The organism is Rhodococcus sp. FH8 (assembly GCF_019266085.1).
GTDB classification, from domain to species: Bacteria; Actinomycetota; Actinomycetes; order Mycobacteriales; family Mycobacteriaceae; genus Rhodococcus_F; species Rhodococcus_F qingshengii.
Genome location: NZ_LPNQ01000080.1, coordinates 633,642 through 688,706 on the forward strand (window position 1 = coordinate 633,642; position 55,065 = coordinate 688,706).

Below are 55,065 nucleotides of genomic sequence, written 5' to 3' on the forward strand. Positions count from 1 at the left end.
GCGCGGTGAGAAGATCGGCGAGTCTGCGTTCAAAGGCGGCACCTACCGCCTCGGGCACATGGCCGCCGTGCTCGGATACGCCTATCACCGCGGCCCGTGGTGGGAGCTGAACGTCTGGAACCCCAGCCTCGACCCGAGGGTGCCCCAACGCGACCACGAACCGCAAGGTCGCACGACCATGCACTTCACCAACCTGACCAGCATGTGGTTGCGCGAGGGAGCGAAGTACTGGCTCTCGGCGGGCCTGACCACGGAAAGGTACTCGTGGAGCACGATCAAATCGCGCCTGGACGCTCTGAAATGGCTGCAACGCTACATCGACACCACCGCCGATCAGGGCCCGTGCCTGACAACCGATCCACACCGCCTGCGGGGCTTCATCCGCGGCTTCTGCGACCTGCTCCTCGCACACCGCATCGAGTCCGGGGCGCGCGCGGGCAAGCCGCTGGCGACGAACCCACGCCGCCAGATCATGACCGCGATCGAACAGTTCTACCAGTTCATGTATGACCACCGGGACGAAGCCGCCACCGAACTCGGCATCAGCGCCTGGGCCACTCTGCGACCCGAGCACTGCGTGCTCTTCCGCCCCGAGGACAAGCCCCGCCTGGCCAACGTCAAGGCAGACGGCATGGTCCTCGAAGACGATGTCATGGCGCAGATCGCCGAAGGCAGCGGCCTGCTCGCACAGCCCGTGAACGAGGGCGGACTCGGCGACCTGCAAGCCTTCCACATCATGATGCTTCTGCTGCGCACCGGACGTCGCGCCAACGAGGTGCTGATGATGGACTTCGACCCACTCGAACCGATCCTGCGCACGCGCACAGACAGTGATCCTGACAGCGCGGGATTCGTCGCCCGGATGCGGTATCAACAGACCAAGATCGAATCGAACCTCGCACCCACGATCCCCGTGGACGAGGAGATCGTCACGATCATCCGAGCCCAACAAAAGCACGCCCGAGAAATGATGGCACACTTCGGAAACCCTGACGTCACGCCAAAATACCTGTTCCTTCGCACGACCCGAAACCGACTGGGCGACAAGCCTTACCCGCTTCCGACAATGCATCTGCGGTTCAGCAGACTCACCAGCCTGCTCAACATCAGAGACTCCGTCGGACGTCAGGTCGCGGTCTCCAAGACACACCGCTTCCGGCACACCGCCGCGACCAACCTCATCAACGCCGGAGTGCCGCTGCACGTCGTGATGCGCTACTTCGGACACATCTCTCCGGACATGACCTTGCACTACGCCGTGACCTCCGCTCAGACCATGGAGGAGGAATTCCTCCGATACAAGAAAGTCACCCGCGACGGCCGCACCGCCTCGATCGACAGCTCCGACCTCTACGACCTGATCCAGCTCGACAAGCGAGCCGACCGCATCCTCCCCAACGGCTGGTGCACGCTCCCACCGAAACAATTGTGCGATAAGGGAAACGCCTGCCTGTCCTGCTCGAAATTCGTCACCGACTCCACTCACGCCCCGCAGTTGCGGACCCAACTCACCGACACGGAAACCCTGATCGAACACCGGCAAGCAGTGTTCACCGCGAAGTACGGCGCCCCGATGGACGAGACGAACATCTGGCTGCACGGCCGCCAAATCGAGGTCGACTCGCTCAACCGGATCCTGCTCTCGATCAACGACGTCTCCGCCACCGACAAGGCCGTTCGCGGCCCCGGAACCACCATCTAGAGCAAGGAGAACCAGCCCGTGCCCGAACACCTCACCGCCGCAGCGCGAGCGCGCCACACCGAGACCAGAGCGCGCGCGGAAGCGGCGCTGCTGGAACTCAGCAATGCAGGCGAGCCGGTCACCTTCGCGGCCGTCGCTCGCCGCGCCACGGTCTCCACCGACTTCCTCTACAACCAGCCCGACCTGCGCACAAAGATCAACGACCTCCGCACCAGGCGCCCGCACCACCGAACAACTCCGGAACAGATGACCGAACCCGAACGGCAGTCCGCATCGTCCGCGGTCAGAGCACTGTCCTCGCAGCTCAAGGAACTCAAACGCCGGCACGCCGAAGAGCTCGGCGAGCTGCGCAAGGCGCTCACGGTCGCCCACGGCGAGAACCTCGCACTGCGGCGACGACTCGCCGACTCCCGCTAGCGCCCTGAGGGTAAGCGATTTCGCTGCTCGTTCACGAAACACGACCCGCCGCCTCGGCATTGGAGGGAAGCGCCTGGCCGGGACACGTCGACAGGACGGCGGCGATCGTGTCTTTCTCCGCCTTGGTCACCCACAACCGATACCGGAGTTTGACCGCGACCTGACGGGCCACATAAGCACAACGGAACGCCTTGTTCGGCGGCAGCCACGTAGCAGCATCGGAGTCACTCTTCGCCGAGTTCGGGGCCTGCGTGGTAGCGATGAGATTCAGCGGATCATTCGCCAGATCAATCCGCTCGGCGGCAGACAACTGCTGCGCGCCCTTCTGCCACGAATCACCAAGAGCGACTACATGCTCGATCGGGACAAGTGGCGAAGTCGTCTCCCCGCGAACGAAATCCACCGTGGTCCCGGTATACGGATCGTGAAGGACTCCCGACTGCACCACGCACGGCGGCGCGGCCACACCCGAGCGGCCCTTGCACATGACGTCCACGAGGTCACGGGAGAGTATGTCCTCACGAGTGCTCAGCGAGTTCCCGCCCCACATAACGGTGTTCGTATCAGTCCACGCGACCCCGAACTCGCTGCGCGCATACCCCGTCTTCGGCGCACGACCCTTCACCGCAAGCTGCTCCAACGCGGACAGTGCCTCATCGACCTGCGCACCAGGCGCAGAAGTTCCCGACACCGGAGCGGCGAATACCAACCCACCATCAGCAGGAAGGACCGAGCAACCAGACACAGCGACAACGAACGCCGCAGCCACCCCCGCGACCCCGCTCACGCTCTGGCACATCACAAGGCCACCACAGCACTCAACGGCATGTCATCGACACAGTGACCAGCAGAAAGAGGAAGACTCCTTGACAAAGCTGCTGATAAGACATGATCGATCTGGACTGCAGAAGACGTGTCCTGGCCGCGGGTGAACGCGATGGTCTTGTTCGTGTACGGGTCACGGAGCGTACCGGTTTGGACCGAGCAGCTTTTGGAGCCGTCCTTGAATGTCAGGTCGGTGAGGTCACGCCGCAGGATGTCGTTGCGAGTTATCTCTAGCGCCGCATCAGGATGAAGGCACGGTAGGCACGGCGTGTCGGTCGCCCTGTCCCTCATGGTTATCTAATAGCGTCTATATCACAGGTGGGACAGCCATAGGAGTGGCGATGTCGTGTGCTGTAGAGAAGGTCATTTCACCGACGACGGGGCAGTCGGGTTGGGTGATCGTGGACGAAGAATCCATGCGCCCGGTCGCGGAGGCTTCCGAGTGGGTGCTGTTCATGCAAGGCGCCGGAAGGTCACCTCAAACAATCCGCGCATACGTTCCTCGGGTCTGTTGGTTCTTGAACTGGACTGCCGGTCGCGGACTGGATTGGCACGAGATTCGTGTAGGTGAACTCACTCGTTTCAAATTCGCCGTCGAACACACCCCAACCGTCCACTACCGGCTGCGCTCCGGCAGATCGGTCAACGCAGTGATGACCGCTGTCGTCGAATTCCTCAGGTTCTGCGGAATGCGTGGATTGGTCTCCGCAGATGTTGTTTCTGGGCTGTCCCAGCCCAAGTACCTGGCCTACGCACCCCGCGATTTCCACGAAGGTGAATCCGGTCAGCATCGGCTGATTCGTGCCAGAACCCTCAAAGCGCCGGAAGTCGTAAAGCCTCCGGAAATTATTACTGAAGAACAGTTTTCGCATGCTCTGAACTCCGCGAACACCGAACGAGACCGTTTTCTGGTGCTGTTGCTGGTTCGTTCCGGACTCCGAATCGGAGAGGCATTGGGTTCGCGCCGTAGCGACCTGCATTTCCTTCCGACCTCGGTTCATCTGGGATGCCAGGAACGTGGACCTCATGTTCATGTTGTTCGGCGTGAAGGCAATTCGAACGGTGCCCGCGCTAAAGGACAATCCCGAGTCGTACCGGTCAGCGACGAGGTGGTCACTCAGTATCGCGAGTACCTTCTCGAACGAGACAGCGTGCCCACCGCAATGACCTCGGACTTCGTGTTCGTCAACCTTCTCGGGCATCACGCCGGTTCGCCGATGTCGTATTCGAACGCAAAACAGATTGTGGAAAGGATCGGCAACCGTGCCGGTTTCCGATTGCGGCCCCATATGTTCCGGCATACGGCAGCCACAATCTGGACGCGCAACGGCACCGGTATCGACGTGGTTCAGTCGTTGCTCGGTCATGTGAGCCGAGCATCGACCGCGATCTATCAACACCCCGACGCGGAGGACCTGAGGGCGGCAGTGGAAAGAGTGGGCATATGAGCATCACCGCTCTACCCGTCGAGTCAAGAGCCCTCTCGACTGGAAACGAACAGACCTGGAAAGCGTGGTTGATCGAACGAATCGACCCGCAATGGCGAGTCGCGGAATGGGATTCACGCCGACAGGTATTCACCGGAGACGTCGACAACGAAATGACAGCGGTCTATCTGTGCCGAGTCGACCGATGCATGACGGTCGTGGAAATCTTCGACCGCCGTTGCAGGCGGTGCGAACGCCACCGCAAGCTCAACGGGACCTCACCTTCATTCTTCGACCGGACATTCGACCCCGATTCGGTTCCACGAAGAGACGAAAAAGCCTTTTCGAAAGTCGATTTCGAACTCAGTGAGGTGAACGGCACTGTTGCGGCGGAGATTATTTACGGAGTGCAGCAGCGTGACCGTGATCAGATCATCTTGGTTCCGATGCGGATCCGCAGCATAGTTTCCCACCTCCCACCGGATTGTCGCTCACTGCTCGATGTCGCCGGAAATCGCCAGTTCGAGAAGGCACTCGGAGCTGCAGCCGGTGGTGTGTTCCGGTCGTTGGTCACACATCTGCAGCGGGCGCACGTCGTGTACTCCGGTACTGATCCCACCATGGCCGACGTGTGGAAACCTGCCGTCGTGGGCCTGCAAGCTGCTCCGGACCGGCGATACAGTGCGGCCGGTGGCGTTGTGGACTTCCGAGAGATCAGACAGCGATGGCTTCGAGAGATCACCAAACAATTCGGCCGCGAGGTACGCCCACCCGTGACGACACTGCGGCACACCGTTCATGCCGCCGAAATCGCTTCACGGCAACTCTCGCTGCGCACGAACGGCGATCACCCCGAACTACTCGACCACGGTGACATGAGCGCTGTCGTCGAGGGTTTCCGCACCAGCGCCGATCGAGAGGGCAAGCCCCATTCCTTCACCCATCGACGATCATTGCTCGGGTGGTGGCGCCGACTTCTCGAGTTCTCACGCCGCACGGGCGCAATGGATGACATCCCCGGCTCCTTCGCACTCGATCTGCGTTCGCACACAATTGCCCAGGTCGAGACCAGCGAGGACGACTTCGGACGCACGATCCCCGAACATGTCATCGCACAACTCGATCAACACCTCGAGCTGCTGGGTAGGCACTCCACGTACTCCGCGCCGGGCTGGAACCCTGACGACTACGCCATGATGTATCAGACGGTCTACCAGATCATCCGGGACACCGGTCGACGCCCGAGTGAGATCGTCGGGCTCAAACGCTCATGCCTGGACTGGGTCGACGGCAAGCCCACACTCGTCTACGACAACCGTAAACGTCGCAGAATGGGGCGTAGATTGCCGATCAGCACTGCAACGGCAACCGTGATCGACCAATGGCTCGACCACCTTCAATCGCTGTCTGTTCCGGACACACTGTGCGACTGGCTCTTTCCCACGCCGGGAACCCGCAACAACATTCGCCGCGGGCACTTGAGCGGTGCGCAGTTCGGGTCCCGGGCCTTCGCCATCTGGATCGATGCAATCCCGGAACTTGTCGACGAAAGACTCGACGATGACGGAAACCCAGCTCTCTACGACAGATCAATGATCACTCCTTACGGATTGCGGCACTCCTACGCTCAGCGGCACGCTGACAACGGCACACCGGTGGACGTCCTACGCGAATTGATGGATCACCGCAGCGTCGACACGACCATGGGATACTTCTCCGTCACACTCAAACGTAAACGCCAAGCCACCGAGGAGATTTCGAAGTTCGCGATCGACAGGCACGGACGACCGGCGGGATTCACGTCGGTAACGGAGTACGAGCGACAGTCGGTGGCCGTGCCCTTCGGAAACTGCACCGAACCCTCGAACATCAAAGCCGGCGGCCAACACTGCCCGATCCGATTCCAGTGCGCAGGATGCTCCTTCTACCGACCGGACCCGTCCTACCGGCCCGCAATCGAGCAGCATCTCGCAGAGCTGCGCACAGACAAAGAAACTGCAATCGCCACCGACTCCGCGTCGTGGGTGATCACCAACTTCGACGCCCAAATTCACGCGTTCACGGACGTCATCTCGTCGATGGACGCAATGCTTGCCGACCTGCCCGCAGACCAACGCGCGGTCATCGACAACGCCTCCCGCGAACTGAGGAAAGCGAGGACCGCAGCTGCCTTCATACCGCTCGAGTCCGTAACCACCCACACGAACGAGGACGAACAACGATGACTGCCGATGACCGTGACATACGAACCCAACGGCTCATCGCCTCCCGTCGACGTGACAGCGCTGACAAACAACGCAGAACGCTGACAGTCATCGCCGACCTCTCATCCGCTGGCGAACGCATCAACATCAGCGAAATAGCGCGTCGCGCAGGCGTTTCTCCATGGTTCATCTACAACACCGCAGCAATTCGAACCGCCGTCGAACGCGCCACAGAAGAGCACTCCCACACCGCCACCAGAAGCAGCGCCGGACGCACGTCCGCTACGGCGGACAGTCTTCACGCCGAACTGTTGATGGCGCGTGAGGAAGTTCGGGCGCTACGAACGGACCGAACCAAGCTCGAGACCAAAGTGCAACTACTACTCGGCAACCAACTCGAACACCTGCCGCACGACACACTGCTCGCCCGTATCCACGAGCTCGAACAGATAGCAGCCGAGCTGCGCTCGGACCTCGACTCCGAACGCAGACGCGCCGACACCATGACAACACGAACCGAAGAACTCCAGGACGAGCTCACCGCCGCCCGCGCCTCACTCAAAAGGATGGTTCAAAGCGTTTCTCCAGCACGACGAATCGAAGCAATCGGCACATAAGAACACACCCCAGCAAGCATCGGAATCTACGCGGAACTGTGAATCAACACGCGGACAATACGGCAGACATCGCATCCTTCTCTGCTTGAGTCACCCACAGGCGGTAGACCGACTTCACCGTGATCTGCTTCGAGACGTAGGTGCATCGGTACGCCTTGTTCGGGGGAAGCCAGGATGCGGCATCGGAATCAGACTTCTTCGCGTTCGTCGGTCCATCCACCGGGATCAGATTTCGGGGATCGTTCGCCAGATTCGTGCGCTCCTGAAGACTCAATTGTTGCGCACCCTTCTGCCACGAATCGCTCAACGCGACCACATGGTCAATCTGAACTGCAGTCGAAGTATCCTGTCCCCGAACAAAATTGATCGTCTTTCCAGTGTAAGGATCAGCCAACGTGCCAGAGAGAACAACACATTGCTTCTTTCCTTCTTTGAAGACCACGTCAGTCAGCCGCGAAGCCAACAGATTATTGCGCGTATCGCACCCGTCATGCCCGAACTCCACATCGACATCATCAGACCATGCCTGACCGAACTGATCTCTGCTGTAACCAGTTTTCGGAGCACGCCCCTTCACCGGAAGCGTCTCCAACAGCGCAACGGAAGAAGCCACATCAACATCGTGCTGACCAGGGCTATCCACAGACAACGATCCTGCTGGGATCACATCCGCCAACGTCGTACTGCAACCGGAAATCGACAACCCGACCAAGGCAGTGACGGCAACCAGGAGGGAACGGGAACGCACCAAGCGACTATGCAACGTGAAACTCCTAAATCATATGCAGTGCAGAGGATCTGCACTCTTATCAACAAAACTCATGAGGATGATTGTCGGGAAATCCCGACATCAGACCAGGTGTGCTACACATCCACCGAACCCAATCAACCGGCCACGTGCGTGATTGAACATGCCATCGTCCCTATCCGTGCGGTCGAACCGGTCGACCGTCACACGAACTGACCATCGTCACTCACATAACTCACACCGTCGACATCGAACAATGGGGGCCTACCAGCAAGGTTTTGAGATATGTCAAAACTGCGTGCAGATAATGCGTGTATCGCAGCCGTTGTGGCCGAATTCGACGGTGACGTCGTCGGTCCAGGCGGTACCGAACAGCGCGCGGTCGTATCCGGTCTTGGGTGCGCGTCCCTTGACGGGGATCTGTGCCAGCAGTTCAATTGCGGCGGACGAAGGAGCCGAGGCTTCGGTCACGACCGTCGTGGTGACACCGGATCCGATTCCCGAACCGAGAGAAGATGTTTCGGGCGCGTCGGCGTTGGAATTGGCGCAACCTCCCAGCACGATCACGGCAGCAATGCCGATGGTGACGCCGGTGATGCCGCGCCTGTGATGTGCCGTGCGTGCCATGTGTGAGAGTCCATTTCTGCGAGAGATGAACTACAAGTATGTCATTCACGACAATTCGGGCCTAACCGGCACTGTCTGTCAGTCCGGTCGAAGGAACCATCGAGTCACCGGGACCGAGACGAGGACCCGCGGACCTTCACGAGTTTCGTCTGCGGCATCCCAGCCGTCGTACTTCTCGCCGAAAAGTCTCAGGAGGTCGACGAATTCGCCGACATCGTGATGAATTGTCGCGAGGCCCTGTGCGACCCACGGGTCGCCAGCGGATCCGTCGACTGCCAACGAGACCCGAGGATCGTCCAGCAGGTTCCGAACCTTACGATTCTGCTCAGCGCTCGGTATCCAGAATGTGTTCTGATGCAGTAAGAACCAGACCGGAGTCGTGTGCGGCGAGCCGTCGCTTCGGAGGGTGGTCAACCACACGCAAGGAGCATCCGCGATAGTCACGGTCCCAGTATCGGCGCCGGCGCGAGGTTCACCAATCGAGTGTTCGGAACGAACAATGCCCGGCCCTCGCCGTTGGCGAGGACCGGGCATTGTCGGGAAGGGAGTGGAAGCGTCAGATCTCGATCTTGGGGGTCTGTTCGCCCAGCTTGTGGCGGGCCAGCGCCAGGTTCGCACGCGCACGGTCCAAAACGAGGTACACGAACAGCGTCGACAGTCCGGGCGTCTCGAGGACGCGAATGAGGTGGTACTGGTTGCTCAGGGTGATCAGGATGTCTTCCAGGGTGTCGGTAATCCCCAAGTTACTCATCGTGCGGAGCTTTGCTCGCACAACCTCGGAGTTGCCGGCGCCGGCGTACTCGAGGCTGAATGACGGGTTGCCGCTCATGCCGAGAACCATTCCGCTGTCGGCGTCGACGACGGCTGCACCGCTGGCACCGTCGATGCGCATCAATTCGCCGAGGATCTTGTCGATGTTGCTCATTGCTTCTCCTTGGTAGGGCCGAGTCGCGCGGGGCGACTCCAGGTGATGCTTCGGTGGTGAAGTCATCGGTACATTTCGAGGTGGAATCGTTGGTTGCGGCGTCGGGAGTGGGTCGGGCGGCAACTTTTCAGTTTGTGAGATTTGTGGGCTCGTTCCGTTCGGTGCAGATGGGCGGCCATTCGACGACTCGAATTCGTCGATGCGGTCTGCGGGTAGCCAGCCGTCTCCGGCGGGTGCGTTGAGTGGCCGTCTCGTATCCGTCTCGTAGTCCGGGGCCGGCGGCTGGAGTTGCGGATACACCGGTGCGGTCAGCGGTCGCTTGTACGGAATCGGCTGACCACCCGCGTCGGCGACGTTCGCGAACCAGGCGGCGTACCCGGGGTCGCTGCGATCGAGGTTTTGCCCGCGATCGTCGTCTTCCTCGCGGGAACCTCGTCGACGAAAAAGTCCCACTCGTTCCAGCCCCTTATAGACGAACTATTTCCGATCGGAGCGTTCCGGATGAACGCGGCAGACCGGACAATCCCACCCGTAGTTATTTTGCAGTTAAGTCACCGTAGCATGGGTTCGCGAACGGGGCATACAGTCCAATCCCGCAGTCGGGAGGGCGAGGCGCTCGGATTCGGCAGGATGCTCGGGCAATTGGCGCTGACGGGCGACGCCGGTCCGTTCGAGCGCCAGTGGCCCTCTGGCATCCTTGAGGGATGAAGAAAACGATCACCGGGTTCATCGGTGCCTGCTCGCTGGTGGCGCTGGTTGCCTGCGGTTCTGACGGAGACAAGCCGACCGAGGTCGGAACACTAACTTCCTCTGCTTCGGCGACCACCACGGCGACGTCGACGACGTCATCCGAGGCTCCGGCGACGTCGTCGGAAATACCTACCGAGACCCCTTCGGTCGACTCGAGTGCTCCGGCTGAGGTCCCGTCCGACCCGAATGTGAGTTCGGCGCTGCCACGGACCTACGCGCAGGCGTGCTCCGACGTTCTCCGGTACCTCGACGCATACCAGCCGGCCATCGACGAGTCCGGAGAGGAAATGGGCATGACGCGTGAATCATTGGCAAACGACATGCTGACCTCCATCCAGGCTTATCCCGAATGGTCGAGCCTGTCTGCCGACGAGCAGGCCGAGGTCACTCGCGGATTCGCCGCAGCGACCGCGGGAAGTTGCTGACCTACTTTCAGAACAACGATTCCTGAATCGCCACGCCAGGGGACTCGAACTCGCCGACGGTGATGGTTCGACCGACCAGTCCGGACACATCCGCGACGAAGCGTGGCGATTCAGGATCGGGGTCGATCCGCAGCGAGGCGATCGAACCGGCAAGGCCCTCCAGATACAAGGAATGTTCCCCGGACTCGAAAGTGTGCGGATACGCGATCAACGGTGCCGCATCGAAGACCGCGTCAGCGCACGCCGGCGCCGTCCATTCTTCGGGAGCCTCCAGGATCTCGATTCCGTCGATGTCCGATCCGATGTCATTCAGCTCGTCTTTGATCGACGATACGAAGTGGTGCAACGACTTTCGTAGTTTCTCTCGATCCAAGGGCCCTGTCAACGCTTCGATCTTCCGAGACGTACGTATTGCCTGGCTCAAGTGGAAGTGCTCCGAAACTCGGGCTTCGAGGGCGCGAATGCTGTAACCGTCCGTCGACCGCGCTACGAACAATGCGCAGACTGCCCCTTGTTCGGCGACTCGCGGATGCTTGCGGAACTCGGACGCCGTCCCCACCTTCATCTGGCCGCCGGCGAATACGTCGACGTAGAGCCATTGTGGTTGTGCGAGGTAGGTACGCACATTCGGATGAATGTGCGCGCCGCTGACGTGTGCCTGATGAACCGTGGTGAACCCCTCACGATTTCGGCATCGGTCGCACTGGCGTCCTGCGGTGACCGTCGCCCCGCGGTCGCACGGCGAGTGTCCTGGACCTTCGGCGGTGAGATCTCGCCAGCCGAGGCAGCGGCGGCCCTTCGTCTCGTCGACGGAGAATCGCAGCACCGAGTCGTGAGTGAAGAAGGTCGTAGCGGAAGTGGTGTCGTCGACGCATCGGATCCGCGGTGCTGTCGGGTTCGACCAATCGATTCCGCGAACAAGCAGGGTCATGATGAAGTGTCGATTCCTTCTGTAGTTCGCAGGTCGACACCTATGGTAGTCACTGCACATGCGGGTCAGTGCAGTGGTTGTGCCCCAAGTTGTTCGAGCATCAGCGTCATCAGCCCGGATTCCTGACTCTGGGTGTTGATCATGTCGCGGGCGGACTGTTTCACCGGCCCGCTCTCGAGCAGGGCGTCGGCGGCCTGCGCCATGGCGATCCCGCCACGGTGGTGGCGTTCCATCAGTTGAAGGAAAAGGACCTCGGCGTCGAGCCCGCGAGCGCTGCTCAGTTTCTCGAGTTCTTCGGTCGTAGCCATACCAGGCATGGAGTCGGTCTCGGTGTCCAGCGTTGCCGGGTGATGACGAGAGTCACCCGCGCCGCTCGGCGACGCCTCCATCCACGCCATCGGCGTTCTACTGTTCGGCGGGACACCGGCCAACCTCAGCCAACCGAGCATGACACCGATTTCCGTTCGTTGAACATCGTCGATCTGTTGGGCCAGTCTCGTCACCGCCGGGTCCACATCGGGACTCAGACGCGCGAGAATGAAGAGGGCCTGTTGATGGTGGGCCGCCATGTCGTGCACGAATCCGATTTCGGTTTCGCTCAGAACAGCTCTCTGCGTGTGGTTCTCGGGTGCGAACAGCGGACGTAGTGCTGCGCCGAGTACGAGCAGCATCAGTGCTGCAGCCACGAGTGCGACGGCTTTGACCGCTCGCGGTGCCGTCATGATCCCACGGTCGTCTTCTGGTCAGCCGGTGGTGTGTAGACACCGTTTTCGAGTTGCATGGCAACAAAGCCGTTGTCGGCGCACGTCGCCCACAACGTGGTCCCTCGCCATTCGGGCGGGGAGAAGCACCAATCGGTCGAGATGTCGCCGAGAGCGACCATGCCCGACCGCGAACTCAGTGCTTGGCCGGGGTCGAACTGGCCCTGCGCGATCGACTGCGCGATTGCCGGGGTGCTGAGAACGGGTACCCCGATGAGCGACGCGAGAGCGTGTGGCGAGTTGGCGAGTTCGAGATTGCCGCCGGTCCGAGCAGGTGGGTTGAAGTACGCAATTTCGTGGACGTCGAAGGGATCTCGAACATCGAAGACCCGAATCCCGCTCGAGATCCATCCACATGCCAGCGCCGTCGGGTCGACCGGGCGATCTGCCGAACAGTAGTGAGATTCGTACGCGAACAGCGATCCGCCGGCAGCAGACGCCAGCGCAGCGTCTTGATTCTCCGGCAGATTGATTTCGAGCTTCACCGAATTGACGACCGACGGTTCGTCGTCATCGGAGACGTCGATCAATTTGACTCCGCCGGAACCACCTTCGTCGACGGTGAACAGGTACGGCGAACCGTCGTAGGTGACCGGAATGCTGTGTTGGGTGGCCCAACCGTCGGTCCACGAGAGCTGGGACAGTTGGCGCACCCGAGGATTCGGGACCCGGCGCTGAACCTCACTGATGTCGAGGACATGTATTCCGCCGAGATTGTTCGACAAGTACATGCGATTTCCGTCGGGACTGATTCCGAAGCCGTGCGTCGACAACCCGATGAGGTCCTGCCAGACGACGCGCGGGTCGGCGGGATCGGTGAGATCGACGGCGCTCACCACGCCGGGAGCGGTGCCGGAAGACCAGTAGGTGTTCCCGTCCGGTGAAAATCCTCCCTCGTGATTGGTGATGGGCAGCAGCATCCCCAGATCGGTTCCTGGTCCGGGGTTGAGCAGTTTCGGGTGCGCGCAATCGGAGATGTCGTAGACCGACATCAGGCCGACGCCGGTCAAGAGCGGAACGCCCGTGCCCACCAGCAGCTTTCGCGCGGTGTTGACCTTGAGGCTCTCCCACGTTCCGGCCAGCATCGCGGGTTCGGTCAGCGTGGCGGTGAGAGCGGGATTGGCAGGATCCGACACGTCGAGAACTTGGACGCCCTGGGCGGGGCCCAGGAGGTTCCCGGGGAAGAAACTGCCGACGTACGAGCAGTGTTCGAAGTTGGTGGACGTGATCCCGCCGCCGCGACCCGAGTAGCCGCCGATCTGAGACATGTTGCAGCTGTAGCCGTCTCGGCTGCGTCCGCTGTTTCGGTCCTCGGCCGGAACATCACCCTGCAACCCGGTCTCGGGCATCGATCCCGGGCCGCATTCGGCGCGGCTTGCGGCGGTGGAAGCGACACCCGGGTTCTCGTGGATCGAGCCCGGGGCAGTGGCGGGCTCAGCCGACGCGACGCACACGGGAAGGACGGTGATCAAGGCGACGAGTGCGATGGCAGATCTGGTTCTGATGGTCGTGAACGATTTCATCGAGTCCAACTCCCGGTGCGGGATTGCCTTTCGTATCTCACGGGCAGACGTATCTCACGGACAGGCAGCACGGAGGGCAGGCGCGTGTTCGAGCGCTCACGACGATCGGGTCGGGGTGTGAACCGGTGTCGGGCCGCAACCAACCGGACAATGCTGTCCGGTTGGTATCGTAGTGTGCGTGACATCGTCTGGCCGCGTCAATAGCGGATCTCTCAACAGAGGGCCGAGAGATGCGGCGCGCAATCGTGCGGCACTCGTCTCAGCAGCTCGTGAGGTGTTCGCCACTCAGGGTTTTGCTGCTCCGCTCAGCCTGATCGCCCGCACGGCCGGCGTCGGTCAGGGCAGCCTCTACCGGCACTTTCCCACTCGCGAAAGCCTCGCACTCGCGGTGTTCGACGAGAACATCGTCGAGCTGCAAGATATGGCTGCCGATCCGGATTCGACTCTCGACGATCTTTTTCGATTGTTGGTAGACCAGATCACCACCTCCATCGTGTTCGTGGAGGTCATCAAGCCCGTCTCCTTCGGCGACTCACGACTGAATTCGGCAGGCACCCGTCTGACCGATCTCCTCGAAGGACGGCTCGAGGAGGCGCGTCGAGCTGGGAAGATACGCGAGTCCGTGACTGCTGAGGACGTGATCCTGGCGATCGCCATGTTCGCCGCGATCATGGAACGGACTGCCGAGAGCTCGCGAAAAGAAGTCGCGCAGTCGGCCTGGAACCTACTTGTGCAGGGACTGGCCGGGCCGGCAGCGGCGGGCTGAGTCGCGTTCGCCTCGCGTCTCGAGGTGATCGCCTAGGCTCGTGGCATGGCTATTGTCTGGACAGTTCCTCGCGCTATCGGCTCCACCTTGCTCGTTGCTCCGTTGATCAAGGAGTTCCTTGTCGAGGGTGACGGCACCCTCGATGCAAAACTGACTGCGGTCGGTACGGTCTCTGCATCTCTCGAGAAGCAAGTCGGCCGCACGTTCACCTCGATCAGCGCTGCTTCGGCGGCAATCTTTTCCGGTGCTGCCGGTTCCACCAGCGTGCCAGACGCACTACGTCTGGCCGTGATGCGCACTCTGTCCACCGAGGTCGTCGTCAGGAAGCCGGCTCCGCAGCCGTTCTCCGAGAAGGTCGGTAAGAGACTGGGGCAGTACGTCTTTGCTTTGCGTGACCCGCGTAACGACCAGGTGTTCCATGTCGGGCACGGCACGGGAAATCAAGTATTCGCGCCGGTATTCGAAGCGCTCGGTGAACTCGCGAACCTCGAAGGAGCGGACGCTCCGGTCGAGTCGAATGCCGCTGTGACGGCAGCCAAGATCGCTCGGATCCGCGAGATCTACGACGCAGGTTCGGCGGTGGAGCACTTCGTACTCCTCCGCTCGGTCTCTGCCGCCACGGATTCGGCCGCCACTACCGACGAGGTCGTCCGAGGCATCGTGGAAGCCTTGCGGATCACCGACGCGGGAGAGGGTCTGACCAATCTCGCAGGCGATACCTCGGACAAGGACGCCCGTGCGACGCGCGTCGAGGAACTCGCATTGCGCTACTCGGCTGATCCCGCGCCGGAACTCCCGACGCCGAGCATCGTCCTCCACGTACCGGCCTCCGCCCGTCCGGGAGCAACGCCGGAAGAGATCTACGAACTCGCGCGCGCCGAGTGGTCTGCCGGTGCGGCCGTTCGTGCCGAGATCGGAATCCCCGTTCTGGTGTTTGCCGACAGCATCATTCGTGGTGCCTTCCGTGCTCAGTCATGGGAGGTGTCCACCCGCAATGCCGACGGAAGCCAACTGTGGCGGTTCAACGGAACCGTCGACGACGAGCTTGCTGCCAAGTACGTCGGAACCGAGGTCACCCCACACAACGTCGGACTGAAGAAGTGGCCCGTCAGTGGTTGGGTCACGAGGTTGACTACCGCCCGTCCAGGTGCGGTCATGCCGGGACCTCGTAAGTCCAAGTAACGCAACAACTTCAGGTAGAAGGCATTGTGGGGGCGGGATCCGTTCGGATCCAGCCCCCACAATATCGTTGCCCGGGGTTGTCAGCCGAGCAATCCGCTTCCCAGATAGTCGTTCTCGGTGCATCCCGGCGGAATGAGATACACCGCAGAACCGATCGGCGTCGTCCACTCGTTGAGTGCGTCGAAGTCACTCAATCGCTGTTGGACCGGTAGATATTGCTCGGCGATGTCCCGTTGGAATGCTGCGAAGATCAATCCCGAATTCGAGGTCTGCCCGCTCTCGGGTGCGTCGTCGTAGTTGTATGCCCGACGGAAGAACTGCTCCTTCTCATGCGTCTGGTGGGCTCGCGCGATGTGTGATCCTGGCGGGATCACCGGAATCCCGAACTTGTCCGTGAGTGTGAAATCCGCTTCGTCGAATTCGTTGGTTCCGTTGAGCGGAGCGCCATTGGACAACGTGCGCCCCATCGTGAGTTCGCGCCCCGAACGGTCGAGTTCGTCCCAGGTATCCATTTCCATGCGAATGCGTCGCAGTACCAACGAGGTTCCGCCCGCCAGCCACGACTGACCCGCGCCGTCGTGCCAGATCAGTGAATCGAAATCCACTGTTCCCGGAGCAGGATTGACGGTCCCGTCCACTTGGCCCATGAGATTGCGCATCGTGGTTCCCTCAGGCGTGGTGCCGCGAGCGTTGCGGAACCCCTTTTGCGTCCACCGGATGGTCGTCAGTGATCGGACGTTCTTGGTCAGAACTCGCACAGCATGAGCAATGGTCACCGGATCGTCGCCACAAATCTGCAACAACAGGTCCGATCCGCCCCATCGATCGTCAAGTCGGTCGATCGCGTAGCTCGGCAACGGCTCGAACCAGTCCGGTTGACGTGCTTGCAATCCCAGCTTGGTGAACAGGCCAGGGCCGTAGCCGACGGTCACTGTCAAGCGTGCCGGATCCACAGCCAGTTCCCGTTCGGTGTCCGCCAACGCCGGGTAGCCCGCGGTGAGCCGTGACGCATCCTCGGACCACATCTTCATGATTCCGACGACGACTGCTCGATCGGTTCCAGGCAAGAGGTCGAACCCGATGAAGGTGCCGTGCGCTTGCGGCGTGGTGTCGATGCCGGCTTGGTGGACTCCGTAGAACGGTTCCACCAGCTTGCCTGCTTGCTGCTCCTGTTGGCTGCGCTCGACCACTGTGGTTGCGCCCCAGGTTATTCCCGCCACGCCGAGCGCGGCGGCGCCTCCTCCGAGAAGGCGCCGCCGACTGACTGCTCGGCTGGGCGGGTTCGTGTTCTCAGCCACCGTGATTCGGGTCGTAGTTCTCCTGATTACCGGAGAAGTCGCGAATCTGGGCTGTGAACGTGGTGCTGGAACCGTCGTCGTAGATCAAGGTGAGGTCGGTTTCTGCGCCCGGGAGCAGCGGCGCGGACAGGTCCATGAACATGAGGTGGTCACCGCCCGGGGTGAGGGAGGCGGACCCGTTGGCAGGGACCAGGAAACCGCCGTCCTTGGGACGCATCGTCATCGTTCCGCCGTCGCCGGTCACGACTTCGTGCAGTTCGAGTCGAGACGACGCGGGGCTGGTGGCCGAGACCACGCGTACGTCCTTGTCACTGGAGTTGACGAGTTCGGCGAACGCCGCGCTCATTCCTTCCGGCGCGGCCTTGACCCATTGATCCTGAACTGTGATGGATTGTGCAGCTTCGGTTTCCTTGTCGGAGTTGGAAGAACAGCCGGTCAGGGCGAGAGCTGCGGACAGTGCAACAGCTGCGAATATCTTTGTGCGAACAGTCATGTGTGTCTCCGTAATTCGTGAAGTGTCAGGTGGTGGCACGGCGTTTGAACGCCGCAATGCACAGGTCGATCAGCAGGAATGCGAGAAGGCTGATGCCGAGTAGCGGAACGAACCAACCGACCAACGCCGTGATCGCGACGAGCGCAACGAGGCCGACCGGGGAGAGGTTGCGGATTCCGCCGCGGGCAGGAACTCGGCCGGCTGCCCAGTCGGAGCCACGAGTGGGGCGTCGGCGCCACCACATGATGTAGCCCCGAATGACCACGCTGACCAGTGCGAGTGCCAGTGCGGCGAGTGCGATCTGGTTGGCAAGACCGAACAGCAGGCCCATGTGGAGTTGGATTCCCCAGGCCGAAAGTTTGGCTGCGAGTGGCCAATCCGAGAACCACAACTCGTCGGTGACCTTTTGCGTCGCTCCGTCGATTGCGATGGTGTTGTTGCTGTACACCCAGGGCTGACGTGTCTGGGCGACGGTGAACGCCGTCTCGGCGTTCGCGGGTATCGATACTTCGACAGGACCGGTGATCCCGTTGTACCTGGCGATACCGAGGACGGTGTCGACGCGTCCGACGTTGGTGTCCGTCAGCGTGCCGGTGGCGGCGGGGGCCATGTCGTGACCCTCGTGCCCGCCTGTCGCCGGAGGGGGAGCGTCGCCGAGAGTTTTCACAACTGAGGGCGTCGTCCAACTCAACGCGGTTCTCAGATTGCTGACGTTCTCTCCGGCGTAGGTCGACCACGTGAGGCCGGTCGCCGAGAGGAAGACCAATGCAACTGCTATCCAGATGCCGACGACACCGTGCCAGTTCAGGGTCCGGCTTCGTCCGGTGGATGCTCGGTCGATCGTGAGCAGTCGAGCGTTCCGGGCGGTGCGGTAACGACGGAACCAGAGGTAGACACCGCCGAGTGCGACCACCCACATCCACGACGCGGCCAATTCGCTGTAGAGGCGGCCGGGTTCGCCCAGATGAAGGTGGCGATGCAGTTGGGAGATCCAGGTTCGCAGTGGCAGCGAACCACTGCTTCCGTAGACCGCCAACTCGCCGACCGGCTGTGCGAGCACCGGATCGACGAAGACGGCGAGCCTCTCCGATTCGCCCAGTGACGGATCGGTGAACAGGACTCGGGTGGTTTCGCCGGCAGCAGGGGACGGACGTACTGCCGAGACGGTCAAGTCGGGGCGGTACTGCTGAGCGGAACGGATCTGGTCGTTCAGTGACGCGATCTGTCCGGTGGTGTCGGTCTGGAGGTAGTCGCTGTAAACGAACTTCTCGATGGTGGGTGCCATCGCGTAGAGGCCGCCGCTCAAAGCGGCGATGAGGATGAACGGTCCGATCAGGACGCCGGCGTAGAAGTGCAGACGCAGGATCAGTGGTCTGGCGCCGCCAACCTGCTTCTTCGGGGGAGAACTGTCGTTGGACGCGCGCGTCTGTGCGCGCTCCAATTCGGGTGCGGACATGCGTGTACTCGATCCCGCTGTGCGCCTTTGTTAACCGCGGGCGGTTAATAAAGGCGCACAGCAAAGTGGCGCACGTAATCACGTGCGTGAAAGGAAAGGGGAGGTGAGTTACACGAATGCCGGTGGGCCGCGAGTGCCCAGGCCTGAGGTGAGAAGTTGACGTAGAACAACTTTGGCGCGGTATCGAGTACGTGCAGCGAACGGTGACGGTTCAGCTGCCCACGGGCGCAATAGAACGGCGACGATTGCCGCTACCGTCGATGCGGCCACGACGTATCCGCGTTCTGCGCCGCGGATCAGCACTGCGCACACTCCGACGGCAGCGATGTGTGCTGCGAGCATCGGAAGGGACAGGAGCAGGCCGTGTTGATGATCCGAAGCGATGGTCAACGTCGCGTGACCGATGGCCTGACCCGCAACGAGCATGAGGGCGAGCAAGAGCGCGGGGGAGCGACGGGTGTCGATGGACGTGACCACCGCGCCGACGCTCGCGCAGGCGAGGATCAGCAACACGACAGCGCTTTCGGACGGGGCCATGCCGCCACCACCGAGCGCGTGGGCTGCGACGGAAACCGCGCCGGAGGTGCCGCCCACGAAAGCACCGCGCAGCTGCGCGACATCTTTCGGACCCGGCGTCATACGCGAAAGGATACAGGCGCCTACTACCGGGCTTAGTAGGTGATCGGTCGGGATCGTTTCGGTGGCCGACCGACGAACGCGTTAGGTGGGGGATTTGTCCGATTCGCCAAACTTTGCCGAGGACCGGGTGAAACAAACGTGACGGTCATTTTCCGGTGCCAGACTTGGCTCTGGTCGCCGGCAACGGGTCGACGGCAGGGCAAACACATAGGAGAGTTTCATGAGGCGTCGATTCTTTGCGATATTCGCCCTGATGGGTGCGTTCGGTCTCTTCCTGTCTTCGGTGGCCTCGGCGGACCCGGTCACACGCTCCGTGTCGGGCACCCTTGTCAACTCGTGTAGCGATACTGGCGATCCGGTCGGGATATGGATGGTCGTATGGGATGGCTCGACGCAGATATCCTCGGCCACTGTCGGGGTGGGTGGCGCATACACGATCACGAACGTTCCTCCGGGCAATTACACGGTCAGTCCATACTCGCCGGCTGGATGCGGATCCGTACCCGACAGGACGGCGGTAGATCTGACGACGTCCGACGCGACCGGGATCGACTTCGAGTTGGTGAAGGTGTTCAGCATCGTCGGATCTGTCACTGGGTGTCCGGGTGCCGACGGGGTCGGGGCGTCTGACGTGACGTTGAATCTCCTCGATGCCGGCACGCAAATCGCGACGACAACGACGGATGATTCCGGTGACTACTTCTTTCAGTACAAGCCGGCCAAGGACGGCTATTCCGTAGAAGTGGTTCCCGGCAGCGGATGCGGTGCCGATCCAGCAGTAATTCCGGTGAATCTGAGCACGAATGACGTCACCGGTGTCGACTTCGCGCTCACTGCCGACGGCTGCGATACGGGCAGTTCGTTCGGAAGTGTGGATCTGTCGACGATTTTCGGAAGTCTCGGTAGTTCGGAATTCTGCAGCAGCTGAACACTTGTCCATGAAGGGAGGGCGATCGCCGAGGCGATCGCCCTCCCTTTTCTCGTTTGTTACCAAGGGATTTGCCCTGACATTGCGGAAGGCTGTTTCTAGCGGCAGATGAAGATATCTGTGCCGCATATCGTTACGACGTTCGTATTTGCTGAGATCGGCACAAGCTTGGGGACCAAAGTCATCGAAGTGCGGGTGTAACGGTCTGTTGTGCCACGACGGTATTGAGCAGAGAACGGCAAGCCCGCCAGAGTGATAGCGTCCGAGAGGCTATGTCCGAAATGATTCCGAACTCGACCTAGGAAAACGGTGCGCAGCGATAACAACGGTTCGAATAACGGAGTCCTGGGGAACAACTCCGGAACGACTCAGGGCGACGGCCATTTCGACGCGTCCGACGACGGCTATGCAACGTCGATTCGAACCGTCACCTTCACACCACAATTCGACGAGCCTGCAGCAAAACCGTTGCCCAGTCAGCGGATGCGCCAGCAACGTCGTGAAGAGCCGACCGATTTCCGGACCTCGACGCCCAGGCCTATGACCTCCGTCGACGACCTGGACATCATCAAGCGGGCGAAGCGTCCACCCGAACGCGGTTTGGGCAGTGTGTTGTTCAAACTCACCGGGGGCCGGATCAACACTGGGCAGTCGGCTGCCGAACTCGAACACCAGGCTCTCGTGCGCCGTGCCAACCGAACGGTGCGCGGCGTGTACAAGATTGCTTTCATCTCACTCAAGGGTGGAGTGGGGAAAACCACGGCGGCCAAAACTGTCGGTTCGACGTTCGCATCGATCCGTGGGGATCGAATCGTAGCCATCGACGCCAATCCCGACCTGGGGACTCTGGCTGATCGCGAACGACGTGAACATCACCTGACCGTTCGTGATCTGTTGGCCGACGGTGACATTCGTACGTACAGCGATGTTCGCTACTACACCTCGCAAGGCGACAGCCGACTCGAAATCCTTGCGAGTGAGGCAGATCCGGAAACTTCGGAGTCGTTCAACGAGCAGGACTACCTCGATACTCTCCGAATTCTCGAGGTGCACTACAACATCGTCATCACCGACTGTGGCACCGGAATCATGCACTCGGCCATGTACGGAATTCTCGACGAAGCAGATGCTTTGGTTGTCGTCAGCCCGACAGCTCAGGATGGTGCCCGTAGTGCTGCAGCAACGCTCAGTTGGCTGACCAAGCACGGATACGCAGATCTGGTGAGCAGGTCGGTCGTGGCGATCAATTCGACGCGGCCGGGTTCGTCTTCGCTCGACCTCGATCAACTCGAGGACGTTTTCGCTCAGCGTGGAGTGCGAGCGGTCAAGACGTTGCCCTACGACGATCACCTGGGCGAAGGCGGTCCGATCGACTTGAAGTTGTTGAACAAGCGCACGGCACGGGCATATCTGGAACTCGTCGCAGCAATTGCCGATGGGTTCCCGGACTCGGTGGGCAAGCACGCTTCTCGATAGAACGTGCTCGCCACCGAATCTGATCAGCAGGCTCCGGCGTTCAAGGGTGCCGAAGTATCGCGCCGTACCCGTCGGCGAGAACGAGGCGTTCGTCGATCTGTACCAACTCGGTGCCGGTCCCGATTGCGATGTAGGGGAGTACGCGATCGGCGGGCCCGATCAACTCTCCACTGGTGACTTCCTTGTCGTCAGGATCGGTGAGCAGCAGCGTCTCGACCTTGCCCTGTTCGAGGGCGTCGAGGACGCGTGCGGTCCCGTCGATGGAGAGGCCGGAGTCCCGGCCCTGCTCTGCGACGTAGCGTTCGGTTTCCACATCCATTCTGCGCAGTCGCTGCGTGTCGATCAGTTCACGAATCGACTTGGACACCTCGGCGGGTGTCGAACCGACTGAACGCGAACCCTTTTCGACGTCCACCACCCGTAGCGTCGACGGCAAAAGCTGTGCAAAAGCTTTGCGGGATTGTACTTCTCCGATGACAACCACCAGCGCGACCTTGTGTTCACGGGCGAGCGCCGCCGCGCGCTCCACAGCCTGAGTCAGGTTCTTCCGGATATTCTCCTCCACGAGGCTTTGGCTGTCGGTGTATCGCTCCTGACCGCCCACGTGTGCCTTGTGGACCGGGAAGCCGTCTCCGTCTACCGTTTCGCCGTACACGTCACGCCCGCGAGCATCGCGCACGCACAGGTCCGCGCCAGTGTGGTCGACCTTGGCGATGAGGAACGGTTCGGTGTCGTATCCGTGTGCGATCAGTGGAATCAGGTAGGGCAGTTCGCCCAAGGTCGCGATAGTGGAGCCGGCAGGTTCGAGCAGAATATCGTCGATCAGCACTGCCTCGGAAGTGGCGACGATCGCGCGTCCGGCGCGACCTGAGATGCCGTGATGGTTATCCTTCACCTCGTCCAGTCGTGCGATCAGCGATTCCGATGCTCCCTGTTTCGTGAGTTGATTGCGCATCGAGCGCCATTCGAGTTCGAAGCGCTCGCGCGCATCTTCCCGGTTACGGACGTCTTCGAAGTACACGGAGGCAAACGGGCCGTCACTCGAACCGACCTTCTTCAGTCGCCCAGCATGCATGTCGGCTCCCTTCTGTAGTGGTCCTATGCCGCGTACCCGACAACCGGTGATTCGACACGACCGCTTTCAGTTCGCACGTTTGTTCGACTGCTGGTACTGTCTGTGAACGTGAGGGTGGTGCAGAGGGAAGCCTGCATCACCTTCACGCCAAGAGCCCGGGACCTGCCGCCGACTGCCTTCGGCGGCAGGTCCCGATTCTGCTTACTCGGCGTCGTCGGTGCCCTTCGACCTGTCGGAACTCTTGCGCCAGTGGGTGAATCGTTCCTTGATGTCCGACGCTACATCGCCGACGCCATTCCCCACGGCGCCGACCGCACCGCCCAATCCGCTACCGATGTCGCGCACCATGCGGATCAAAGGGTCCTCCGACTCGTCGAAGTTCTGCTTGTAGGTCTTGGCTGCATTCTTGAACTCGTCGCTGATCTTCGCTCCGTCGTCATCGCCGCGACGGGGGTAGTTTCCGCGCAGAATCGCGGCGTAGTCTCCGCTGTCCACCCACTTCTTGAGCTCGGCGGCGCGAAGCACCGAGAACGGGTGAGAGAGCAGTTCGATGTTGAGGAGCTTGAGTACACCGTCGCGGAGGTCGCCGCTGGCGTCGTACTCGGCGGCCTGGGCAAGAAACGCGTCGATGTCGATTTCACTGACTCGGGATCCGCCCGCCAATTTCATCTGGACGCGAATCGCGGTGTGTACGTCCTGCCCGCACAACAGTCCGGCACGATCACCGGACAGTTCTGACTTGCGCTGCCATTCCATGAGGGCGGCGATGATCGCGCGCAATGCCCATCCGCCGACGGGCAGCCATCCGATGGTTCCGGCCAGTCGCATCAAATGCATCAGGATGGTCCGATACACAGCATGACCGGACAGCGCGTGGCCAAGTTCGTGGCCGATGATGAACCGCTGTTCCTCGTAGTTCATCACGTCCAATAGGCCGGTAGTGACCACCATGAACGGCTTGTCCATGCCGATGGTGAAGGCGTTGACCATCGGGGTCTGGAGTACGAACAGCTCGGGTGTCTCGTCGGCCTGCAGGATGTCGACGCAGTCACGGCGCAGGTCGTTCAGGTCGCTGAACTGGCGTTCGTCGACTCGCACCGACGTGGCCAGGTACATGAGGCGGTGCTGACGTTCTTGGAGCAGTCCGGACAGCGTCCGCAGGACAGTGTCGAACCCCCGAAGCGTCCGGAGCGTCACCAATGCAGCCCGATCGGCTGGGTGTTCCCACGCACGCGAGCTGATGTCCGGGAACTCGATTCGGGTGCGATCTGGTGCAGTGGTCATGGTGGCCCCTCACTTCGATGTGTGTCGACTCACCTCCAGGGTAACGACTAGTCGGTTTAGCGTGGATTTCCCGCAGCTCACTCGGTGGGCTGGGGGAGCGTGCAATCGGTGACTTTGGGGTTGACGCCGAAGTAGTTCAGCGGACCCGCGATGACCGTGAGCGCGATGGTCCCGACGCCGGCGCAGTTGGTCGGCGAACTGCTGTAGTAGCCGCGTTGGCCGGCCGCGACGGCCCCGACTATCAGCCAGATCAGAACGATCAGAGTCACAATTCTCATCATGGCGGGCTCGATTCTTCAAATATTATGGTGCCCAGCGAAATACCCGGTCAGAGTGGGTATGAAACGCTCTGCCGACGGGTATCCACGGTGTATGCGGCTCGAGGCGGGCGTATCCGCCCGAGTGAACGCACTGAAGGAGCTTGTGATGATCATCCTCGGCGTGATCCTGCTGATAATCGGTTTCGTGGTGAACATTCCGATCCTGTGGACGATTGGTGTCGTCTTGCTGGTGATCGGAATCATCCTGTACGCGCTGGGCGCGGCCGGGCACGCCATCGGTGGTCGGCGGCATTACTACTGATCCGTTATCGGCTCGTCGTGCGTATCCGTGCCAGTCGGCGCGGTCGGTACGGTGCGCTGAACGGCACGCGCAATCAGTTCCCGAAGGCAGACCTGGCGCAGCGTTCGCTGTTGCCAGTCGCTGCCGTTGCCTGTGACTGACTTGAGCTGCAGCGCCGACTCCACGCTCGCGTACTCGCCTCCCTCGTCGAGGGAGTCACGGACATGGATCAGGAGCCGGTGCAACAGTTCCGTGGCTGAAATTCTTTGTGAGGTAATCGGATCGATCGACGCTCCCAGGACGCCTTCCTTCGCGGACACCCAGGTTGCGAGGCGGAGGCTCTCGAGGGAAATGTTCGGAGCCTCGATGCCCCGGTCTATCGCGCGTAACGCAGTTGCCACCAGAGCCCGTCCAAGGGTTGCAAGTAGCGCTGCATCCTCTGCTGTCGGCTGAACGTCGCAGACTCGGATCTCGACGGTCGGTAGGTGGCAGGAAGGTCGGATATCCCAGTAGGCCATCCGCTTGTCGAGCATCACGCCGCAATCCACCATCTTCGCAACCGCGGTGTCGAAGTCCCCGGTGGTCTCGAAGTACGGCGGCGGCCCGGCGACTGGCCACCTGGACCATTGGATCGCCCGCCAACTCGCGAAGTCGGTGTCGACTCCTTGGTGGACACGGGAATTGGCGCTCAGTGCCAACAAGGCGGGCAACCAGATGCGCACGTGATTGCAGACCTGCACGGCCTGTACTTGATCAGCGACGCCCACATGGATGTGGCAACCGCAGATGCTTTGTTCGGCAGCGAGGGCGCCGAAGCGTTCGCCCATCCGGCGGTAGCGAGGCGAGTCGCTGATCTCGAAACGCGAAGGCCCCGAAAGCGGTGCGCCGACGGCCAACAGCCTGCAGCCGTTCAACTCGGCAGCTTTTGCCGCGAGCCGACGCATGTCGATCAAGTGGGTTCGGAGTTCGTCGATGCCATGGCACACGGGAGAGTTGGTCTCGACTTGGCAGCGGGACAACTCGAGCTGAAGATCCAACCCCAGTGTCGACGCGGTTTCCGCAACCGCAACATTGTCGGTGGACGGCAACCAGGAGGTTGGGTCGACGAGGATGAATTCTTCTTCGACGCCGACGGTCGGGGTCGTCGATTCGTGGCGGCCAGCGGTGGATTCGGCCGAGCAGGTGGCGCCCATGCTCGCGTCTACCCGGTCGGTCGAAGGCGGAAACCGACCCGAGGAAGCCCCGTTCTCGTCGGGAGAACGGGGCCTGTGGTCGGCCTTGCCAACATCTCGGAAGCGTCAACGAGTCCTTGCACACCGTATGAATCTGGGGACTGGCGTGCCTGGGAAAACGTACTGTGTCGGACTCGGTAAAACGAGACCCCAAGGCATGTCTCACCCCCTATTTCACCCTCGTGTGGACTTGTCCGCACACCCTTCGCCGAGTCGCGGATCATGACCTGGCGGCCTGCGGTGGTGCAGTCTCGGTTTTATCCGTGGGGCCGCCGTTATCGAGCAGATTCCGAGAATACGAACCCATCTAAACTAACGTCCAGCATTCGGATGTGACGTTCTGGCGGAGTGTGTGGGTTCGGTGAGTCAACAGATATTTGATCAGTTAATCGCGTGCACAGCATCCGGAGAAGTTGTGGAACTTTCGAACTGGTATTGCGTTTCACCAGCGCAAATCTTCAGTGGTCATGAGTAAAAGTCAGAAGATGGGAGAAAGTGCCTGGGATTGTGTTGCTACCGGTTCGTTATCGCATACGAGTGTCCACTATGTGCGTGGATGACGACTCTTGAAGGCGGGCAAAACTGCGTGTCAGCTGTGTCGGAGCTTCCTCTGCCTTTGTGTTCTTGGATTGAGAGTTTCACCAGGAATATCTTTCGTGATCGACGCGCCGGGAAATTTTTCTCAAGATTTACCCACTTGCTAATTGGGGAATTCAGCGGGTTGCGGAAGACCGAAATATTGCGGGTGGGAGCTGTTATTTCCGGTGATTTGCCCATATCTTGCTGAGTGACGTATTTGCGACCGAAGTGTCGCGCGGTCGAGAAATAATGCTTTTCATGCTTTACATTGGAAATTGCAAGATGCACGTTTCATCCTCAGTGTTAAACGAAAGGACGAACGCAATGGGTAGCTTGGAAGATTTCGACATCGCGGCACTTCTTCAGAAGGTCATCGCATTCTTCGACGGATTCTCGTCGGACGAGACCGAGACCCCCACGGGCTAAGACTTAGCGAAGCCGCTGTGCATCCGGATGACACTGGATGCGCAGCGGCTTCTCTGTATCCGGCGCCTTCATCGGCGAAGGCAATGAATCGGCGTGCGTGGTTTCGGCCCGCCACTGGGCACTAACTGGTTGCATCCGTCTGGATCAAGAGCATCGCGTCGTCGACCGGATCGAAGTACAGAGCCGGGTCGGCAACCAGTGCAGCGTCGTCACCATGAGTTTGCATGGTGACAACCCAGGCACGATCGTCGTGTTCCACGTAATAGGCACCCGCGAGGACCCCGATGGAACTGCCGCCCTTGAATCCGCCGTAAGTGAACCATTTCGCGGACTCGTCACTGAGCGCCGGATCCTCGGCGAGAATGTCTCGAACCGGTGCGCCGCTCTCGGTCTTCGCCTTCTCTTGCAACGTGACCAACGCGGCACGCAGGTCGGCGGGCGAGGCGAACCAATCGATGTCGAAAGGCCATGCGGGGGTGGTGAATGCTGACGCCGGGATGTCCACCAGGCCGCCAGGTAGTGCCGCGAGTATCGCTCGACGCTCGTCCGGAGTTCCGTCGCGCCAAGCGATACGTTGTGCGCCTTGGTCACCCCAGCCGAGTTGGAACAGTGCGCGGGTCGGCTTGAGCGGGATGTTGAGCGAAGGATTTGCCATGCCCATCGGGGCGAACTCGGCTTCTACCTGCTCGCGCCCGACAGCAGCGATCAGCATGTCGGTGGCGGTGTTGTCGCTGATCGAGATCATCTTGCCGGCGGTATCTCGGACCGTGACTTCAGTTCCCGATGGCAGGTCCTGCATGGTCCCGCCGGGCATCGATTTGAGGTCGTCGGTGATGGTGAGCTTCTGATCCCAGGAGAGTGTCCCGTTCTGGACGGCCGTCGCGACCGCGCCGAGAACGTACAGCTTGATCGTTGACCCTGTGGGCTGTGGTGAGGTGTCGCCGACACTGAAGACTTCGGCGTTCTTTCCTTCGGTGACCTCGGTGACGGTCAGATTGGTCGGCGCGGGAAGCGCTTTGACGGCTGCCTCGAGTTCTTGCCAAGATGCGGCCGGCACATGAACGTCCTTGGTCGGTGTGATCGCCATTCCGAGGATCAGCCCGTTGCCGTCGACGACGACGTTGACGTCGAACGCACCGCCGGTGGTGCTGGTGATGGAAACTGTGCCGTCGGAGTCGCCTCCCTTGTACTTCACTGTTGTCCAAGGCTGTCCGGCTCGGATGGAGTCGAAGTCCGGAGGTGTCAGGACGACGGGTGCAGTGGGCCCGAAGTGTTCGGCGATTTCTTCCTGGGTCAACGGCGTGCTCGTGTTGAACGCACTGAGAAGCCAGGTGATCTGCTTGCCGACGGAGCTGTCAGGGATCGTGACCGTAGCGGGTGCCGCGGTGGGGGAGGTCTTTGTGCTGTTTTCAGAGGTTTGTGCGGAATCAGTCCCGGAAGTACATGCGGCGAGGGCGAATACCGCTGCGGAGGCAAGTGCTACCAGCGCGAGCGGGCGGCCTTTCCTGCGTGTGTGTTCGAGATTCATGGACTTATTTCATCAGCATCTTCTTCGGCGCGCGTCCGTCTGAGGTGTAGACATACTCAGCCTGAGGTACTGAATCGCTTCATTCTGGAGTACCGTCAACCACTTGTAGTGGTGACACGCACCTTGCAGCTGGACAAATGGGAGAAAGGCTGCACTCGAAGAACTTTCGTGATGACTGAGAGAGCTAGTTCTTGGTCGCGGCCAAAAAGGAGGGTTGCGTTGACAGCGCTGCGATTTCTTCGGGGAGTTCGGGGATCCGGCGATCGTACAGTTCTGCCAACTCGACCGAGCTGAAGCGTCGGACAGTCCAATTGTGTTCAGCCAACCACTGGCCCGGATCGGATCGCTTGTCGCTGTAGAACAGTTGCGAAATGTCCAGGTCTCCGAACGGGTCCTTGGCGAAGTACTTGGATCTGATGGCCGCAAGCTTGCTCGGGTCGGTTCCGGCCGGAAAGTCGTTCACCGCCAAGCGACTACCGGTGGCCGAGAGTTTGTCGATCCGCTCGAACAGGGCGTCGTGGGCCGGGCCGGGGAGATAGGCGAGCAGGCCTTCCGCCGACCAGGCCGTGGGTTCGTTCGGGTCGAAACCAGCCTCCTCGAGTGCGGCCGGCCAGTCGTTTCGCAGATCAGTAGGCACAGTGCGTCTATCGGTCTTCGGCTGGGCGTCGTGCGCAGCGAGCACTTCGGCTTTGAACTCCAGCACCTTTGGCTGATCCACTTCGAATACCGTCGATCCTGAGCTCCAATCCAGCCGGTACGCACGCGAATCCAACCCTGCTGCAACGATTACCGCCTGCCTTACTCCGGATTCGGTTGACGACGAGAAGAATTCGTCGAAGAACCTGGTTCGCAACCCCATGAAACCGCCGAAGGGGGTGTCCTCGAGGAGCGTGGGATCTTTCAGAAGAGCTGTGAAATGCGGCTCGGCTGCAGCTTCTACGAACCACGATGCGAACTTGTCTTCGATGATCGCGTCCGGACGGGTGCTCTCCAGTGCTCGGAACGTTGCCACTGCCAGCGCGGTAAGTCCGACGCTACTGACGATGTCCCACGTATCTCCATCGCTCCGCATTGTCTGGGTGTCCTTCCGCTCTTGACGACTGAGCCGAACTCTCTCGACCCTACGCCCGTGTGACCCCTCGTCGCCTGGAACGGAACGGTCGGACTTGGAGCAGCAAATACACGCTGACCGGATCGAAAAATTCTGCAGTGCAAGGCGTTCGGTTTGAATCAGCATTCTGCCAGGAATTTGCCAGGTCAGTGCCAGTGAGCGGCAAGGATGCAGGACTTCACTGGGGTGTGCCTCAGGGCTGAGAGAGAGCCTCGAGAATCCTTCGGGCAGGGGATTGATCGTGGCATGACCATCCGCCGGAACCACTTCGTGGGACCGTTCGGTTCCAGTTGATCTCTCGGACCGCACAACGAATGTCCCGTCGAGAAAGAGAGATGTGAGCCCATGTTGCAGGAAGGCTCGCTGAATGTATTGGCCGCCGCGGCGCGGAGCGGTAGCCGTGAGTCCATGGCCAGTTTGTATGCGGCGTTTCGTCCGATGGTTGTGCTGCGGTGCCGCGCCGAGCTTGATCAGGCCGTTTCCGATTCCGCCGCGGATGCCGCGTGCGTCGCCGTTCTCACGGCAGTGTGCGACGGATCGGAGACATATCAGCCTTTTCTACGCGTGCTGTACGCGAGTACAAGCATCGCGATTGCTCGGGCGGCATCCGACGGGTTCAGCGGTGGATCGCTCCCGCCTCCGACAACGCTCCCGATTGTCGAACGCGATGTCCTGGTGTTGCGGCTGATCGTCGGGCTCGATACAAAGGCGACCGCAACGTCGCTTGCCCGTACGACAGACGAGGTGTCGCTCGACCTGCATCGGGCGCTGCGGCGACTGCGAAAGTTGTCTTCTTCGAATGCAATCAGGGAGAGCTTGGTATTCACCTGAGGGCGTTCGGAATGCGCAGATTCGGGCGGGAACGGATCCCTCCCTTACTGGCCGGCGATGTATTCGATCGACGGGCCGGCAGTCCAACCGCCGTCGACGGCGATCTCGGAACCCGTTGTGTACGAGGCATCGTCGGAAAGCAGGTAGGTGACCGCTCCGACCAACTCCTCCGGGCGACCGACACGGCGATACGGATTGTTGGGGAATGCGCCCTCTTCGAGGCTGATGCCCGTCGGTGCAGTCATGGGCGTCAGGACCATGCCGGGGTGAACCGAGTTGACCCGGATCTTGTCGCGGCCGAGTTCGACGGCGGCGATCTTGCTCAGCCCACGCACGCCCCACTTGGCTGCGCCGTAACCGCTGGTCAGAGCCATGCCCATCAGGCCGGCGGCCGAGGAGATGTTCACGATGGATCCGCCGCCGGCTGCCTTCATGAACGGCACCACCGTGTGGATACCGGTGTGCACGGACACCAGGTTGATCTGGATGATGCGCTGGAACGTCTCGAGTGGTTCCTCGGCGACTGTCTGGCCGGACGCCGAGATTCCGGCGTTGTTGACCAAACCGTTGATCGCGCCGAACTCGGATACTGCGTACTCGGCGGCGGACTTCCAAGACGCTGGATCGGTGACGTCGAGGTGAACGTAACGCGCTGCGTCGCCGAGAGATTCGGCCACTGCTCGACCGTCGTCGTCCAGTAGGTCGCCGATGACGACGCGGCCGTTGCCCGCGACGATGCCGCGGGCAAACGCCTCGCCCAGGCCGCGTGCGCCGCCGGTGACGAGAACGATTTTTCCGGAGAGATCCTGAGTCATGATTGTTCCTTACCTGTAGGTGTTGCGAGATATGGCTTCGAGAACGCCCCGAGCGCGCGGGTGATGGCCTCGGGTGCGGGCGTCCGGAGGTCTGCCATCTCACGCAGTGCGGCGACTACCGCAAGTGTTGCCTGGCCCGAAGCCGCTGTGGTGTCGAGCGAGGTTTCCGGACGGTCGATCAGGCGTGCGACTTCTGGGCGAATCAGTTCCATCGTCTCGAAAGTTGCTGATTCCCAAACTCTCCGGAGTGCCGCATCACCGAAGATGATGGGCATCAGTGACCGGGTCATCGGCTCGAAGGACTCGCCGACCGATGCGATAAAGGCATTCTTCACAGCCGCTGCGAGCCCGAATTCGCGGGCTTGCGCGCTGAGTGCGGTGGCCAGACTGCGGTTTCCCTCGTCGAGCATCGGCCAGATGCTCTCCTCTTTGGTGGCGAAGCAACGGTAGAACGTTCGCTCGGAGATTTCTGCCCGCTCGGCGAGCTCCGCGATGGTCGTCGAAGTGTCGCCGCGTTCGACGAAAGCGGCAGCACAACTCTGCGAGACGCGGAGAAGTAGTGCAGTGCGGCGGGCTGTTGCCATATCCGCACTGTACCAAAAGTGGCAGAAACTGCCACAAATGGTGTCGGCCGGTCAGCCGACGTTATCTTCGATTCCGGAAACCTCCTGCTCAACTGCGTTCTTGAGGTTCAGGAGCGTCTTGCGGATGTTGCCGCGCTGAAAATCGGCGAAGGTTTTTCCTCCGGTGGCAATTTTGTCGAACATGTCGGCGGCGAAGTCCGGCCAGCCGCGCCTGTCGTCGGTCCACGTTTCGGTAACTCGGGTTCCGTCGGGCACCGGCGAGAATCGGTACTGCCAGGTTGCGATAGAGGCGGGGATCCGGGGAGTACTGAGGCCGATCTTGTGAACACGGAATTCGAAGAGCTTCCCGGCCTCGGCAGCGGTGACTGTGCATCGCGTGGTCCACTGCGCGCGCCCACGCTTGTTGTGCCCGTCGAACTCCATGCCCAGGAAAGCGCTTTCGCGGTCTCCCCGCAAGGTTGCGCCTGTGTTTTCGGGACTCCAGGCACCCATACGAGTGGGATCGCTGATGACCTCGTAGAGGGAAAGCGCGTCGGAGCTGACGACGATGCTGTCGGAGACGGTAAGTTCGCGAGCCATTTCGGTTTCAGGTTCTTTCTGTCGAGCGTGTGTGAGGTGAGTATGACGATCGGTGGTTTCGCGAACAAGATGCGGACGTGGCGGATGAACCGTCGACCTGATCGGCGTTGAACTACAGGTGCGGTTTCAGTTGGATCTTGACCGCGCCTTCCTGCTTCTTCTGGAAGATCTCGTAGGCGTGTGGCGCCTGATCGAGCGGCAGCTGATGGGTGGAAAAGGTGTCGACGCCGAGTGGGTCGTCGTCAGTGAGCAGGGGCATGATGTCCTCTACCCACTTCTTGACGTTCGCCTGGCCCATCCTGAGCTGAATCTGCTTGTCGAACATGGTCATCAGCGGCAGCGGATCAACCATTCCGCCGTAGACACCGATCAAAGAAATGGTTCCGCCGCGCCGAACGATGTCGATGGCCGAATAGACAGCGCCAAGGCGATCGATTCCTGCGTTACGCATCGCAGGCGCGGCAAGAGCATCGGGAAGGAGTCCGACGAACTGCTGCGCGAGCTTTCCGATCGGAGACCCGTGCGCTTCCATACCGACAGCGTCGATCACCGAATCGGTTCCGCGGCCGTTTGTCGCGTCTCTGATGGCATCGCCGATCTTGCTGCCGTAGTCGTCCAGGTTGAGGGTCTCGATGCCGCGTTCGGCAAGGCGCGCAAGGCGTTCGGGTACACGGTCCACACCGATTACTCGAAACCCCTTGTGGTGGGCGATACGAGCCGCCATGTCACCGATCGGTCCGAGGCCGAGGATTGTCACGGACCCACCCGGCGGAATGTCGGCGTATTCGACCGACTGCCAAGCGGTGGGGAGCACGTCGGAGAGGTAGACGAATCGCGAATCCGCGGGACCTTCGGGAACTTTGATGTGTGTGAAATGTGCTTGCGGTACTCGGAGGTACTCAGCCTGCCCGCCGGGCACCGAGCCGTAGAGCTCGGAGAAGCCGAACAATGCTGCGCCCGTTCCCTGATCGCGGACCTGCGTCGTCTCGCACTGTGTGTAGAGGCTCGAATCGCACATGAAACAGTTGCCACACGAGATCTGGAACGGAATCACGACGCGGTCACCTATCTCGAGATTCGTGACTTCCGAACCGACTTCTTCGACGATTCCCATCGGTTCATGGCCGAGAATGTCGCCGGCATTCATGAACGCACCCAGAGTCTCGTACAGGTGCAGATCGGATCCGCAGATATTCGTCGTGGTGACCTTGATGATCGCGTCGGTGGGTTCGACGATCTTCGGGTCCGGAACCGTATCGACGCTTACTTTCCGTTTGCCTTGCCAAGTCACTGCGCGCACTGGGATCGACCTCTCATCGTGGAAATGCTGTTCGCAGTCACCTGCCCGAAAGCACTGAAATGCAAACAAAATCGGTGAGGGTTGCGAGAAGTCCTGAGCGCGTTAGATTGAGATGGAGCTGGGTCCCGGTCTCTTTGCACCGGCTCCAGGACTGAGACGACGAGATGATGAGGACGATCGCATGACCGACAAAGACGACAACGACCAGTCGCCCAAGGGTGGGCACCCAGGACCCGTGGACAAGGGCGGCGACGGGGGAATGGCAACGCGAGAACAGGCGCCTGAACTGGTCGAGGAGACCTCCGGCGAGAAGTCTGACGACGAGTAGTTTCCTTTTACTCCGCGTTGGGTAACAACGGGGATAGGCCGCATCGGACCGTCCCGGAATCAATGCGGGCGAGGTTCCTCGAGGTTGAGCAGCCAGCCACGGGAACCGCCTTGAGCAGATCCCTCAACCCTGTTGTCATTCAACCCTGTAACAGCACGTGATCGAATCGGGTCCGCAGTAGTGTCGGGACCCGGAAGTCGTCAAGCGTTCGAACTATCAACTGCTCGGCAACATCCCGGAGTTTCACGTTGGTCTCTTGAGAACGCCACACGAGTATGTCGAAGGCGCGATCGGCCGAAATGCCGTAGATCACCATGAGCATGCCTTTGGCTTGCTCGATTACTCCGCGAGAAGCGGTGATTTCGTTGACCAGCACGTCGACAGACGCTTTCACCGTGCTGTCGAGGGTTTCGGTGACGTCGATGTAGAAGCCTGAGCTGCCGACCACGGCACCCGACTCGTCCACGACGCTGTCGCCGACGACGATTACCGAGTGAGTATCCCCTGCAGTGTCGATGATGCGGTGGCGGCTGCTGAACGGTCCGCCTGAAGTGCGGATGGCGTGCAGTGTCTGGGCAACGTGTCTTCGGTCGTCGGGATGCTTGTGCGAGAGCATCAATTCTGTCGTCGGAGCTACTTGGTCGGGTTCGTATCCGTGAATCCGTGCAACTTCGTCCGACCACTCCCACCGGTCGCCGTTGCGGTGATAGAGAAAGCCGCCCACCCGGTGTGGAGCCCCCGATCCTGACGTTCGCCCCAACCCGTCCTCGTTCACCACACACGCCCCCTCGTTCTCGACCTCGTCCCAACCGGCGTACTCGCCAGTTAGTTATATCGGACAAATCCGGCGGAGGTGGTGTCGGTCCCATATTTCGGAGCATCGTCTGGATCGCTACCGCATGGGTCGGGGAAACCGGCGCTCAGAGTACTTGGCGACGGTCCCACGTCACTCGCGGTTGAAACAGTGTTGCCGCTCTGTCCATTCGGTGATCGCCGCCGCGATGGCCGCAGGCTGATCCTCGGGGGCGAGATGTCCTGCGGGACCGCACTGTTCCACCTCGAGATTTGCGATATTCGATCGGCTCCACGTGACTTCGTCAGGTCCGATCATGAGAAGTTCTGCGGGGCCGCTGAAGGTGAGAAGAAGTTTGGGTACGTCGGTGCTTTCCGCGAGCCAATCGCTGTACGCCGCCACACGTGCATTCACGTCACCGGGAGTTCCTTCGATGGGGAAGGATCGTGGCCACTCGAGAAGGGGTCGGCGACTCTCTCGTGACGGATAAGGGGAGCGATAGGCCTCGGCATCGGTTTCGGTCATTTCACCGAGAACCGTTCTGTGAAGCGCTATTTCGAGAAAGAAGTTCTCGTCGAGTACCTTCGTCTCTCCTGTGTCGGAGTCCCTCAGAGCTTCCACCCGTGCCCGTGCCTCTCCCGGGAAGTGTTCGTCCCAGGTCATCGGACGAAGGATCGTTTCGAAGAAGGCCACACCTCGGACGCGATCGGGGTGGCGGGCAGCCCAGTCCAGTGCAAGTGCCCCGCCCCAGTCGTGTCCGACGAGTACGACGTCGTCGAGTTCCATCTGGTCGAACCAGGCGTCGAGGTAGCGGGCGGTGTCGAGGAAGCCGTAGTTGATTGGCGGTTTGCCTGACTGCCCCATTCCGATGAGGTCAGGGGCAAGTGCGCGGCCTAGATTTCCTATCTGCGGCAGGATGTTTCGCCACAAGTGCGAGGATGTGGGGTTTCCGTGGATGAGTACGAAGGGTGTTCCTTCACCGCGCGAGCGGTAGGCCATGGTCGAGTCGAGCACGGGAATTGTGGGCATTGCGACTCCTCAAATAGTTTCCATATACTCTAATTGAGATAGTAGCCATGTATTCTATTTGTATGCAAGATCGAGAAACATGGACGACAGGGTCGCTGGTGTGGCACCTTGGCTTGCGCTGGCGGGCGGGGGTTGACCGAGCGATCGCGCACCTGGGGTTGACTCACGCCCAGTATTCAGTGCTCGCGTCTCTGCATGGTCTGGTGAGTGCGGGGGAGAGGCCGAGTCAGCGAGAACTCTCAGCGCACACAGGATTGCAGCGAATCTACATATCCAAGCTCGTGCGAGCGTTGGAGAAGAGCGGGTTTGTTGTCAGTGAACGCGATAGACGCGATGCGCGAGCCGTTCGCCTCGATCTCAGTGACGAGGGCAAACGAGTCATAGAGCTCGCTAAAGACATTGTCCGCCAATTGGATGCAAAGAATACGGAAGTGCTGACGAAAACCGGAGGGCGGGAACTCGCCGAGCTCCACCGCGCCCTTGACGCGTTACTCGACGCCACCGAAGCAGCAGATGGATAATGCGCCGGTCCGCTTCGTGGCGAAACCGAAGGCGATCGTGTGCGGACCCGGTCCACAGGACGTTCGTTGGAGGACCGACGGAAGCGTCGATCCCCCAACGAGCCCTATTGTCTAGCTGTCGATCGTCACGGTGTCACGTTGATCGGTGTGGCCGATGCGAACTGCAGTGTGCCCGACATTGTTGCCGTGCCAGTGGCTGCGGCGGGGCAGACGGGTCCGGTGCCGGTGCGTGTGTAGTTCACGGTGCCGGTGTTGCTTGCCACGACGCGCTGGTTGGGAATATCGAATGGCAGCGGTCCGACAGTGCTGGCCCCGACGGTGACTGTGCATGTTGATCCGGGCATCGTGACGACTGCGCCTCCTGCAGGAATGACCAGGGATCCCTGAGCCGATCCGGTGTCTGCCGAGACGTTCAATAGCCAGGAGCCGGAGGTCGTGACCACAGCGGGTAGGCCGTTAGCCTTGCACCCGGTCAGGCTGGGGGTGCCGATATTGACGTTGACTCCGCCGGTGCCGGTGTTGGAATTACCCGGCGCGGATGGGATGGTCCCGGAGCCCGTCGTACTGGAGCAGGTAAGTGTGATCGTTCCTGTCTTGATACTGAGATTGCTGCTCGAAGCAGTCACGGCTTGACCCGCTGGAGTGACGACGGTCGAAGCCAGAGCGGTGCCGGCTGCGACCGCAATCGCGGCTGCGGCGGCAGCTGTGACGATGGTGGTGCGGCGAACTGCATGGGTCATCGATATCTCCTTGTTGTCGGTGATACTTCGTGAGTCGCCGGTGCTTGCTCTACTGCGTCCGCAGGCTGTCGGCGCCGATGTTGAACACATCGCTTGTGGTGGTCAACGAGTTGTGACCACTCGAAGACGGAACGTTGGCGCGAAGATTGACTGCCCAATTCAATGCGCCGAACAGTCCACATCCAGATGCGCCCGGTACCGCGAACGTCTGGTCGGCGTGCGTCACGTTTCTGACGGCGGCGGTATCCGGAAATCCTGGAACTTCCTCCAGGACACCATTTTCGGACACTCCGAGTTTGAACATGATCGGGTTGCTCGCAGAACCCAGATAGCAGTTGCCGCCCAGCAAGGGGTTGGAGATCTTCAATCTTGCCGGAAGTGTGACACCGAGTTGGAATGCGTCGACTGTTGGCAACGCGACCGGTTCGACTGTTGCCTTGATGGTGGTCAAGCCGCCGGGGAACGGTATACCGAGCCCGAAGATTCCTCCTGGTACCTCGATGGGGGTGGAATAGACGCCTTTGGTGCCGTCAGTGGGAGGAATGAAGATCTGGTCGAACCCGAATTCAGCGTCGGGGTTCTCGCGATAGGCGACACCGCCGGCGATATTCAACGAGCCGGAAGGAATCGGTACTTTGAGCCCGTTGATGTTCATTTCGCCGCCTTTGACGACGACATCGACACAGGTGCTTGTCTCCGGATTGGCTATCGGGCATTTTCCCCAGCCCCCGAACGGCGCATTGGGCAGCGGGGCCGCCGTCGCGGTTGACACCGCCCCGAGAGTGAGGACTCCCGCTGCGACGACGGCGAGCGCGGCTCTGAATCGTATTGTGCGCATGGACAAGTGAACTCCGTTTCGAGGTGGCAATCTGTCGTCGATGACGGTTCTGTGGCAGTGGGTTGGATTGCTAGTTGGCACTACGTTCGGCAACGACGGCAGCGGGTTCGGGTGAGCCTGCCGGCTGGGGCCTGAGGCTGTCGGCACCGATGTTGTAGACGTCACTCGTCGTGGCGAGGGAGTTGGACGTGGTGGACGAGGGAAGCCCGGCGCGCCAGTTGACGATTGGATTCAGAACGCCGAACGGGCCACATCCGGAAGCTGTCGGGACCGCGAAGGGCTGTCCGGTGTGCCCGGTGTTTCGAACGACGGCAGTATCCGGGAAACCTGGAACCTCCTCGAGGACACCGTATTCGGTCACATCCAAGTTGAGTTGGACGGGGTTGTTGTCCGAGCCCAGGTAGCATTTGCCGCCGAGGAGAGGGTTCGCGATCTTCAATTTGACGGGTAGCTTCACACCAAGCTGAAATGCGTCCACGGTGGGGAGTGCAGACGTCGACTCTACGGTGGCCGAAGCCTTGTTCAGTCCGAAGAGATTGTTGAATGGCAGGTCGATTCCGAGTGCGCCCCCGGGGATGTCGATGGGTTTGGCGTAGATCCCCCGACTGTTGTCGTTGGGTGGGATGAATACTTGGTCGAATCCGAATTCAGCCTCTGGATTCTCCCGGTATGCAACTCCGCCTGCGATGCGCATCGCCCCGGCGGGAATGCTGACGGAAAGCTTGCCGATCTTCATGTTTCCGCCGGTGACCGTGACGTCCATACAGGTGCTGGTCTCGGGATTGTCGATCGGACATGAATCCCAACCGCCGAAGGGGATCTCCGCTGCCGGGGCGGCTCCTGCAATGCTTGCTGACAAGCTTCCCACCGCAGCGGCGGTGGCGAACACAGTTGCGGTGGCGAGTGCGCCGAAAAGCCCACGCGACGTCGAACGTCGGGACATGTATTTCTCCTTTGGGTACAACCGACCAGTCGGGATTGTGATGATGAGTGACGGTAGTCACGTGTGACTTGGATGTACAGACAATTTGAAACAATTCCGACAAAAGTATTACTGCGATCGCCTCCGCTACTACTTGCGGCTGTGAGGATTGAAATTTGTTGCAGTGCTCTGTGTCTCGTCATTCACCCGCGAATCGCTGTGAGGTGCTTCGACCCGAAAAGGCGTTCGTCGACGGGAATATCGGACTCCTGTCGAAATCGAGGGGGCAATGTTTTGTCGGAGTCGCCAATGAGGGAAGTCAGGGCGAGTAACTTTGTCGAACAGCGGCTGATCGGTACTCCGGGCAGCTGCCCGAGAGAACGGATCGCCATGACGCTGATGCTGCCGCTCGACTCGATGTTCCTTCTGATGGAGTCACGGGAGCATCCCATGCACGTCGGTGGCCTGTCGCTTTTCGTTCCGCCGGAAGGGGACGACGGCGAATTCGCCAGGTCGCTCTACCGTTCGCTCACCGACGTCGACTCGATTCGGCCCCTCTTCCGTCGCAAGCCGGTGCAGTTCTTGTCGAACTTCGCGCCGGTGCGTTGGACGGAGGACGCAGACGTCGATCTCGAGTATCACGTCCGGTTGCTCGCGCTGCCCAAGCCGGGTCGAGTCCGCGAGTTGCTCGAGCTGACCTCCATGCTCCACGGCACGCTGCTCGATCGGCATCGGCCGCTGTGGGAGGCGTACGTGATCGAAGGTCTCGCCGACGGCCGAGTTGCCGTGTACATGAAGACGCACCACGCGCTCATGGATGGTGTGTCTGCTGTTCAGGCGTGGTACCGCAGCCTCTCGTCGGATCCGCACGATCGACATTCGATGCCTCCGTGGGCGCAACGACCTTCTTCGGGGCGGGTTCGTGCCGGTCGCGGGCTGGACCTGCAGAGGCGGGTGGGCTCCGTGATCGAGACCGTGCAAGATGTGGTCGGGGTCGGCCCTGCGATAGTGAACGCCGCTGCCTCGGCAGTGAAGGACCACGTCGCACCGTTGCCGTTTGCTGCCCCGAAATCGATCTTCAACGTCCCGATCACCGGAGCGAGGCGTGTCGCCGCGCAGTCGTGGCCGATCGAGCGCCTGCGCAAGGTCAGCTGCGTTGCAGACGTGACGCTCAACGATGCGGTGTTGGCAATGTGCGCGGGTGCGCTACGGCGATACCTGATCGAACTGGACGAGTTGCCGGACAAACCGTTGATCGCGATGGTGCCGGTATCCCTTCGCAAAGGCGAAGAGGGTGAGGCTTCCGGCAATGCCGTGGGTGCGGTGTTGTGTGATCTGGCAACCGAATTGGCAGATCCGGCGGCCCGACTTCAGAGAGTTCACGACTCGATGAGTAGCGCCAAGTCCCTGATGTCGGGCCTGACGCCCCTGCAGATCACGGCGCTCAGTGCATTGAACGTCGCGGGTCTCGGGCTGCCGCTGATCCCTGGTTCATCCCGACTGATCACTGGGCGTCCAGTCTTCAATCTGGTGATTTCCAACGTCCCCGGCCCGACAACGACGCGCTATTGGAATGGCGCGAAACTCGAGAGCTGTTACCCGGCATCGATTCCGTTGGACGGGCAGGCGATGAACATCACCGTCATCGGCTACGCGGACACCATGCAGTTCGGGCTCGTCGGCTGCCGCCGCAATGTTCCGCACTTGCAGCGGCTCCTCGGCCATCTCGAGGAATCCTTGAGTGAGCTCGAAGCCGCCGCAGGCTGATCAATTCGACTCGCGCCTTCCGACGTCACGTCCGTTCACGACCAACTGGTGGACGTCCAGTTCTTTGTCGTCGAGGCCGAAGCTGATGATGCGTTCGGGGTGGATACGGATGATCGGTGCGTCGAGACCATGTGCAGCAGCACCTGTAGCATCCAAAGCCTCTGCCCGGCCACGGATTTCGACGCACCTGACCTGCCATGGATCTACGGATGCGATGTCGTCCACGACGAACGCGACCCGACCGTTGTCTGCGACATTGTGAAACTTACGGCTGCCCGTCATGTTGTAACCGCTGATGTCGATCGTGGCTGTATCCGGGTTGTAGTGGAACCCGACCGGACTGACTTGCAGCGTTCCGTTCCGTTGAACCGTCGCGAGGCGACCGAGAGTCTGTGTGGCCAGGTAGTCGAGTTCGATTCGGGTGAATGTCATGAAATCACGCTAGAACCTGAACTGCTGTAGAGGTCAAGATCTCCGAACGTACAACTCATTCCATCTCGTCGAGGGCCTCTTCTGCTTCGTCGACCCGCCACTCGGCCTCGCGAAGTTCCTCCTCGGACTCTCGAACTGCGACGCGGGCAGCCCTCTCGGTGTTCTTGGCGAACTGTCGTTCTTGTTCTGCGTGTTCGAGATCGGCGCGGAGTTCTTCGATGCGACGGTCGAGGTCGGACAGCTTGGACCTGGCATCCTCGAACTGGGCGGTCTCGGCCTTGACCCGTCGTCGGATCTTCTCGACGCCTGCCCTGGCTTCCTTCAATTCTGCTTTCGCCTTGGCTTGTTCGGCCTTGCGATCCGGAGCAGTGGACTTGGCCGGAGTGTGTTCTTCGGTGTGGATCGCAGGGGCGTCTTGTGCAGAATCCTCCTCCACTACAGCAAGTCCCGCCGGTCCGAAACCGCTGTAACTCGCAGCGGTCACGACCCGTCCGAGTCGAACCTGCGCGGCAGTCTCCTCATCGGCCAGGGCGGCATTGAGAGTCTGCGCGACATCGCGCAACGAATCCTCGCCGACGCTTTTTCCCCGTGAAGCGGCGATCTCACCGGATTTGTGGGCGAGACTCCGCACCACCTGCTGCCTCTGTGTCGTCAGCCGTCGCAAGTCCGGGCCCGAGAGATGGCGTTGAGCGTCGCGTAGCGATTCGCCAAGCGCGAGAAGTGCATCCAGATCCTCTGGTGCATCGCGCGAGATGAGATTGACCAACCACCCCACGGTGGTCGGCTTCCGAAGTTTTCCGATCTCTGCGGCCAGTGCGCGGTCGTTGTCGTCCCGGGCAGCCTTCACATGCTTTGTACGCGCCTCTACGAACTCGCCGGGGTCGAGGCCGTAGAGTTCGTCGGCGACATCATCGAGGGTCACGTATCAATACTGTCATTCGGCGAATCGTTCGAAGACTGTCTTCCAGTCGTTCTTGATGCTCACCACCGTCCACCCGTTTGCGCGCGAGACGTCGAGTGCGTGCTCGGCCCCGTCCACGTAGTCGAACTCGCGTTCCGGATCGTCATGGAGCACCAGAAGGCGAAGTGCCGGAACGTTCGGGTGTTCGGCGAACTTCAACATAGGTAGGTCACCGTTGCTGTTTCCGGCCGCGATGACAGGTCGTCGGCCGATTCGGTTCCAGATCTGTACGGGCTTGGCCGGCCCGTCGTCGACGACATCGGTTTGGGGCTGACGGAGAATTGTGCCGCTGTGCCCGTCGTCCTTCCACGTCAAGGCCACGCCGCTGCCGATGACGCGATCTCGGGGGATGCCGTAGACCTCCTGGCTGATCGGACGCATGAAGTCACGTCCGCCTCCAGAGACTATGTAGTTCGAGAATCCCTTGGCTGCAAGGTAATCGAGCAACTCCACCATGGGTGCATAGCTGCAGTGCAGATACTCTCGACCGAGAGTGGGATGCGAAGCAGTGCGCAGGTAGGTATCGGCGTGGGTTTCGAATTCTTCGACCGTGACTTCGGCGAATGCCGCCAGGACGCCGGCCGCAAGCACCTTCAGTGCGCTGTCGTCGCCGCGATAGTGCTTCGAGATCACTTCGTTCAACCAGGCGTAGTCCTTTTCGAACGCCGCCTGCCACGGTTGACGGTTGCGAAGAGACGGATCCTGGGCGGTCATCTCGACGAGGCGGCGCAAGATGAAGTCGAGTTGGATCGGCATCGGCTTCTCACACCACAGGGTTCCGTCGTTGTCGAAGACTGCGATCCTGTCTTCCGGTGCGATTTCGTCCGGACTTCCCTCAGTCGTCGCGCGTTCGACGAATTGCCTGACGGCCTGCTTCGGCGGGCCGTCTTGCCAGCTCGGCAGCGGGTCGGAGGTGTCGGAGGTGGAGGCTTCAACGAATTGACTGCTCATGTGGTCCCTGGCTTCCAGTGAGTCGATGACAAATCCGGCACTCTCATACTCGGATCTCCTGCCGAAAATGGCATCGCCCATTTCGGGCGACAGCGGTTCGGTGACCACAATCGGGGTATGCGATTCACCATGCGGCCGTAGAGGCTGGAAATCAGATGACCTACAAGGAGCCAGATCATGGCCAACGCATTCAAAGGCGTCGTCAACCTCGATATTCGCGATTCGATTCCCGACTGGAGCCCGTACGAGCAGCCGAAGGCCGCCGCCGGCACACCGAATATTCTTTACATCGTTCTCGACGACGTCGGATACGGCGCCTTGGGTTGTTACGGGGGTCCGATCGAGACGCCGAACATCGACCGCATCGCGGGCAACGGATTGCGGTACGGGCAGTGGCACACCACAGCGCTGTGCTCCCCGACGCGATCGTGTCTGCTCACCGGGCGAAACCACACGACCAACGGCATGGCCTGCATCAGCGAGTGCGCGGTCGGTTTTCCCGGCGGAAACGGTCACATCCCTCCCGAATGTGCCACGCTCGCCGAGGTTCTGGTCGAGCAGGGATTCAGCACCGCGATGGTCGGCAAATGGCATCTGTGCGCAGAAGACGAGATGAATCTTGCTTCCACGAAACGGAATTGGCCGGTCGGCCGCGGATTCGAGCGGTTCTACGGCTTTCTCGGCGCCGAGACCAATCAGTGGTATCCCGATCTCGTCCACGACAACCACCCCGTCGAACAGCCGTCGACGCCCGAAGAGGGGTATCACTTCAGCGTCGATATCACCGACAGAGCGCTCGAATACATCGGTGACGTGAAGTCGATAGCTCCGGACCGGCCTGTATTTCTCTACTACGCACCCGGGTGCGCACACGCTCCGCATCACGCGCCCCGCGAATGGGCCGATCGCTACGCAGGCAGGTTCGACGCAGGGTACGAAGCCATGCGGGACGAGATTCTGGCCAGACAGAAGGAAATGGGACTTGTCCCGAAAGACACGACCCTGCCCTCACTCAACCCGATAGGCACTCCTGAGACCCGCACCGGGCCCGACGGCGAACCGTTCCCGCCGCTGGATTTCACCCGCCCCTGGGACACCCTCTCCGCTGACGAGCAGCGACTGTTCTCACGGATGGCGGAGGTGTACGCGGGCTTCCTCTCGCACTGTGACGATCAGATCGGACGCCTGCTCGGGTACCTCGAAGAAATCGAGCAGCTCGACAACACGATCATCGTGGTGGTCTCCGACAACGGTGCCAGCGGTGAGGGCGGACCCGACGGGTCTGTCAACGAGAACAAGATTGCGAACGGCGTACCCGACGACCTAGCCGAGAACCTGGCGAAGCTGGACGAGTTGGGCAGCACCGAGACGTACAACCACTATCCCAACGGGTGGGCGATGGCGTTCAACACGCCCTTCAAGATGTGGAAGCGGTACTCGTTCAACGGTGGAACCTGCGACCCATGCATCATCTCGTGGCCGGAGGGCATCGATGCCCGTGGCGAGATTCGAGATCAGTACCATCACGCCATCGACGTCGTCCCGACTCTGCTCGACTGCGTCGGCGTCGACTTGCCTGACACGGTGAAGGGGTACACCCAGCACCCGATTCAAGGCGTGAGCATGCGGTACAGCTTCGATGCCGGCAACATCCCCACCGCCAAGCACACCCAGTTCTATTCGATGCTCGGAGGACGAGGAATTTGGCATGACGGCTGGAAGGCCGTCACCACGCACCCGACTCTGAGCGGGTGGGGCCATTTCTCGGAAGACACCTGGGAGCTCTACCACACAGAGTTGGACCGAGCCGAGCTCCGGAACCTTGCGGATGAAGAACCCGGCAGGCTGGCAGAGCTGGTGGGGTTGTGGTTCCACGAGGCCGGTGCCAATCAAGCTCTGCCACTGGACGATCGGTCCGGTGTCGAACTCCTCACCACGCCTCGCCCCCAGTTGGCCCCGCCCCGAAACCGGTATGTCTACCGCCCGGGCGGAGCCGAGGTACCGGAAGCCGTCGCTGTCAACCTTCGTAATCGTTCATTCTCGATCGGGGCAGTTGTCGATTTGGCCGAACCAGGTGCGACCGGTGTGCTCTTCTCGCATGGTGGCAGGTTCGGTGGGCATTCGCTGTACGTCAAGGACAACCGCCTGCATTACGTGTACAACTTCCTCGGCAGTGAACAGCAGAAGATCGATGCCACCGAAGACCTTCCGATCGGCGAAAATATAATCTTGGCAGCAACTTTCGAGAAGGAAGGCGAGGATCCGCCGGGCACTGCGCACGGGGTGCTCGGCCTCTACTACGGCGATCGGAAAGTCGGTGAGGGCAGAATCCGCACTCAGCCAGGCAAGTTCAGCATCGGCGGCGGCGAAGGGCTCAATGCAGGCCGTGACAGCGGGGAGCCCGTAACCGACGACTACCCGGGTAAGTCGCCGTGGGCGTTCACGGGTGGAACGCTCAACCGGGTGGCCATCGACGTCAGTGGTGAACCTTACGTCGACCTCGAACGCGAAGCAGTGGCGATGCTCTCGCGTGAATGACAGTTCCGAGTGCGTCTAATCTGTGCCGGGCGGAAGGTATCTCACGGTAGGTACTCCGCCGGGACCGTCCAAGCGGACCTCGGCGTCGACCTGGTAGACCTCGGCTATCAGGTCGGCGGTGAGGACCTCGGTCGGGCTTCCGTGGGCAACGATGGATCCACGGTTCAGCATCACTATCGAATCGCAGAACATGGCGGCCAGATTCAGATCGTGCAATGCCATGATCGTGGTGGTGGGGAGGCGTCGCACGAGCGCGAGCAGTTCGAGTTGGTGATTGATGTCCAGGTGATTGGTCGGCTCGTCGAGTAGCAACTCGTGGGGTTCCTGAGCGAGGGCGCGCGCGATCTGGACGCGTTGGCGCTCCCCGCCGGACAGGGTGTGCCACGACCGGTCCAGCATGCCGGCGAGATCGGTGTGTTCGATCGCTGCCCGGACGGCGTCGCGATCGGAATCCGACTGCCCACCCCACAGTCCGCGGTGCGGTGTGCGTCCGAGTTCGACTACCTCCGCGACCGTCAGATCGATCTCGGTGTTGCTGTGCTGATCAACGGTCGCGATCCGACGCGCGATGTCGCGGCGTTTCCAGTCGGACAACGGGGTTCGGTCCAGGGTCACGACACCGGATGTCGGACGATTGTGCCCGGCAAGCAGTTTCAGCAGCGTCGATTTCCCCGAACCGTTGGGGCCGAGAAGCCCCACCGTACTTCCGGTTGTAGGCGAGACGTCGAGGTCGTCGACTATGAGCGCCCCGCCGACCCGCCAACTGACGCCGGTAGCTTCGAGTGTCATGGCCTGGCCTTCCGTCTCCAGAGGATGACGGCAAACGCAGGCACACCGACCAGCGCGGTCACCACACCGGCCGGGAGTTCCTGCGGCGCAATGGCTGTGCGTGCCACAGCGTCGACCCAGACAAGGAAGATGGAGCCGATCAGTGCGGACGCGGGCAGGAGTCGGCGGTGGTTCGAACCGACGAGAGCCCGCGCCGCGTGCGGGAGGACCAGGCCCACGAAGCCGATGGCACCTGCGACGCTCACGATCACCGCGGTCATCAAGGCTGTTGCCAACAACAGGGTCACACGCACCCGCCACACGTTCACCCCCAGCGACGACGCCGCGTCCTCGCCGAAGGCAAAGGCGTCGAGTGCGCGGGAGTGAGTCAGACAGACCACGAGGCCGACTGCGACCACCGCAGCGCAGAGTGCGACGTCGAGCCAGTCGGCGCCGCCGAGTGAGCCCAGGAGCCAGAACATCACGCCGCGGGTCTGCTCGGGATCGGCCGAGGTGATGACGATGAACGAGGTGAGCGCGGAGAACAGTTGGGTCGCGGCGACACCGGCCAGGATCACCCGGTCCGGCGTGCCGCCGGCCGCATGGGCGAGCAGCAGCACAAGGGCGAAGGAGATCACCGCGCCGATGAAGGCGCCGCTCGACAGGCCGATCAGTCCCGACCCGACTCCGAGGATCACGATCAGTACGGCACCGGTCGAGGCGCCGGACGAGATACCGAGGACAAACGGATCGGCCAGCGGATTGCGAAGCAGCGATTGCATGATCGCACCGCACAGCCCGAGACCGGCACCGCAGAGCGCGGCGAGCAGGGTGCGCGGCAGACGGAGGTCCCACACGATGCCGTCACGGATAGGGGTGACGTCCGCCGCGGTACCGCCGAGATGGCCGACGACAATCGAAGCCACCTCACCGACCGACAGACCGGCGGGCCCCAACGTGATCGCCACGGCGGCTGATCCGGCCAGCGTGACAACACCGATCATCCACAGCAGGGTGACGGTCGTCGGGTTGTCACGCAGCCGAACTCTTGTCGTCATCTCACGCCGTAGACCACGTAGTCGTCGAACAGTTGCCAGACCGTCCCCGACTCCCGAAAACCTGCTTGCGCGAGCGCCGCCAACTGGAAGTCGACGGCTGTGGGCGCGGTGGCGTCACGTCCGGCGAATCTGCGCTCACGCTCGTCGGTCAGTGCCCCGATGCCGTGAGTGGCCCGCAACTCGTCCCACCAGCTCTCCCACTCGGGAGCGCCCGCAGCAAAGGCGGAGTGTTGCGTCTGCTCGTCGTGAGCCTTCGCCCATCGCCCGATGACAGGGAAGCGGCTGTCGAAACGAAAGTGATCACCATTGAGCAGGACTCCGTCCGGACTCAGCAGTTCGCGGCACTGCCGGTACACCTCGACGAGCTGCTGCGGTTGCAACCAGTGCAGCGCGGTTGTCGACACTATCGCCTGAACCGGCGCAGCCACCGAATTCGGCCAATCGGCTCCCGCCAGATCTGCGTCGATCAGCTGCAGTCGGTCACCGAAACGCGTCGACGACTGGCGGGCGAGCTCCAGCAGCATCGGGTCGTAATCGATCCCCACAACGCTCGCATGCTCGAACTTCTCGAGAATCCGGGCGCTCAGTGAACCCGGCCCGCAGGCCAGGTCGACAACCGTGAACGGGGCGTGCGCGTGCTGCAATTCGAGAACGTCGAGAATCACGTCGAAGCGCTTCTCACGGTCGGCGATGTATGCCGCCTGCTGGTCGTCCCACCGACGCACCAGTTCACTGATCTGCGCGGACATCTAGACCACACCCAACTGGCGCAGCCCGTCGGAGAGCTGTTCGATGCCACCGACATTGCGGATCGAGGGATCCATCGTCGTTCCTTCGAGGATGATGTAACGCTTGTTCTTCACTGCGGTGAGCTTGCTGGCGACCGGGTCCGATTCGAGGAACGCGATCTTGTCTGCGGCACTGTCGCCGTCTCCACCGCGGTCGAGATCTGCGAGCACCAGCACGGTCGGGTCTCGATCGAGCACACTCTCCCAACCGATTTCGGGCCAATACTGCTTGTTGTCGTCGAAGGCGTTCTTCGCACCCACCGCGTCGGTCATGATTCCCGGTGCACCGCAGCACCCGGCGAAGTACGGAGTCTTCGTGGCTGCGTACCACCACGCCAGCGTCACGTTCTCAGCTCCCAGTGCCGCCGTGGCGGTGGCCGCGCGATCCTTCAAACTCTCGGTGAGCTCGACACCTTTGTCCTTGGCATCGAACAGTGTTGCCACGTCGTCGATTTCGTCGTACAAGTCGTCGAGCGTGAGGGCCTTGCTCTGCTCGGCATCCTGACCGGTGCACTCGCTGGGTGACTGATATGTCGCGACACCGAGGTCGGTGAACTTGATCCGGTCGGCGATGCCCTCCGAGGTGAACGTGTAGTTGAACGTCGTGTAAACCATGTCCGGTTCGCGTTCGAGGACACTTTCGAATGACGGGAACTCGGTGTCCAACGCCTGGACCTGACCACGCGCCTCGCGCAGTTCGGGGAGGACATCGTCATCGCTCATGGCGTACCCGGCCATCCGGTCCTGCACTCCCAGCGCGAACAGCATCTCTGCTGCAGGTTGATTTACCGCGATTGCCCGTTCGATCGGTCGCTCCACCGTGACGTCTCGGCCACAGTTCTGGACTGTCACGCGCGATTGTTCGGAAGAGTTGGATTGTCGGGCAGCACTGTCGTCGGAGGAGCAGGCAACCAACGACGCGCACAACAGGGCAGCGACGGCGGCGGCGGGTAGGTGAAGTCTGGACAGACGCATGGAATCTCGTTCTCGCAGAGGCTCGTTCGCGGAGCCCGTTACCGTGTGAACAGGCGCCTGTTGACCCCTGCTGCCAGCCGGTATTCGGACTCGAGATCGCCCCACCCGAGCGCCTTCCCAGATTCTCATCCAGTGGCGTAAGCCCGGGCGGTCACCCTCACCGCTGCGCGTCAGTTCCGGATTCACACCGGATTCCCTGACCCCCTGTGTGGAGGTCCGCTGGCACAGAGGAACTTATCACCGCAGTGCACCGCCGGTCAGGTCGGCTGGTGTGAGGCAATCAGATCTCGATGGCCAGGTCGTCGATGTCGGTGAGGGTTCCGCCGTCGGCGAGGATGCGCTCGTAGTTCTCGCGTCGACGGAGGTCGATTTCGGTGTTGCTGACGCCCTCCTTCCAATATCCGAATATCGCGACGTCGTTTTTGTCGAGTCCGACGGTCGATCGAAAGTGCTTCCGGATTGCGCGCATCTCGTTGCGTTCACCGGCGCCCCACACGACGTAGCTCGCGGGATTGGCGAGCTCGCGTGCTCGTACCGCCAGTGGGCCGTCGGGCTCGGCCGGATCTGCGCTCACGCGGTGAAGCTCCAGGCCGGGGAGGGCGGGCAGTTCGGCGAAGGCGACCTCGTTATCTGTTGTGACCCAGCCGATTCCGACGACGTCGGTAGGTAACTGCTCGATGATTGAGTGCAATGCGGGTATTGCGGTGCCGTCCAGAAAAAGTGCGATACGTCGACCAGGAACATCAGGGATCAAGAAGTGTGGCCGCGGACCGGTGAGGCCGAAGGTGTCACCGACGGCCAACGCTGCTGCCCACCTCATCATCGGACTGGTCTGTCCGTGCAGGACCACATCGACGACGATCGATCCGCTCGCTGAATCGTAGGAACGCACCGTGTACACGCGCGAAGCGTCGTCGAAGGCCGGCCCGAGATTCATGCGTACGGTCACATTCGGGCGTGACCAGGTCGGATCGTCGGTCGACTCCGTCAAACGAGCCGTGATCCGCAGCAGGTGATCGCTCGGTCGCTCCATCGCTTCGACGATCGCGAGAACGTCGTTGAGTCCGCGATTGTGGTCAGCGGTCCGTAGGACGGTCGTCGGGGGAGTTGTTGTGCGCGAGGCGTCTGCATGTGTCATCGACTGTGCTCCTGGATCGGGTTTTCGGGATGCCGCCAGGTTAGTGCTGCCTAAGTCGAGCGAGTTGTCCAGAAGTGACATCTGATTACCTGAATGATTCGGGTCTCGAAACGACGCGGTTGAGCGAGTGGTGCCGGCGCTGCTACCGTGCCTGTGATGTCCATACGCCGCTGTTCTCTCGCTTCCGGCCGTGCACTGCGCACGGCCCGATTCGGCGTAGCGACTTTCCGACGTGGGCGTAAGGCGATCGACCGCCGCCCGTCCGGTCTTGTCTGGATCGAAAGAGCCTTGGCCGCACCGGCCGGATCCGTCTGACATTCGCCACTTCGGCGAGCATTGCCTCGCCGAGATTTCGCAGTGCCACACCTGTTGCAGTGCTGCGCATTTCCCGTACCTGAAGTTTCTCGCGGGTGAGTTGTGAGTGTCGGCGCCACCGAGCCTGGAATGCCAGCCAACTCGTTTTCGTGAAAGGTACACAGCAATGAATCGTTTCGAAGGTCGTCGTATTCTCGTCACCGGCGCAGGATCTGGAATCGGGCAGGCCACCGCGCTGCGGTTGCTCGCCGAAGGTGGCCGCGTGGTCGCTGCAGACATCTCCGAGCAGGGTTTGGCGAACACCCGGAAATCGGCAGAACATGCTTCGACGGAGGATCGCCTCGACACCGTCGTCGTCGATATCGGTGACGAGAGTTCCGTCATCAAGGTTGTGGGTCAGGCGATTTCGACTCTCGGGGGATTGGACGTACTGGTCAACGCCGCCGGGATACTGCGTGGTGGGCACACCCACGAGACCTCGCTGGACCTGTGGAATCAGGTGCTCTCCGTGAATTTGACGGGCACTTTCCTCGTCACCCGCCAGGCACTGCCGGCTCTCCTCGCCACCGCCAACGCAGTCGTGGTGAATTTCAGTTCCACCTCCGCGGCCTTCGCGCACCCGTACATGGCCGCGTACGCCGCAAGTAAGGGAGGAATCCAGTCCTTCACTCACGCACTGGCTCTCGAATACGGCAAGCAGGGTCTGCGTGCCGTCGCGGTGGCTCCAGGCAGTGTGAAGAGCGGGATCACCGACACTACGGCGTCGTACTTGCCGGAAGACACCGACTGGTCGCTCTTCGGCAAGTTGTCACCGATTCTGAGCACTGATCTGGAGTCCGGTGGTGCCCCCATGGCCGGGCCGGAAAGTGTTGCGGGAGTTATCGCGATGTTGGCATCCGACGATGGTGCCTTCATCACGGGCACGGAGATCCGTGTCGACGGCGGCACACACGCCTGATTCTGAGTCCGTCTGACGGCCCGCACAGGCAGGCCGTCAGACGCGAGCCGTCATTCTTGCGAGCGAGTGATGGCGGGGACGACGTAGGACTGATCGAGCACGGCGGGCGAAGGTTCGTACATTCTCAGTACCGGTCGGAAATCCCCGCGCGGTGCGGGCAGCCAGTTTGCCTTCGCCGTGGGATCTTTCGGCTCCTCGTGGCTGATCGTGATCGTCAACGCACCGTCGGCGTCGTGGACGATTCCTGGAGTGCGGTCGCCGATCGAGTATCGGTCGACGGGGTTCGCCACGAGGAAGAAGTCCGGCACCGAGTACATCGTCAGCGACCAGAAGGCGCTCACCGGCGGAGTGGGGTCGAGTCTTATTGTGTAGGTGTGGGTTCCGTTCAACTGCTCGCCCTGATCGTCGACGTAGGTCATGATGTACGCCGCTTCGTAAGGGTGGTTGCCCCACAGCCCGCCCTTGGCAGCCGCGGCGCGTTCGACGATGCGCAACTTGGGATCGGCGATCTTGAATTGTGAATCGTCGATTGTGCCGACCTCGAAGTAGTCGAGGTTGTAGTCGAAGGCGTGGAATGTGAGCTTCCATCCGTTGACTTCGGGGCTGGAGCCTTTCGTGAGGGCCTCGAGCAGGTTCTTCTCACCGATCGTCAATCCGTCAGCCAACGCGGCTGCCTCGTCGGCAGACAGCGATACGTAGGGAGAGGCCCCGTGCTCGGTGATTCCGATCAGGGAGAAGGAATCCTGGAGTTCTCGATCTCGCGGGGCCGGCGGAAACGCCTGTGACCAGATGCGGAGTTTCTCGAGGAACAGGAGGTCCTGGCTTACCCCGGGTTCGGGCACTGGGAGACCCGCCGAGTTTCCGGTGGAGTCGACGACGGTCAGCGTGGTGGCGTCCTGCAAGGCGTGCACCGCAGGGAGGTCGTCGTCGCCACCGCATGCCCACCGGCCCACGATCGACGCAATGTTCGTGGGAAATCTGATCACCGTGGTCTGGTCCGCCGGGGTTCCCGTCCAGGTGGGTGGGACGAGAAGGAAGTCTCCGCTCTTCGTGCCGGTGGCCCGATGCCCGACGTAAGCGAAATTGTTTGTCCAGGCGTCCACGAACTGGAGGACGTAGTAACGGCCATCGGTATCGGGGACGTGCAGCGCAACGGGGCCGACAGAGAGATCGATCTGCGCCATGGAATACACGGTGTCGTTGTTGATCGTGACGAAAGTGTCTGCCGGCCCGGCCAGTGTTCGGGCGTGGCTGAAGGTGTTGAAAGGTGCGGCGGGGTTCGCTCCGACACCGTTGTGAACATACCGATGGACCTGGTCGAGATTGAAAACGAGGGGAAATCCGTAGATATACGCCTGAGCTGCAAGCTCGGTGCGACTGGTGTCTGTCATCTCTGCCCTCTCGTCGTGCACGTCGGTTCGAAGTCCACCCTGCGGGAACCCTGCCGTCGGGGCATCACCCGCCGAGGGTGACGACGGTAGAGGGAGAAGACATGTCGGATCAGGAGAGTGCGGCATTGGTCGCTGTCGCAGACGAGTGGAACGTCGCGATGTGCTCGAACGACGCCGAACGGATCGGCGATTTCATGGCAGACGACTGGGTGATCGTCTCGGAATCCGGAGTGTCGACCAAAGCGGAGTTCCTGGGTTTCGTGGCCTCGGGCGACCTGACTCATTCGGCGATGGACCGCGTCGGGAGCGCTCGCGTGCGTTTCTTCGGTGACGTCGCACTGTTCACCACGCGGATCGTCAATACCGCGCACTACGGCGGCAGACAATACGACGCCGACGAGTGGACCACCGACGTGTTCGCGCGGCGAGACGGTCGTTGGTGCTGCGTGTTGAGCCACATCACGCCGGCGGTCGAGGCGAAGATCGAGGACGTGGAACTATGACGTAGAGATAAGAGAAAGGCTGATGTTTTAACGGTGACACTATTGGGTAGTAATACGAGTTTCGCATTTATGAATGTATTTATCGGATTTATCGATTGTGAAGTTTCTGTAGTAGCGTCAGTTGAGTAGATCATTTTGATACGCATACCGGATGAGGTTCTCACATGATTGTTCTCGGCATTATTCTGGCGTTGATCGGCTTTTTCACGGGGTTGAGCATTCTGACCACCGTCGGCATCATCTTGGTCGTCGTAGGTGCAGTTTTGTCCATCCTCGGTGCTACCGGGCGCGCAGTGGGCGGACGAAAAGTCTGGTATTGATCAATACTGCGCGAGTAGCTGAGAAGGCGGTACCCGATCTCTTCGGAGATCGGGTACCGCTTTTTGTGCTCCAACTGGTTTTCGGTCTCTCTACCCCAAATTATCGATCTGAGCGGCATCGGGTAAACATGAAGGATGCTTTCTCGAGACCATGACGAAGAGAAATCTGCCGAGCGATTCAGATTCCCTCGCAGATGGAATCAGGTTGACGAATCGCGCCGCGGTTTGGTGTTGGCGTGGGTGGCCTTCACGTTGACGTTCGGCGGAGCACGTCTGGTGACGTGGTTGATCCAGATCGACACCAGGGACGTCGGCGACATCAGCGCCGGTGGCACTCATCTGCATCACTATTTATGGGGAATTCTGCTGTTGGCCGGGGTGGCGATCTTCGGACTCGTAGACCGAAGCCCTCGCGCAAGAACATGGATGGGCATCGCGTTGGGCATCGCACTCGGGCTCATCGTCGACGAGGCTGCGTTACTGATCACTCTCGACGACGTCTACTGGCAGAGCGACGGTTGGCCCAGCATCGCCATCGCTGTGTCGATCATCGGAGTGGTAGGAACCGGTCTCGCGCTGACCCGAAGCGGAGCGGAGAAGCCTCGAGGTTGATCCGGCCACGGCACGGGTACTCACTCCCGTGCCGGGAAGTCGCGCGGATCGTGAGGTGGCTTGAATGGATCCCAGTTCCGCGGACACCTCACCGGATTCCGACAGTGAAGTCAAAGCTGCAGATCCGATGGCGGAAGCCGAACGTGAAGCCGCAGCATTGGCGACGCCCGTCCGGCCGCTGGGCGAACCGGGGCCGAGGTTCGATCGTCGTTCACCGTTCTTCATCGGTCTGAGCGCGGCGGCCGGTGTTGCCGTGACGTACGCGGTGATCGAAGTGCTCCTGGCGGCGCGAGGCATGCTGATCCTGATCGTGGTCGCGCTGTTTCTCGCGGTGGGCATCGAACCGATGATCGTCTGGCTGGAGCGGAGACATTTCCGACGCTGGATCGCAGTC

Annotated in this window: 57 protein-coding genes, 2 pseudogenes and 1 riboswitch (2 of these 60 running past the window's edge); of the genes and pseudogenes, 22 read left to right on the top strand and 37 right to left on the bottom strand. The window is 61.2% G+C overall.

Going from position 1 to position 55,065, the window contains the following annotated elements; translation table 11 throughout:
• On the top strand, positions 1–1,702 hold the 3' portion of the coding sequence (locus tag ATN38_RS29575; protein WP_080656790.1) for a site-specific integrase. The gene continues 458 nt to the left of window position 1, outside the view; only the last 1,702 of its 2,160 coding nucleotides appear in the window; its start codon lies beyond the left edge, outside the window; the stop codon is at positions 1,700–1,702.
• Positions 1,703–1,720: 18 nt separating this feature from the next.
• Positions 1,721–2,119 (top strand): DUF6262 family protein, encoded by a 399-nt coding sequence (locus tag ATN38_RS29580; RefSeq protein WP_195792046.1) that lies wholly within the window; start codon positions 1,721–1,723, stop codon positions 2,117–2,119.
• A gap of 31 nt (positions 2,120–2,150) precedes the next feature.
• Here ATN38_RS29580 and ATN38_RS33140 read toward each other — a convergent pair whose 3' ends face one another.
• Both ATN38_RS33140 and ATN38_RS33005 read right to left on the bottom strand, forming a co-directional pair.
• Positions 2,151–2,918 (bottom strand): HNH endonuclease family protein, encoded by a 768-nt coding sequence (locus ATN38_RS33140; RefSeq protein WP_195792047.1) that lies wholly within the window; start codon positions 2,916–2,918, stop codon positions 2,151–2,153.
• An 80-nt stretch (positions 2,919–2,998) separates the two neighbouring features.
• Positions 2,999–3,169, bottom strand: a pseudogene (locus tag ATN38_RS33005) (HNH endonuclease); the annotation flags it as partial.
• 116 nt (positions 3,170–3,285) lie between these two features.
• Here ATN38_RS33005 and ATN38_RS29590 point away from each other — a divergent pair.
• Genes ATN38_RS29590 through ATN38_RS29600 form a run of 3 tightly spaced genes read left to right on the top strand, consistent with a single transcriptional unit; the run spans position 3,286 to position 7,192 of the window.
• Complete coding sequence (locus ATN38_RS29590) at positions 3,286–4,392, top strand: tyrosine-type recombinase/integrase (RefSeq protein ID WP_047269064.1); 1,107 nt, start codon at positions 3,286–3,288, stop codon at positions 4,390–4,392.
• The gene (locus tag ATN38_RS29595) at positions 4,389–6,596 is read left to right on the top strand and encodes a site-specific integrase (protein WP_058037609.1); all 2,208 of its coding nucleotides are present in this window, start codon (positions 4,389–4,391) and stop codon (positions 6,594–6,596) included. Before ATN38_RS29590 ends, ATN38_RS29595 begins: the two co-directional genes overlap by 4 nt.
• Entirely contained in the window at positions 6,593–7,192 is a 600-nt protein-coding gene (locus ATN38_RS29600) for a DUF6262 family protein (protein WP_047269065.1), read from the top strand. The genes ATN38_RS29595 and ATN38_RS29600 overlap by 4 nt, the downstream gene beginning before the upstream one ends.
• 46 nt (positions 7,193–7,238) lie before the next feature.
• Here the strand turns inward: ATN38_RS29600 and ATN38_RS29605 are convergent.
• The 4 genes and pseudogenes from ATN38_RS29605 to ATN38_RS33010 all read right to left on the bottom strand — a co-directional run.
• A pseudogene (locus tag ATN38_RS29605) lies at positions 7,239–7,943 on the bottom strand (HNH endonuclease family protein); the annotation flags it as partial.
• 285 nt (positions 7,944–8,228) lie between these two features.
• Entirely contained in the window at positions 8,229–8,567 is a 339-nt protein-coding gene (locus ATN38_RS29610) for a hypothetical protein (RefSeq protein ID WP_230691590.1), read from the bottom strand.
• A 78-nt stretch (positions 8,568–8,645) separates the two neighbouring features.
• Positions 8,646–9,011, bottom strand: a complete 366-nt coding sequence (locus ATN38_RS29615) for a pyridoxamine 5'-phosphate oxidase family protein (protein WP_232319051.1) — start codon at positions 9,009–9,011, stop codon at positions 8,646–8,648.
• 112 nt (positions 9,012–9,123) lie between these two features.
• Positions 9,124–9,492 (bottom strand): hypothetical protein, encoded by a 369-nt coding sequence (locus tag ATN38_RS33010; protein ID WP_020906454.1) that lies wholly within the window; start codon positions 9,490–9,492, stop codon positions 9,124–9,126.
• 704 nt (positions 9,493–10,196) lie between these two features.
• Here ATN38_RS33010 and ATN38_RS29625 point away from each other — a divergent pair.
• A complete protein-coding gene (locus tag ATN38_RS29625) occupies positions 10,197–10,667 on the top strand; it encodes a hypothetical protein (RefSeq protein ID WP_003945723.1) in 471 nt (156 codons plus the stop codon).
• Between the two features lie 7 nt (positions 10,668–10,674).
• Here ATN38_RS29625 and ATN38_RS29630 read toward each other — a convergent pair whose 3' ends face one another.
• The 3 genes from ATN38_RS29630 to ATN38_RS29640 form a co-directional block, all read right to left on the bottom strand.
• Positions 10,675–11,598: a DUF2797 domain-containing protein gene (locus ATN38_RS29630; RefSeq protein ID WP_042452517.1), complete on the bottom strand. Its 924-nt coding sequence runs from the start codon at positions 11,596–11,598 to the stop codon at positions 10,675–10,677.
• A 65-nt stretch (positions 11,599–11,663) separates the two neighbouring features.
• Positions 11,664–12,320: a DUF305 domain-containing protein gene (locus ATN38_RS29635; RefSeq protein WP_218749221.1), complete on the bottom strand. Its 657-nt coding sequence runs from the start codon at positions 12,318–12,320 to the stop codon at positions 11,664–11,666.
• Positions 12,317–13,882, bottom strand: coding sequence for an LVIVD repeat-containing protein (locus tag ATN38_RS29640; protein ID WP_042452515.1), 1,566 nt, complete (start codon positions 13,880–13,882; stop codon positions 12,317–12,319). Before ATN38_RS29640 ends, ATN38_RS29635 begins: the two co-directional genes overlap by 4 nt.
• 178 nt (positions 13,883–14,060) lie before the next feature.
• Here ATN38_RS29640 and ATN38_RS29645 point away from each other — a divergent pair, with 178 nt between their 5' ends.
• Together ATN38_RS29645 and ATN38_RS29650 are read left to right on the top strand one after the other, a co-directional pair.
• Positions 14,061–14,648 carry a TetR/AcrR family transcriptional regulator gene (locus tag ATN38_RS29645; RefSeq protein WP_228401948.1) on the top strand — a complete coding sequence of 196 codons (588 nt, stop codon included), beginning with the start codon at positions 14,061–14,063 and terminating at the stop codon, positions 14,646–14,648.
• Between the two features lie 45 nt (positions 14,649–14,693).
• Positions 14,694–15,830 (top strand): GIY-YIG nuclease family protein, encoded by a 1,137-nt coding sequence (locus tag ATN38_RS29650; RefSeq protein ID WP_042452510.1) that lies wholly within the window; start codon positions 14,694–14,696, stop codon positions 15,828–15,830.
• An 80-nt stretch (positions 15,831–15,910) separates the two neighbouring features.
• Here ATN38_RS29650 and ATN38_RS29655 read toward each other — a convergent pair whose 3' ends face one another.
• From ATN38_RS29655 to ATN38_RS29670, 4 genes are all read right to left on the bottom strand, one after another.
• Positions 15,911–17,128, bottom strand: a complete 1,218-nt coding sequence (locus ATN38_RS29655) for a Dyp-type peroxidase (protein WP_042452507.1) — start codon at positions 17,126–17,128, stop codon at positions 15,911–15,913.
• On the bottom strand, positions 17,121–17,621 hold the full coding sequence (locus ATN38_RS29660) for a copper chaperone PCu(A)C (protein ID WP_003945769.1): 501 nt from the start codon (positions 17,619–17,621) through the stop codon (positions 17,121–17,123). Before ATN38_RS29660 ends, ATN38_RS29655 begins: the two co-directional genes overlap by 8 nt.
• A 25-nt stretch (positions 17,622–17,646) precedes the next feature.
• On the bottom strand, positions 17,647–19,077 hold the full coding sequence (locus tag ATN38_RS29665; RefSeq protein WP_161120318.1) for a PepSY domain-containing protein: 1,431 nt from the start codon (positions 19,075–19,077) through the stop codon (positions 17,647–17,649).
• 108 nt (positions 19,078–19,185) lie between these two features.
• Complete coding sequence (locus ATN38_RS29670) at positions 19,186–19,716, bottom strand: hypothetical protein (protein WP_037132363.1); 531 nt, start codon at positions 19,714–19,716, stop codon at positions 19,186–19,188.
• A 220-nt stretch (positions 19,717–19,936) separates the two neighbouring features.
• On the opposite strand from ATN38_RS29670, the gene ATN38_RS29675 reads away from it, so the two are divergent.
• Together ATN38_RS29675 and ATN38_RS29680 are read left to right on the top strand one after the other, a co-directional pair.
• Positions 19,937–20,644, top strand: coding sequence for a hypothetical protein (locus ATN38_RS29675; RefSeq protein WP_218749223.1), 708 nt, complete (start codon positions 19,937–19,939; stop codon positions 20,642–20,644).
• A gap of 309 nt (positions 20,645–20,953) precedes the next feature.
• Positions 20,954–22,120 carry a MinD/ParA family protein gene (locus tag ATN38_RS29680; RefSeq protein ID WP_003945525.1) on the top strand — a complete coding sequence of 389 codons (1,167 nt, stop codon included), beginning with the start codon at positions 20,954–20,956 and terminating at the stop codon, positions 22,118–22,120.
• 40 nt (positions 22,121–22,160) lie between these two features.
• Here ATN38_RS29680 and ATN38_RS29685 read toward each other — a convergent pair whose 3' ends face one another.
• The 3 genes from ATN38_RS29685 to ATN38_RS29695 form a co-directional block, all read right to left on the bottom strand.
• A complete protein-coding gene (locus tag ATN38_RS29685; RefSeq protein ID WP_007734628.1) occupies positions 22,161–23,195 on the bottom strand; it encodes a hypothetical protein in 1,035 nt (344 codons plus the stop codon).
• 201 nt (positions 23,196–23,396) lie between these two features.
• Entirely contained in the window at positions 23,397–24,479 is a 1,083-nt protein-coding gene (locus tag ATN38_RS29690) for a M48 family metallopeptidase (protein WP_042452503.1), read from the bottom strand.
• A 77-nt stretch (positions 24,480–24,556) separates the two neighbouring features.
• Positions 24,557–24,760 carry a hypothetical protein gene (locus ATN38_RS29695; protein ID WP_003945456.1) on the bottom strand — a complete coding sequence of 68 codons (204 nt, stop codon included), beginning with the start codon at positions 24,758–24,760 and terminating at the stop codon, positions 24,557–24,559.
• Positions 24,761–24,905: 145 nt separating this feature from the next.
• On the opposite strand from ATN38_RS29695, the gene ATN38_RS29700 reads away from it, so the two are divergent.
• Positions 24,906–25,061 (top strand): DUF6131 family protein, encoded by a 156-nt coding sequence (locus ATN38_RS29700; protein WP_003945912.1) that lies wholly within the window; start codon positions 24,906–24,908, stop codon positions 25,059–25,061.
• On the opposite strand, the gene ATN38_RS29705 is transcribed toward ATN38_RS29700, so the two are convergent.
• The 3 genes from ATN38_RS29705 to ATN38_RS29715 form a co-directional block, all read right to left on the bottom strand.
• Positions 25,055–26,233 carry a glutamate--cysteine ligase gene (locus ATN38_RS29705; protein ID WP_218749224.1) on the bottom strand — a complete coding sequence of 393 codons (1,179 nt, stop codon included), beginning with the start codon at positions 26,231–26,233 and terminating at the stop codon, positions 25,055–25,057. The genes ATN38_RS29700 and ATN38_RS29705 overlap by 7 nt on opposite strands.
• 1,165 nt (positions 26,234–27,398) lie before the next feature.
• On the bottom strand, positions 27,399–28,805 hold the full coding sequence (locus ATN38_RS29710) for a serine hydrolase (protein WP_161120319.1): 1,407 nt from the start codon (positions 28,803–28,805) through the stop codon (positions 27,399–27,401).
• Between the two features lie 184 nt (positions 28,806–28,989).
• Positions 28,990–29,877 carry a class I SAM-dependent methyltransferase gene (locus ATN38_RS29715; RefSeq protein ID WP_161120320.1) on the bottom strand — a complete coding sequence of 296 codons (888 nt, stop codon included), beginning with the start codon at positions 29,875–29,877 and terminating at the stop codon, positions 28,990–28,992.
• A 384-nt stretch (positions 29,878–30,261) separates the two neighbouring features.
• Between ATN38_RS29715 and ATN38_RS29720 the strand changes: the two genes are divergently transcribed.
• Positions 30,262–30,747: an RNA polymerase subunit sigma gene (locus ATN38_RS29720; RefSeq protein WP_076949145.1), complete on the top strand. Its 486-nt coding sequence runs from the start codon at positions 30,262–30,264 to the stop codon at positions 30,745–30,747.
• A gap of 44 nt (positions 30,748–30,791) precedes the next feature.
• Here ATN38_RS29720 and ATN38_RS29725 read toward each other — a convergent pair whose 3' ends face one another.
• The 4 genes from ATN38_RS29725 to ATN38_RS29740 all read right to left on the bottom strand — a co-directional run bounded on the left by ATN38_RS29725 (position 30,792) and on the right by ATN38_RS29740 (position 34,025).
• Positions 30,792–31,562, bottom strand: a complete 771-nt coding sequence (locus tag ATN38_RS29725; RefSeq protein ID WP_003945779.1) for a glucose 1-dehydrogenase — start codon at positions 31,560–31,562, stop codon at positions 30,792–30,794.
• Complete coding sequence (locus tag ATN38_RS29730) at positions 31,559–32,146, bottom strand: TetR/AcrR family transcriptional regulator (protein WP_007734655.1); 588 nt, start codon at positions 32,144–32,146, stop codon at positions 31,559–31,561. Before ATN38_RS29730 ends, ATN38_RS29725 begins: the two co-directional genes overlap by 4 nt.
• A 51-nt stretch (positions 32,147–32,197) precedes the next feature.
• A complete protein-coding gene (locus ATN38_RS29735) occupies positions 32,198–32,725 on the bottom strand; it encodes an SRPBCC family protein (RefSeq protein ID WP_042452472.1) in 528 nt (175 codons plus the stop codon).
• A 112-nt stretch (positions 32,726–32,837) separates the two neighbouring features.
• A complete protein-coding gene (locus tag ATN38_RS29740; RefSeq protein ID WP_042452468.1) occupies positions 32,838–34,025 on the bottom strand; it encodes a zinc-dependent alcohol dehydrogenase in 1,188 nt (395 codons plus the stop codon).
• Positions 34,026–34,206: 181 nt separating this feature from the next.
• Here ATN38_RS29740 and ATN38_RS29745 point away from each other — a divergent pair, with 181 nt between their 5' ends.
• Positions 34,207–34,353 (top strand): hypothetical protein, encoded by a 147-nt coding sequence (locus tag ATN38_RS29745; protein ID WP_164490549.1) that lies wholly within the window; start codon positions 34,207–34,209, stop codon positions 34,351–34,353.
• 139 nt (positions 34,354–34,492) lie between these two features.
• On the opposite strand, the gene ATN38_RS29750 is transcribed toward ATN38_RS29745, so the two are convergent.
• Complete coding sequence (locus tag ATN38_RS29750; RefSeq protein WP_037132380.1) at positions 34,493–35,131, bottom strand: PAS and ANTAR domain-containing protein; 639 nt, start codon at positions 35,129–35,131, stop codon at positions 34,493–34,495.
• Positions 35,132–35,299: 168 nt separating this feature from the next.
• Complete coding sequence (locus tag ATN38_RS29755) at positions 35,300–36,175, bottom strand: haloalkane dehalogenase (protein ID WP_047269290.1); 876 nt, start codon at positions 36,173–36,175, stop codon at positions 35,300–35,302.
• A 62-nt stretch (positions 36,176–36,237) separates the two neighbouring features.
• Here ATN38_RS29755 and ATN38_RS29760 point away from each other — a divergent pair, with 62 nt between their 5' ends.
• Positions 36,238–36,696: a MarR family winged helix-turn-helix transcriptional regulator gene (locus ATN38_RS29760; protein ID WP_176741993.1), complete on the top strand. Its 459-nt coding sequence runs from the start codon at positions 36,238–36,240 to the stop codon at positions 36,694–36,696.
• Between the two features lie 125 nt (positions 36,697–36,821).
• Here ATN38_RS29760 and ATN38_RS29765 read toward each other — a convergent pair whose 3' ends face one another.
• From ATN38_RS29765 to ATN38_RS29775, 3 genes are all read right to left on the bottom strand, one after another.
• Positions 36,822–37,436 carry a hypothetical protein gene (locus ATN38_RS29765; protein WP_047269291.1) on the bottom strand — a complete coding sequence of 205 codons (615 nt, stop codon included), beginning with the start codon at positions 37,434–37,436 and terminating at the stop codon, positions 36,822–36,824.
• A 49-nt stretch (positions 37,437–37,485) separates the two neighbouring features.
• Complete coding sequence (locus ATN38_RS29770) at positions 37,486–38,274, bottom strand: hypothetical protein (RefSeq protein ID WP_003945568.1); 789 nt, start codon at positions 38,272–38,274, stop codon at positions 37,486–37,488.
• Positions 38,275–38,344: 70 nt separating this feature from the next.
• Positions 38,345–39,217: a hypothetical protein gene (locus ATN38_RS29775; RefSeq protein WP_007734676.1), complete on the bottom strand. Its 873-nt coding sequence runs from the start codon at positions 39,215–39,217 to the stop codon at positions 38,345–38,347.
• A gap of 369 nt (positions 39,218–39,586) precedes the next feature.
• On the opposite strand from ATN38_RS29775, the gene ATN38_RS29780 reads away from it, so the two are divergent.
• A complete protein-coding gene (locus ATN38_RS29780; RefSeq protein WP_003945789.1) occupies positions 39,587–40,963 on the top strand; it encodes a wax ester/triacylglycerol synthase family O-acyltransferase in 1,377 nt (458 codons plus the stop codon).
• Here the strand turns inward: ATN38_RS29780 and ATN38_RS29785 are convergent, their stop codons facing one another.
• From ATN38_RS29785 to ATN38_RS29795, 3 genes are read right to left on the bottom strand one after another with little or no spacing between them, the layout of a single operon-like run.
• Positions 40,964–41,395 carry a PPOX class F420-dependent oxidoreductase gene (locus tag ATN38_RS29785; protein WP_065456058.1) on the bottom strand — a complete coding sequence of 144 codons (432 nt, stop codon included), beginning with the start codon at positions 41,393–41,395 and terminating at the stop codon, positions 40,964–40,966.
• 55 nt (positions 41,396–41,450) lie between these two features.
• A complete protein-coding gene (locus ATN38_RS29790; protein WP_218749226.1) occupies positions 41,451–42,317 on the bottom strand; it encodes a hypothetical protein in 867 nt (288 codons plus the stop codon).
• A 12-nt stretch (positions 42,318–42,329) separates the two neighbouring features.
• Complete coding sequence (locus ATN38_RS29795) at positions 42,330–43,307, bottom strand: HAD family phosphatase (RefSeq protein WP_058228158.1); 978 nt, start codon at positions 43,305–43,307, stop codon at positions 42,330–42,332.
• 177 nt (positions 43,308–43,484) lie between these two features.
• Between ATN38_RS29795 and ATN38_RS29800 the strand changes: the two genes are divergently transcribed.
• A complete protein-coding gene (locus ATN38_RS29800) occupies positions 43,485–45,845 on the top strand; it encodes an arylsulfatase (protein WP_136471564.1) in 2,361 nt (786 codons plus the stop codon).
• A gap of 15 nt (positions 45,846–45,860) precedes the next feature.
• On the opposite strand, the gene ATN38_RS29805 is transcribed toward ATN38_RS29800, so the two are convergent.
• From ATN38_RS29805 to ATN38_RS29825, 5 genes are all read right to left on the bottom strand, one after another.
• The gene (locus ATN38_RS29805) at positions 45,861–46,634 is read right to left on the bottom strand and encodes an ABC transporter ATP-binding protein (protein ID WP_003945691.1); all 774 of its coding nucleotides are present in this window, start codon (positions 46,632–46,634) and stop codon (positions 45,861–45,863) included.
• Positions 46,631–47,671, bottom strand: coding sequence for an iron ABC transporter permease (locus ATN38_RS29810; RefSeq protein ID WP_073513488.1), 1,041 nt, complete (start codon positions 47,669–47,671; stop codon positions 46,631–46,633). Before ATN38_RS29810 ends, ATN38_RS29805 begins: the two co-directional genes overlap by 4 nt.
• The gene (locus tag ATN38_RS29815) at positions 47,668–48,420 is read right to left on the bottom strand and encodes a trans-aconitate 2-methyltransferase (RefSeq protein ID WP_073513489.1); all 753 of its coding nucleotides are present in this window, start codon (positions 48,418–48,420) and stop codon (positions 47,668–47,670) included. The genes ATN38_RS29810 and ATN38_RS29815 overlap by 4 nt, the downstream gene beginning before the upstream one ends.
• Positions 48,421–49,434, bottom strand: coding sequence for an ABC transporter substrate-binding protein (locus ATN38_RS29820; RefSeq protein WP_218749227.1), 1,014 nt, complete (start codon positions 49,432–49,434; stop codon positions 48,421–48,423).
• Positions 49,435–49,491: 57 nt separating this feature from the next.
• Positions 49,492–49,673: riboswitch (cobalamin riboswitch) on the bottom strand.
• Between the two features lie 41 nt (positions 49,674–49,714).
• Positions 49,715–50,572 carry a siderophore-interacting protein gene (locus ATN38_RS29825; protein WP_218680316.1) on the bottom strand — a complete coding sequence of 286 codons (858 nt, stop codon included), beginning with the start codon at positions 50,570–50,572 and terminating at the stop codon, positions 49,715–49,717.
• A 156-nt stretch (positions 50,573–50,728) separates the two neighbouring features.
• On the opposite strand from ATN38_RS29825, the gene ATN38_RS29830 reads away from it, so the two are divergent.
• A complete protein-coding gene (locus ATN38_RS29830; protein WP_155419158.1) occupies positions 50,729–50,887 on the top strand; it encodes a hypothetical protein in 159 nt (52 codons plus the stop codon).
• 166 nt (positions 50,888–51,053) lie between these two features.
• Positions 51,054–51,845 carry an SDR family NAD(P)-dependent oxidoreductase gene (locus ATN38_RS29835; protein WP_054187942.1) on the top strand — a complete coding sequence of 264 codons (792 nt, stop codon included), beginning with the start codon at positions 51,054–51,056 and terminating at the stop codon, positions 51,843–51,845.
• 50 nt (positions 51,846–51,895) lie between these two features.
• On the opposite strand, the gene ATN38_RS29840 is transcribed toward ATN38_RS29835, so the two are convergent.
• Complete coding sequence (locus tag ATN38_RS29840; RefSeq protein ID WP_054827303.1) at positions 51,896–53,236, bottom strand: DUF1254 domain-containing protein; 1,341 nt, start codon at positions 53,234–53,236, stop codon at positions 51,896–51,898.
• Positions 53,237–53,337: 101 nt separating this feature from the next.
• On the opposite strand from ATN38_RS29840, the gene ATN38_RS29845 reads away from it, so the two are divergent.
• The 4 genes from ATN38_RS29845 to ATN38_RS29860 form a co-directional block, all read left to right on the top strand.
• On the top strand, positions 53,338–53,739 hold the full coding sequence (locus ATN38_RS29845) for a nuclear transport factor 2 family protein (protein ID WP_007734703.1): 402 nt from the start codon (positions 53,338–53,340) through the stop codon (positions 53,737–53,739).
• Positions 53,740–53,903: 164 nt separating this feature from the next.
• Entirely contained in the window at positions 53,904–54,059 is a 156-nt protein-coding gene (locus tag ATN38_RS29850) for a DUF6131 family protein (protein WP_003945564.1), read from the top strand.
• Between the two features lie 135 nt (positions 54,060–54,194).
• Complete coding sequence (locus ATN38_RS29855; RefSeq protein WP_003945539.1) at positions 54,195–54,671, top strand: hypothetical protein; 477 nt, start codon at positions 54,195–54,197, stop codon at positions 54,669–54,671.
• 64 nt (positions 54,672–54,735) lie between these two features.
• A protein-coding gene (locus ATN38_RS29860) for an AI-2E family transporter (protein WP_042453495.1) crosses the window boundary here: on the top strand, positions 54,736–55,065 show its 5' portion. Its footprint extends 828 nt past the window's final position; the window shows 330 of its 1,158 coding nt (coding positions 1–330); the start codon lies at positions 54,736–54,738; its stop codon lies off the right edge, out of view.

Bases quoted from the DNA above. Each gene is read 5' to 3' on its own strand.
- ATN38_RS33140 (WP_195792047.1), bottom strand. From the start codon at position 2,918: ATGTGCCAGAGCGTGAGCGGGGTCGCGGGGGTGGCTGCGGCGTTCGTT.
- ATN38_RS29590 (WP_047269064.1), top strand. From the start codon at position 3,286: ATGTCGTGTGCTGTAGAGAAGGTCATTTCACCGACGACGGGGCAGTCG.
- ATN38_RS29595 (WP_058037609.1), top strand. From the start codon at position 4,389: ATGAGCATCACCGCTCTACCCGTCGAGTCAAGAGCCCTCTCGACTGGA.
- ATN38_RS29600 (WP_047269065.1), top strand. From the start codon at position 6,593: ATGACTGCCGATGACCGTGACATACGAACCCAACGGCTCATCGCCTCC.
- ATN38_RS29610 (WP_230691590.1), bottom strand. From the start codon at position 8,567: ATGGCACGCACGGCACATCACAGGCGCGGCATCACCGGCGTCACCATC.
- ATN38_RS33010 (WP_020906454.1), bottom strand. From the start codon at position 9,492: ATGAGCAACATCGACAAGATCCTCGGCGAATTGATGCGCATCGACGGT.
- ATN38_RS29625 (WP_003945723.1), top strand. From the start codon at position 10,197: ATGAAGAAAACGATCACCGGGTTCATCGGTGCCTGCTCGCTGGTGGCG.
- ATN38_RS29630 (WP_042452517.1), bottom strand. From the start codon at position 11,598: ATGACCCTGCTTGTTCGCGGAATCGATTGGTCGAACCCGACAGCACCG.
- ATN38_RS29635 (WP_218749221.1), bottom strand. From the start codon at position 12,320: ATGACGGCACCGCGAGCGGTCAAAGCCGTCGCACTCGTGGCTGCAGCA.
- ATN38_RS29640 (WP_042452515.1), bottom strand. From the start codon at position 13,882: ATGAAATCGTTCACGACCATCAGAACCAGATCTGCCATCGCACTCGTC.
- ATN38_RS29650 (WP_042452510.1), top strand. From the start codon at position 14,694: ATGGCTATTGTCTGGACAGTTCCTCGCGCTATCGGCTCCACCTTGCTC.
- ATN38_RS29660 (WP_003945769.1), bottom strand. From the start codon at position 17,621: ATGACTGTTCGCACAAAGATATTCGCAGCTGTTGCACTGTCCGCAGCT.
- ATN38_RS29665 (WP_161120318.1), bottom strand. From the start codon at position 19,077: ATGTCCGCACCCGAATTGGAGCGCGCACAGACGCGCGCGTCCAACGAC.
- ATN38_RS29670 (WP_037132363.1), bottom strand. From the start codon at position 19,716: ATGACGCCGGGTCCGAAAGATGTCGCGCAGCTGCGCGGTGCTTTCGTG.
- ATN38_RS29675 (WP_218749223.1), top strand. From the start codon at position 19,937: ATGAGGCGTCGATTCTTTGCGATATTCGCCCTGATGGGTGCGTTCGGT.
- ATN38_RS29685 (WP_007734628.1), bottom strand. From the start codon at position 23,195: ATGCATGCTGGGCGACTGAAGAAGGTCGGTTCGAGTGACGGCCCGTTT.
- ATN38_RS29690 (WP_042452503.1), bottom strand. From the start codon at position 24,479: ATGACCACTGCACCAGATCGCACCCGAATCGAGTTCCCGGACATCAGC.
- ATN38_RS29695 (WP_003945456.1), bottom strand. From the start codon at position 24,760: ATGATGAGAATTGTGACTCTGATCGTTCTGATCTGGCTGATAGTCGGG.
- ATN38_RS29700 (WP_003945912.1), top strand. From the start codon at position 24,906: ATGATCATCCTCGGCGTGATCCTGCTGATAATCGGTTTCGTGGTGAAC.
- ATN38_RS29705 (WP_218749224.1), bottom strand. From the start codon at position 26,233: ATGGGCGCCACCTGCTCGGCCGAATCCACCGCTGGCCGCCACGAATCG.
- ATN38_RS29710 (WP_161120319.1), bottom strand. From the start codon at position 28,805: ATGAATCTCGAACACACACGCAGGAAAGGCCGCCCGCTCGCGCTGGTA.
- ATN38_RS29715 (WP_161120320.1), bottom strand. From the start codon at position 29,877: ATGCGGAGCGATGGAGATACGTGGGACATCGTCAGTAGCGTCGGACTT.
- ATN38_RS29720 (WP_076949145.1), top strand. From the start codon at position 30,262: ATGTTGCAGGAAGGCTCGCTGAATGTATTGGCCGCCGCGGCGCGGAGC.
- ATN38_RS29725 (WP_003945779.1), bottom strand. From the start codon at position 31,562: ATGACTCAGGATCTCTCCGGAAAAATCGTTCTCGTCACCGGCGGCGCA.
- ATN38_RS29730 (WP_007734655.1), bottom strand. From the start codon at position 32,146: ATGGCAACAGCCCGCCGCACTGCACTACTTCTCCGCGTCTCGCAGAGT.
- ATN38_RS29735 (WP_042452472.1), bottom strand. From the start codon at position 32,725: ATGGCTCGCGAACTTACCGTCTCCGACAGCATCGTCGTCAGCTCCGAC.
- ATN38_RS29745 (WP_164490549.1), top strand. From the start codon at position 34,207: ATGACCGACAAAGACGACAACGACCAGTCGCCCAAGGGTGGGCACCCA.
- ATN38_RS29755 (WP_047269290.1), bottom strand. From the start codon at position 36,175: ATGCCCACAATTCCCGTGCTCGACTCGACCATGGCCTACCGCTCGCGC.
- ATN38_RS29760 (WP_176741993.1), top strand. From the start codon at position 36,238: ATGCAAGATCGAGAAACATGGACGACAGGGTCGCTGGTGTGGCACCTT.
- ATN38_RS29765 (WP_047269291.1), bottom strand. From the start codon at position 37,436: ATGACCCATGCAGTTCGCCGCACCACCATCGTCACAGCTGCCGCCGCA.
- ATN38_RS29770 (WP_003945568.1), bottom strand. From the start codon at position 38,274: ATGCGCACAATACGATTCAGAGCCGCGCTCGCCGTCGTCGCAGCGGGA.
- ATN38_RS29775 (WP_007734676.1), bottom strand. From the start codon at position 39,217: ATGTCCCGACGTTCGACGTCGCGTGGGCTTTTCGGCGCACTCGCCACC.
- ATN38_RS29780 (WP_003945789.1), top strand. From the start codon at position 39,587: ATGACGCTGATGCTGCCGCTCGACTCGATGTTCCTTCTGATGGAGTCA.
- ATN38_RS29785 (WP_065456058.1), bottom strand. From the start codon at position 41,395: ATGACATTCACCCGAATCGAACTCGACTACCTGGCCACACAGACTCTC.
- ATN38_RS29795 (WP_058228158.1), bottom strand. From the start codon at position 43,307: ATGAGCAGTCAATTCGTTGAAGCCTCCACCTCCGACACCTCCGACCCG.
- ATN38_RS29800 (WP_136471564.1), top strand. From the start codon at position 43,485: ATGGCCAACGCATTCAAAGGCGTCGTCAACCTCGATATTCGCGATTCG.
- ATN38_RS29805 (WP_003945691.1), bottom strand. From the start codon at position 46,634: ATGACACTCGAAGCTACCGGCGTCAGTTGGCGGGTCGGCGGGGCGCTC.
- ATN38_RS29810 (WP_073513488.1), bottom strand. From the start codon at position 47,671: ATGACGACAAGAGTTCGGCTGCGTGACAACCCGACGACCGTCACCCTG.
- ATN38_RS29815 (WP_073513489.1), bottom strand. From the start codon at position 48,420: ATGTCCGCGCAGATCAGTGAACTGGTGCGTCGGTGGGACGACCAGCAG.
- ATN38_RS29820 (WP_218749227.1), bottom strand. From the start codon at position 49,434: ATGCGTCTGTCCAGACTTCACCTACCCGCCGCCGCCGTCGCTGCCCTG.
- ATN38_RS29825 (WP_218680316.1), bottom strand. From the start codon at position 50,572: ATGACACATGCAGACGCCTCGCGCACAACAACTCCCCCGACGACCGTC.
- ATN38_RS29830 (WP_155419158.1), top strand. From the start codon at position 50,729: ATGTCCATACGCCGCTGTTCTCTCGCTTCCGGCCGTGCACTGCGCACG.
- ATN38_RS29835 (WP_054187942.1), top strand. From the start codon at position 51,054: ATGAATCGTTTCGAAGGTCGTCGTATTCTCGTCACCGGCGCAGGATCT.
- ATN38_RS29840 (WP_054827303.1), bottom strand. From the start codon at position 53,236: ATGACAGACACCAGTCGCACCGAGCTTGCAGCTCAGGCGTATATCTAC.
- ATN38_RS29845 (WP_007734703.1), top strand. From the start codon at position 53,338: ATGTCGGATCAGGAGAGTGCGGCATTGGTCGCTGTCGCAGACGAGTGG.
- ATN38_RS29850 (WP_003945564.1), top strand. From the start codon at position 53,904: ATGATTGTTCTCGGCATTATTCTGGCGTTGATCGGCTTTTTCACGGGG.
- ATN38_RS29855 (WP_003945539.1), top strand. From the start codon at position 54,195: ATGCTTTCTCGAGACCATGACGAAGAGAAATCTGCCGAGCGATTCAGA.